At 67.8% G+C, this 56,134-nt stretch carries 55 protein-coding genes (2 of these 55 only partly in view); 28 read left to right on the forward strand and 27 right to left on the reverse strand.

All coding sequences use genetic code 11. The features are described from left to right. The 4 genes from VG502_RS03355 to sodN form a co-directional block, all read left to right on the forward strand. Positions 1–290 carry the 3' portion of an amino acid ABC transporter ATP-binding protein gene (locus tag VG502_RS03355; protein WP_325548921.1) on the forward strand. 535 nt of this gene lie to the left of the window's left edge, so the window shows 290 of its 825 coding nt (coding positions 536–825); its start codon lies beyond the left edge, outside the window; it ends in the stop codon at positions 288–290. Further along, a complete protein-coding gene (locus VG502_RS03360; protein ID WP_325548608.1) occupies positions 287–595 on the forward strand; it encodes a S24 family peptidase in 309 nt (102 codons plus the stop codon). The genes VG502_RS03355 and VG502_RS03360 overlap by 4 nt, the downstream gene beginning before the upstream one ends. A gap of 216 nt (positions 596–811) precedes the next feature. Then, entirely contained in the window at positions 812–1,240 is a 429-nt protein-coding gene (locus tag VG502_RS03365) for a VOC family protein (protein WP_325548609.1), read from the forward strand. Positions 1,241–1,423: 183 nt separating this feature from the next. Continuing rightward, positions 1,424–1,828, forward strand: a complete 405-nt coding sequence (gene sodN / locus VG502_RS03370; protein WP_325548610.1) for a superoxide dismutase, Ni — start codon at positions 1,424–1,426, stop codon at positions 1,826–1,828. A 73-nt stretch (positions 1,829–1,901) separates the two neighbouring features. Here the strand turns inward: sodN and VG502_RS03375 are convergent, their stop codons facing one another. The 3 genes from VG502_RS03375 to VG502_RS03385 all read right to left on the reverse strand — a co-directional run bounded on the left by VG502_RS03375 (position 1,902) and on the right by VG502_RS03385 (position 3,705). Then, complete coding sequence (locus tag VG502_RS03375; protein ID WP_325548611.1) at positions 1,902–2,456, reverse strand: COG4315 family predicted lipoprotein; 555 nt, start codon at positions 2,454–2,456, stop codon at positions 1,902–1,904. A 62-nt stretch (positions 2,457–2,518) separates the two neighbouring features. Continuing rightward, entirely contained in the window at positions 2,519–3,199 is a 681-nt protein-coding gene (locus VG502_RS03380) for an anti-sigma factor family protein (RefSeq protein WP_325548612.1), read from the reverse strand. Then, positions 3,196–3,705, reverse strand: coding sequence for a sigma-70 family RNA polymerase sigma factor (locus tag VG502_RS03385; RefSeq protein ID WP_325548613.1), 510 nt, complete (start codon positions 3,703–3,705; stop codon positions 3,196–3,198). The genes VG502_RS03380 and VG502_RS03385 overlap by 4 nt, the downstream gene beginning before the upstream one ends. An 80-nt stretch (positions 3,706–3,785) precedes the next feature. Here VG502_RS03385 and VG502_RS03390 point away from each other — a divergent pair, with 80 nt between their 5' ends. Then, the gene (locus tag VG502_RS03390; RefSeq protein WP_325548614.1) at positions 3,786–4,256 is read left to right on the forward strand and encodes a DUF2231 domain-containing protein; all 471 of its coding nucleotides are present in this window, start codon (positions 3,786–3,788) and stop codon (positions 4,254–4,256) included. A gap of 70 nt (positions 4,257–4,326) precedes the next feature. Here the strand turns inward: VG502_RS03390 and VG502_RS03395 are convergent, their stop codons facing one another. The 5 genes from VG502_RS03395 to VG502_RS03415 form a co-directional block, all read right to left on the reverse strand. Then, positions 4,327–4,620, reverse strand: a complete 294-nt coding sequence (locus VG502_RS03395) for a GIY-YIG nuclease family protein (RefSeq protein ID WP_325548615.1) — start codon at positions 4,618–4,620, stop codon at positions 4,327–4,329. A gap of 190 nt (positions 4,621–4,810) precedes the next feature. Continuing rightward, positions 4,811–7,606: an FAD-binding and (Fe-S)-binding domain-containing protein gene (locus VG502_RS03400; protein WP_325548616.1), complete on the reverse strand. Its 2,796-nt coding sequence runs from the start codon at positions 7,604–7,606 to the stop codon at positions 4,811–4,813. A 5-nt stretch (positions 7,607–7,611) separates the two neighbouring features. Next, positions 7,612–9,201, reverse strand: coding sequence for a GMC family oxidoreductase (locus tag VG502_RS03405; protein WP_325548617.1), 1,590 nt, complete (start codon positions 9,199–9,201; stop codon positions 7,612–7,614). Positions 9,202–9,203: 2 nt separating this feature from the next. Continuing rightward, positions 9,204–9,701 (reverse strand): hypothetical protein, encoded by a 498-nt coding sequence (locus VG502_RS03410; RefSeq protein WP_325548618.1) that lies wholly within the window; start codon positions 9,699–9,701, stop codon positions 9,204–9,206. A 114-nt stretch (positions 9,702–9,815) separates the two neighbouring features. Beyond that, positions 9,816–10,601, reverse strand: coding sequence for an IclR family transcriptional regulator (locus VG502_RS03415; RefSeq protein ID WP_325548619.1), 786 nt, complete (start codon positions 10,599–10,601; stop codon positions 9,816–9,818). 179 nt (positions 10,602–10,780) lie between these two features. On the opposite strand from VG502_RS03415, the gene VG502_RS03420 reads away from it, so the two are divergent. From VG502_RS03420 to mctP, 3 genes are all read left to right on the forward strand, one after another. Beyond that, on the forward strand, positions 10,781–11,101 hold the full coding sequence (locus VG502_RS03420) for a putative quinol monooxygenase (protein ID WP_325548620.1): 321 nt from the start codon (positions 10,781–10,783) through the stop codon (positions 11,099–11,101). A gap of 197 nt (positions 11,102–11,298) precedes the next feature. Beyond that, positions 11,299–11,586: a DUF3311 domain-containing protein gene (locus tag VG502_RS03425; protein ID WP_325548621.1), complete on the forward strand. Its 288-nt coding sequence runs from the start codon at positions 11,299–11,301 to the stop codon at positions 11,584–11,586. Further along, positions 11,583–13,295, forward strand: coding sequence for a monocarboxylate uptake permease MctP (gene mctP, locus VG502_RS03430; protein WP_325548622.1), 1,713 nt, complete (start codon positions 11,583–11,585; stop codon positions 13,293–13,295). The genes VG502_RS03425 and mctP overlap by 4 nt, the downstream gene beginning before the upstream one ends. A 99-nt stretch (positions 13,296–13,394) precedes the next feature. Here mctP and VG502_RS03435 read toward each other — a convergent pair whose 3' ends face one another. Both VG502_RS03435 and VG502_RS03440 read right to left on the reverse strand, forming a co-directional pair. Next, positions 13,395–14,696, reverse strand: coding sequence for an HD-GYP domain-containing protein (locus VG502_RS03435; protein WP_325548623.1), 1,302 nt, complete (start codon positions 14,694–14,696; stop codon positions 13,395–13,397). Continuing rightward, entirely contained in the window at positions 14,693–16,033 is a 1,341-nt protein-coding gene (locus tag VG502_RS03440; protein ID WP_325548624.1) for an HD-GYP domain-containing protein, read from the reverse strand. Before VG502_RS03440 ends, VG502_RS03435 begins: the two co-directional genes overlap by 4 nt. A gap of 442 nt (positions 16,034–16,475) precedes the next feature. On the opposite strand from VG502_RS03440, the gene VG502_RS21820 reads away from it, so the two are divergent. Beyond that, complete coding sequence (locus tag VG502_RS21820; protein ID WP_370670776.1) at positions 16,476–16,550, forward strand: 50S ribosomal protein bL37; 75 nt, start codon at positions 16,476–16,478, stop codon at positions 16,548–16,550. Positions 16,551–16,792: 242 nt separating this feature from the next. Here VG502_RS21820 and rsrA read toward each other — a convergent pair whose 3' ends face one another. Then, a complete protein-coding gene (gene rsrA / locus VG502_RS03450; RefSeq protein WP_325548626.1) occupies positions 16,793–17,062 on the reverse strand; it encodes a mycothiol system anti-sigma-R factor in 270 nt (89 codons plus the stop codon). Beyond that, on the reverse strand, positions 17,062–17,880 hold the full coding sequence (locus VG502_RS03455) for a sigma-70 family RNA polymerase sigma factor (protein WP_414655696.1): 819 nt from the start codon (positions 17,878–17,880) through the stop codon (positions 17,062–17,064). The genes rsrA and VG502_RS03455 overlap by 1 nt, the downstream gene beginning before the upstream one ends. A 248-nt stretch (positions 17,881–18,128) precedes the next feature. On the opposite strand from VG502_RS03455, the gene VG502_RS03460 reads away from it, so the two are divergent. Further along, on the forward strand, positions 18,129–18,317 hold the full coding sequence (locus tag VG502_RS03460) for a hypothetical protein (RefSeq protein ID WP_325548628.1): 189 nt from the start codon (positions 18,129–18,131) through the stop codon (positions 18,315–18,317). A gap of 27 nt (positions 18,318–18,344) precedes the next feature. On the opposite strand, the gene fgd is transcribed toward VG502_RS03460, so the two are convergent. The 3 genes from fgd to VG502_RS03475 form a co-directional block, all read right to left on the reverse strand. Continuing rightward, entirely contained in the window at positions 18,345–19,349 is a 1,005-nt protein-coding gene (fgd, locus tag VG502_RS03465; protein WP_325548629.1) for a glucose-6-phosphate dehydrogenase (coenzyme-F420), read from the reverse strand. 70 nt (positions 19,350–19,419) lie between these two features. After that, positions 19,420–20,064, reverse strand: a complete 645-nt coding sequence (locus VG502_RS03470; protein ID WP_325548630.1) for an alpha/beta hydrolase family protein — start codon at positions 20,062–20,064, stop codon at positions 19,420–19,422. Continuing rightward, a complete protein-coding gene (locus VG502_RS03475; protein WP_325548631.1) occupies positions 20,061–20,900 on the reverse strand; it encodes an SOS response-associated peptidase in 840 nt (279 codons plus the stop codon). Before VG502_RS03475 ends, VG502_RS03470 begins: the two co-directional genes overlap by 4 nt. A 132-nt stretch (positions 20,901–21,032) precedes the next feature. On the opposite strand from VG502_RS03475, the gene aroA reads away from it, so the two are divergent. From aroA to gabT, 8 genes are all read left to right on the forward strand, one after another. Further along, positions 21,033–22,340 (forward strand): 3-phosphoshikimate 1-carboxyvinyltransferase, encoded by a 1,308-nt coding sequence (aroA, locus tag VG502_RS03480; RefSeq protein WP_325548632.1) that lies wholly within the window; start codon positions 21,033–21,035, stop codon positions 22,338–22,340. Between the two features lie 3 nt (positions 22,341–22,343). Beyond that, on the forward strand, positions 22,344–23,399 hold the full coding sequence (rsgA, locus tag VG502_RS03485) for a ribosome small subunit-dependent GTPase A (RefSeq protein WP_325548633.1): 1,056 nt from the start codon (positions 22,344–22,346) through the stop codon (positions 23,397–23,399). A gap of 3 nt (positions 23,400–23,402) precedes the next feature. Beyond that, positions 23,403–25,142: an FUSC family protein gene (locus VG502_RS03490; protein WP_325548634.1), complete on the forward strand. Its 1,740-nt coding sequence runs from the start codon at positions 23,403–23,405 to the stop codon at positions 25,140–25,142. Positions 25,143–25,208: 66 nt separating this feature from the next. Next, positions 25,209–26,435: an inorganic phosphate transporter gene (locus VG502_RS03495; RefSeq protein WP_325548635.1), complete on the forward strand. Its 1,227-nt coding sequence runs from the start codon at positions 25,209–25,211 to the stop codon at positions 26,433–26,435. A 29-nt stretch (positions 26,436–26,464) separates the two neighbouring features. Next, the gene (locus VG502_RS03500) at positions 26,465–26,746 is read left to right on the forward strand and encodes a hypothetical protein (RefSeq protein ID WP_325548636.1); all 282 of its coding nucleotides are present in this window, start codon (positions 26,465–26,467) and stop codon (positions 26,744–26,746) included. After that, on the forward strand, positions 26,746–27,393 hold the full coding sequence (locus VG502_RS03505; RefSeq protein ID WP_325548637.1) for a DUF3349 domain-containing protein: 648 nt from the start codon (positions 26,746–26,748) through the stop codon (positions 27,391–27,393). Before VG502_RS03500 ends, VG502_RS03505 begins: the two co-directional genes overlap by 1 nt. A 25-nt stretch (positions 27,394–27,418) precedes the next feature. Next, entirely contained in the window at positions 27,419–28,201 is a 783-nt protein-coding gene (locus tag VG502_RS03510; RefSeq protein ID WP_325548638.1) for an inositol monophosphatase family protein, read from the forward strand. A gap of 173 nt (positions 28,202–28,374) precedes the next feature. Then, positions 28,375–29,715 carry a 4-aminobutyrate--2-oxoglutarate transaminase gene (gene gabT, locus VG502_RS03515; protein ID WP_325548639.1) on the forward strand — a complete coding sequence of 447 codons (1,341 nt, stop codon included), beginning with the start codon at positions 28,375–28,377 and terminating at the stop codon, positions 29,713–29,715. Between the two features lie 297 nt (positions 29,716–30,012). Here the strand turns inward: gabT and VG502_RS03520 are convergent, their stop codons facing one another. From VG502_RS03520 to VG502_RS03530, 3 genes are all read right to left on the reverse strand, one after another. Next, positions 30,013–31,323 (reverse strand): MFS transporter, encoded by a 1,311-nt coding sequence (locus VG502_RS03520; protein ID WP_325548640.1) that lies wholly within the window; start codon positions 31,321–31,323, stop codon positions 30,013–30,015. Next, entirely contained in the window at positions 31,320–31,946 is a 627-nt protein-coding gene (locus VG502_RS03525) for an ArsR/SmtB family transcription factor (RefSeq protein ID WP_325548641.1), read from the reverse strand. The genes VG502_RS03520 and VG502_RS03525 overlap by 4 nt, the downstream gene beginning before the upstream one ends. 161 nt (positions 31,947–32,107) lie before the next feature. Further along, positions 32,108–33,595, reverse strand: coding sequence for an MFS transporter (locus VG502_RS03530; protein ID WP_325548642.1), 1,488 nt, complete (start codon positions 33,593–33,595; stop codon positions 32,108–32,110). 181 nt (positions 33,596–33,776) lie between these two features. Between VG502_RS03530 and VG502_RS03535 the strand changes: the two genes are divergently transcribed. Beyond that, complete coding sequence (locus tag VG502_RS03535) at positions 33,777–35,102, forward strand: threonine/serine exporter family protein (protein ID WP_325548643.1); 1,326 nt, start codon at positions 33,777–33,779, stop codon at positions 35,100–35,102. 19 nt (positions 35,103–35,121) lie between these two features. Here VG502_RS03535 and VG502_RS03540 read toward each other — a convergent pair whose 3' ends face one another. Together VG502_RS03540 and VG502_RS03545 are read right to left on the reverse strand one after the other, a co-directional pair. After that, positions 35,122–36,465, reverse strand: coding sequence for a M16 family metallopeptidase (locus VG502_RS03540; protein WP_325548644.1), 1,344 nt, complete (start codon positions 36,463–36,465; stop codon positions 35,122–35,124). Further along, positions 36,465–37,751, reverse strand: a complete 1,287-nt coding sequence (locus VG502_RS03545; RefSeq protein WP_325548645.1) for a M16 family metallopeptidase — start codon at positions 37,749–37,751, stop codon at positions 36,465–36,467. The genes VG502_RS03540 and VG502_RS03545 overlap by 1 nt, the downstream gene beginning before the upstream one ends. A gap of 151 nt (positions 37,752–37,902) precedes the next feature. Between VG502_RS03545 and VG502_RS03550 the strand changes: the two genes are divergently transcribed. Continuing rightward, positions 37,903–38,127 (forward strand): hypothetical protein, encoded by a 225-nt coding sequence (locus VG502_RS03550; protein WP_325548646.1) that lies wholly within the window; start codon positions 37,903–37,905, stop codon positions 38,125–38,127. A gap of 241 nt (positions 38,128–38,368) precedes the next feature. Next, positions 38,369–39,214: a S1 family peptidase gene (locus tag VG502_RS03555; protein WP_325548647.1), complete on the forward strand. Its 846-nt coding sequence runs from the start codon at positions 38,369–38,371 to the stop codon at positions 39,212–39,214. Positions 39,215–39,294: 80 nt separating this feature from the next. Here VG502_RS03555 and VG502_RS03560 read toward each other — a convergent pair whose 3' ends face one another. Further along, on the reverse strand, positions 39,295–40,806 hold the full coding sequence (locus VG502_RS03560) for an NAD(P)/FAD-dependent oxidoreductase (protein ID WP_325548648.1): 1,512 nt from the start codon (positions 40,804–40,806) through the stop codon (positions 39,295–39,297). Between the two features lie 181 nt (positions 40,807–40,987). Between VG502_RS03560 and VG502_RS03565 the strand changes: the two genes are divergently transcribed. The 6 genes from VG502_RS03565 (at position 40,988) to VG502_RS03590 (ending at position 49,951) form a co-directional block, all read left to right on the forward strand. Further along, entirely contained in the window at positions 40,988–41,899 is a 912-nt protein-coding gene (locus VG502_RS03565; RefSeq protein WP_325548649.1) for an FHA domain-containing protein, read from the forward strand. A gap of 111 nt (positions 41,900–42,010) precedes the next feature. Beyond that, entirely contained in the window at positions 42,011–44,581 is a 2,571-nt protein-coding gene (locus tag VG502_RS03570) for an FHA domain-containing protein (protein ID WP_325548650.1), read from the forward strand. Between the two features lie 195 nt (positions 44,582–44,776). Continuing rightward, on the forward strand, positions 44,777–46,273 hold the full coding sequence (locus VG502_RS03575) for a pyridoxal phosphate-dependent decarboxylase family protein (protein ID WP_325548651.1): 1,497 nt from the start codon (positions 44,777–44,779) through the stop codon (positions 46,271–46,273). 16 nt (positions 46,274–46,289) lie between these two features. Beyond that, the gene (locus VG502_RS03580) at positions 46,290–47,588 is read left to right on the forward strand and encodes a lysine N(6)-hydroxylase/L-ornithine N(5)-oxygenase family protein (protein ID WP_325548652.1); all 1,299 of its coding nucleotides are present in this window, start codon (positions 46,290–46,292) and stop codon (positions 47,586–47,588) included. Next, positions 47,585–48,154 carry a GNAT family N-acetyltransferase gene (locus VG502_RS03585; RefSeq protein ID WP_325548653.1) on the forward strand — a complete coding sequence of 190 codons (570 nt, stop codon included), beginning with the start codon at positions 47,585–47,587 and terminating at the stop codon, positions 48,152–48,154. Before VG502_RS03580 ends, VG502_RS03585 begins: the two co-directional genes overlap by 4 nt. A gap of 3 nt (positions 48,155–48,157) precedes the next feature. Next, a complete protein-coding gene (locus VG502_RS03590; protein ID WP_325548654.1) occupies positions 48,158–49,951 on the forward strand; it encodes an IucA/IucC family protein in 1,794 nt (597 codons plus the stop codon). A gap of 125 nt (positions 49,952–50,076) precedes the next feature. On the opposite strand, the gene VG502_RS03595 is transcribed toward VG502_RS03590, so the two are convergent. From VG502_RS03595 to VG502_RS03610, 4 genes are all read right to left on the reverse strand, one after another. Continuing rightward, the gene (locus tag VG502_RS03595) at positions 50,077–50,901 is read right to left on the reverse strand and encodes an ABC transporter permease (RefSeq protein ID WP_325548655.1); all 825 of its coding nucleotides are present in this window, start codon (positions 50,899–50,901) and stop codon (positions 50,077–50,079) included. Next, positions 50,898–51,848 (reverse strand): ABC transporter ATP-binding protein, encoded by a 951-nt coding sequence (locus tag VG502_RS03600; RefSeq protein WP_325548656.1) that lies wholly within the window; start codon positions 51,846–51,848, stop codon positions 50,898–50,900. The genes VG502_RS03595 and VG502_RS03600 overlap by 4 nt, the downstream gene beginning before the upstream one ends. Beyond that, positions 51,832–52,968: a LolA family protein gene (locus VG502_RS03605; protein WP_325548657.1), complete on the reverse strand. Its 1,137-nt coding sequence runs from the start codon at positions 52,966–52,968 to the stop codon at positions 51,832–51,834. The genes VG502_RS03600 and VG502_RS03605 overlap by 17 nt, the downstream gene beginning before the upstream one ends. Positions 52,969–53,029: 61 nt before the next feature. Continuing rightward, positions 53,030–53,623, reverse strand: coding sequence for a TetR/AcrR family transcriptional regulator (locus VG502_RS03610; protein WP_325548658.1), 594 nt, complete (start codon positions 53,621–53,623; stop codon positions 53,030–53,032). 90 nt (positions 53,624–53,713) lie between these two features. On the opposite strand from VG502_RS03610, the gene VG502_RS03615 reads away from it, so the two are divergent. After that, positions 53,714–54,862, forward strand: coding sequence for an FAD-dependent oxidoreductase (locus tag VG502_RS03615; protein ID WP_325548659.1), 1,149 nt, complete (start codon positions 53,714–53,716; stop codon positions 54,860–54,862). A gap of 30 nt (positions 54,863–54,892) precedes the next feature. Here the strand turns inward: VG502_RS03615 and smpB are convergent, their stop codons facing one another. Together smpB and VG502_RS03625 are read right to left on the reverse strand one after the other, a co-directional pair. Continuing rightward, a complete protein-coding gene (gene smpB, locus VG502_RS03620) occupies positions 54,893–55,405 on the reverse strand; it encodes an SsrA-binding protein SmpB (RefSeq protein WP_325548660.1) in 513 nt (170 codons plus the stop codon). 62 nt (positions 55,406–55,467) lie between these two features. Continuing rightward, a protein-coding gene (locus VG502_RS03625) for a peptidoglycan DD-metalloendopeptidase family protein (protein WP_325548661.1) crosses the window boundary here: on the reverse strand, positions 55,468–56,134 show its 3' portion. The gene runs 659 nt beyond the window's last position; 667 of the gene's 1,326 nt are visible here — the last part of the coding sequence; its start codon lies off the right edge, out of view — the gene reads right to left on this strand; the stop codon is at positions 55,468–55,470.

A 56,134-nucleotide genomic window follows, 5' to 3' on the forward strand; every position in this document is an offset into this window, starting at 1 on the left:
CGACCTCCGCGCTCGACCCCGAGCTGGTCGGCGAGGTGCTCGCGGTCATGCGCGAGCTCGCCGACGAGGGTATGACGATGGTCGTCGTCACCCACGAGATCGCGTTCGCCCGGGACGTCGCCGACCGCGTCGTCTTCATGGACGGTGGCGTCGTCGTGGAGGAGGGCAAGCCGGCCGACGTCATACGCAACCCGCAGCACGAGCGCACCAAGACGTTCCTCAGCCGGATCATCGCCGAGCAGGAGCAGCACGCCGCTGCTGCTGCAGAGCTCGTGAAACCGCTGGAGTGAGAGTCGGATTCGTCGTCGTGCGGGGTCGGTCGATGGAGCCGACCTACGTCGATGGCGACCGCCTGCTCGTCCTGTATGGCGTGCGCCCCCGTATCGGCCGGGCGCACGTCATACGGCTGCCGGACGGTCCGGATGGTCCCCGCCCGATCGCGGTCAAGCGGATCACGCGGGCCGCCGGCGACGGCTGGTGGGTGGAACGCGACAACCCCGCCGAGGGTGTCGATTCCTGGCTGGTCGGCGAGATCCCCACGTCCGATGTGCTCGGCGTGGTGCTGCTGCGCATGCGGCGGGCGCGACGGGATTAGAGGACGACAGTCGACCCCTCGACACGCCCCAACCCCACCCACGCGTGATTCAAGGACGACAGTCGCCCCCTTGACACGCCCACCGTGCCCTGCTGGCCGAGAGGAGTACCGAACGACCGAGAGGACTACGGATTCGGTCCAATTCCGTACGCCCCTCGGTCATGTGGTACTCCTCTCGGTCACGAACCGTCGGTGGGCGCTGCTTGACTGGTCGGCATGGAAGCCAGAGTCAGTTTCATCACCCTCGCCGTTGCCGACCTCGCTCGGACCCGCGCGTTCTACGTCGACGGGCTCGGGTGGCAGCCGGTCTTCGAGGACGGCGAGGAGGTCATCATGATCCAGATCGCCGAACACCTCGTGCTGTCGTTGTGGCAGGTCGATGCGTTCGCGGCGGAGGTCGGTGGGCGGCCGTCGTCCGGCATACCTCCGATGACCTTGGCGCACAACACCATCGACCGGGCGACGGTCGACTCGGTGCTGGCCGATGCCGCAGCAGCCGGTGCCGAGGTGAGTGCCGCACAGGACCGCGCATGGGGTGGCTACTCGGGCTATTTCGCCGACCCGGACGGTTTCCGCTGGGAGATCTGCTGGAACCCGGGCGAGATCGGCAGGATCGTGGTGCCCGGCGTCTCCGAGGCAGGCTGAGTCCGCCATATGCGACTTATTCGCATATGGCTCAGGGGGGTTCAGACCGCGACCACGTCCCGAGTAGGTTCGTAGCAAGGAGTGGAAATCACGCCCGCGCGGCGGACTTTCCGTTGACTTCAAGCCCACTTGAAGTGACACGCTCCCGCCATACGTCCGATGCACCCGACGGAAGGACATCACATGCTTCGCCGAATCTTCGCCCGCACGATCGAGGTCAGCGCACACTGCGATCTGCCGTGTGGCGTCTACGACCCCGCCCAGGCGCGGATCGAGGCCGAGTCGGTCAAGGCCATCTGCGAGAAGGTCGCTGACAAGCCCGACGACATCGACTTCAAGATCCGTGCCGCGATCATCAAGGAGCAGCGCTCCGAGCTGGTCAAGCACCACCTGTGGGTGCTGTGGACCGACTACTTCAAGCCGCCGCACTTCGAGAAGTACCCGCAGCTGCACACGCTGGTCAACGAGGCCACCAAGCTGGCCGGCGCCGGCGGCACCAAGGCGTCGTGGGAGGTCAAGACCGCCGACGAGCTGCTCGCCAAGATCGACGAGATCGCCAAGATCTTCTGGGAGACCAAGAAGGCCTGACGTTTCATCAGCTTGAGAAAGGCGCCGGCCCCCATTGGGGGTCCGGCGCCTTTCCGTATGGCGGGGCGCCCGGTCAGTACGAGGAGCCGCCCTTGCCGCCGCCGGTGCTGCTCGCAGGCGACGTGGTGACCTTGGCGCCCTTCGAGTTCAGCGCCCACCAGATGCCTTTGAAGCCTTGGCCGTTCACGTCCCCGGCAGACCCGTCACCCGCGTAGTAGTAGAGCGGCCAGCCGTCGAGGGTCACCTGCTTCTCACCATTCATCCCCTTGATCGTGCCGACCTTGCCGGTGATGCCCATCACCTTCGGGGTGCCGGCGACGGTCACTGCCGGCCACTTCGAGACGCACGGGCCGGAGCAGGCAGTCTTGCCGGAGCCCTTCGTGTCCTTGTCGTACTGGTACACGGTCCGGCCGTCCGGCCCGGTCACCACAGGCCCCAGCGAGGTCTTGGTGATACTCAATGTCGCCTTGCCGGCCGCCGCTCCGGCTGCGGCCGAGCTCGTCATACCGGAGGACGTGGCGGGCGCCGCGGAAGTGCCGCCTCCCGACGAACCACTCGAACCGCATGCCGCAAGGGTGGCCACCAAGGCCACCGCACCGAGCGCGCCGAGGCCTCGTGTCGAACGCATCATCTCTGCCTCTCTCGAATCGGATCAATGTGCTGCAGACACGAAAACGATTGGGAGATGGTTCAATCCGGGTTCGCCGAGAGCAGGACGGAACCCTCGGCATTGCGAACCTGCAGATGCGCGATCTGCGACTTCGGCACAGCAGTGGCCGCGGTCAGCTTCGCGGTCGTACCCGGCTCTGCCGACCAGGTCGAGATGGACGTCGCGTGACCGGCGTCGTCGACGACGTACAGCGCGTAGACGGCCTTGCCGCCCCACTGCGTCGTCTCGGCATACGTGCACTTCATGTCGACCTCGGTCCCCCACGCCTTGTCGTGCAGGCGGAGGGTCGCGCTCAACGGGTTCGTGTGCACTTGCTGCATCGCCACGGTGACGCCCGGCGGCGTGGTGTCGCGCTGCTGCACCCAGACCGCCCCGCCGATGACGAGAAGCACCGAAGCGGCAACTGCCGCAAGGGAAACCGCCCACCGGCGACGGCGCCGGATGCTTGTCACCTCGCCCTGCGCCATCGACCGGGTACGTGCCAGCAGGTCCGCCGGCGGCGGCTCGGAGACGTCACCGGAGACTTCCTCGGCCGGCACCTTCCCCAGCAGCCCGGGTATGACGGCCAGCCCGCGCACCGACTCGGAGCACTCGGGGCAGTCGGCGAGATGCTGCTCGTATGCCGCGCGCTCGGCGGACGACAGCGCACCGAGCACGTAGGCCGCGTCCCACTCGGCGAATTCCTCGTGCCTGTCGGTCATCTCGTCACCCCTCTCTCCTGCAGTGCCAGTCGCAACGCGCGCATCCCATAGTGCATGCGCGACTTGACGGTCCCCGGTGGAACGCCGATGTCGTCCGCGATCTCCGCCACCGTCGCCCGGCCGTAATACGCACGCACGACCACCTCGCGGTGCTGCGCGCTGAGCGAACCGAGAGCGTCCACGATCAGCGCGGCGTCGAAGACGGCGTCGACCTGGTCACCGGCGCGTTCCTCCGGGAGGACCTCGGTGGCCACTTCCCGGCGGTACCGGGCCGAGCGCGCCTCGTCGATCACCAGTCGCCGAGCGACGGTGAAGAGCCATGCCCTGGCCGAGGTGGCGCTCGTCTGCGAGTCGTCGGTGATGCCCTCGCGCCAAGCGCGCAGCATGGTTTCCTGCACGACGTCCTGGGCGAACGCCCGGTCGCCGGTCAGCCGAACGGCATACGCCCACAACGCATTCGCGTGATCACGATGCAACTGATCGAGCACATCCGGGTCCGTGACCATCACCACCTCCGTCGCTGACACGAGACCGACCCGCAAAAGGTTCAATCGAACCCGGCGCCCGTCCACCCCGTGTCACCGCCATGCACACCGCCTATGAGGTCAACGGCCTGCCCGCACACCCGCTGCTCGTGCACGCCGTCGTCGTTCTGTTGCCGCTCGCTGCTCTCTGCGCCATCCTCCACGCCCTGTGGCCCACGGCGCGAGCCCGACTGGGCATCGTGCCGACCCTGCTCGCCGCGGTGGGGACCGCGCTGGTGCCCATCACGGTCGCCGCGGGCCAGGCGCTGGCGGCCCAGCTCGGTGGCACCGGGGGCAATCCACTGCTGCGGCGGCACGAGCAGCTCGCCGAGCAGATCCTGCCCTGGAGCATCGCGCTCACCGTCGCGGCGTTGGGCAACTGGGTATGGCGGCGGTATGAGGACACGCTCGATCCCCGCCTGCAGCGCTGGCTGCGGCGCGTCATACCGATCGTCACCGTCATCGTGTCGGCCGGCCTGGCGATCGCAGTCCTACGAGCAGGCGACGCCGGCGCCAAGGCGACCTGGCGCTAGCCCCCACCTGTGGTGGCCGAGGAGTGGAGGAGCGCAGCGGGGGAACGTCTCGAGGCCCCGCATGCACCCGTCAATCGTCCGCGCTGCTCGTGCGCCTCCTCGACAAGAACGGCAGTAGGTCGAATCGCCCGGTAATCAGTGCCTCTCGCTTTGACCGACTCCAACCGTGGATCCTGCGCTCCAAGGCCCACGCCGTGCCAACATCCGATGTCTCGAAACACCAGACGAGTTCCACCGGCAGACGCTTGCTGGTGTACACAGAACCCTGGCCCACGTAGTGCTCCGACATACGGCGCTCGAGGTCGCGCGTGCTGCCGACGTAGTACGTGCCGTCGCCGCAGCGGAGAATATAGGTCCAGGGCATGCTCGAAGCGTGCACGGATATCGCTCACGATTCGCGTCTCTAGTTGTGGGGTGTGGACAACGTTCGGCTACATCGTGGGATGTGGAACGACGGGGCCTCGAGACGCTGGCTCGTACCTCACCAGCTCCTCGGCCACCTCGGGTGCGGGGCCTCGAGACGCTGGCTCGTACCTCACCAGCTCCTCGGCCACCTAGATGTGGTCGACCAGGACTTCGAGGATGTGGCGGTAGGTCTGTCCGGTGGCGCGCGACATACCGAGCTCGCAGGTGCGGTTGGCCGAAACATATTCAGTGCCAGCGACATCCGGCAGGTCGGCGATTTGAGCGGCCTCCGGATGGGTGGCGCTGGCTGTCAGCTCGGAGTGCAGCAACCCGCGGTCACCGGCGAAGGCGCAACAACCCCAATCGGTCGGGACCACGACCTCATCCGCGACGGCCTCGGCCAGCCGCACCAGCGACGGCGTCGAGCCGAGCACCGTCGTCGCGCACGTCGGATGCACCACCACGCGCGGCACACGTGACCGCACGGACAGCTGGGGCAGCACCGTCGAAGCGACGAACTCCAGCGCGTCGACGACCGTGATGGCCGGTGTCGCATCCCTGAGCAGCTTGATCAGTCCTTCGGCGCAGGAACTCGCGTCCACCACGACCGGCAGGCGGCCACCATCGGTGGCGTCGGCGAGGGACGACAGCGCCCGCTCCCGCATCTGCGCGTGGCCGTCCCGATAACCCTTGGACGACCACGGCGTCCCGCAGCAGAGTCCATCGATGCCCTCCGGCGTTCGCACCGAAACGCCTGCGGCCCGGCACAATTCGACCATCGCCGCCGATGTGCCCGCACCGGACGCTGCTCCGAACATCGCCCCGATGCACGCCGGGAAGAGCACCGCCTGCGGTACGTCATCCGACATGTGCGGTCGTTTCCTCCCACCGCGTGGCAGGCCCTCGTCATACAGCGGCACCCGATCGTCACCCGCGACGGCCCGGGCGCCACGGGTCAACGCCCTCGGCACCGCGGGCGGTACGGCGGACGCTGCCGTCAGCGCCACTGCACCGGCCCGTGTCGCGGCCGACCAGTGCTTCGCAGCCGTGGTCCACGCGCGCTCCTCGACCCGCGACACGTCCTGCCCACGTAGGCGTCGCACCAGATCGCCGGTGTCGATGTGCACCGGACAGGCCGTGCCGCACATGCCGTCGGCCGCACAGGTCTCGACACCGTCGTACTCATAGTCCTGCGACAGCGATGCCACCAGCTCGTCGTCGCCGTCGAGCCGGGCCTGCTCCAACTCGCGACGCAAGACGATCCGCTGCCTGGGTGTCAGAGTGAGCGACCTTGATGGACAGACGGGTTCGCAATATCCGCACTCGACGCAGCGGTCGACCTCCTGCTCCACCTTCGGTGCGACCTTGAGGTCCTTCAGGTGCGCACGCGGATCGTCAGTGAGCACCGCCCCGGGGTTGAGGACGGCGCCGGGGTCGGCGAGGTGCTTCACCTCGCGCATGACCTCGAAGAGCTCTGTGCCGTATTGCCTTTCGACGAACGGCGCCATGATCCGGCCGGTGCCGTGCTCGGCCTTCAGCGTGCCGCCCAGGCCGAGCACCAGGTCGACCAGGTCGTCGGTGAACCGGTCATAGCGCCGCAGCTTCGCGCCGTCGTCGAACTGCTCGACGAGCAGGAAGTGCAGGTTGCCGTCGCGCGCGTGGCCGAAGACGACCGAGTCGTCATACGCGTGCTTGGTGAACAGTTCGGACAAGTTCGTGCACAACTCGCCGAGCCGCGGCACCGGCACGGCCACATCCTCCAGCAGTGCGTTGGTGCCCGACGGCCGCGCTCCGGCGACCGCGCTGAACAGGCCCTTGCGGGTCTTCCAGAGGGCAGCGCGCGCGACCGGGTCGGTCGTGAGCCGCAGCGGCGCCTCCAGCGGCAGGTCGGCAAGCGCCGGCTCCGCACTGCCCCGCAGCGCGGACAGCTCGTCGTCGGTGCTCGCCTGGAACTCCACCAGCACCGCTGCCTGCCTGTCCAACTGCAGTCCGGCGATCTCGGCCGGACATTCCGGGTCGTCCTGCGCGACGTGCAGCGACCGGACGTCGAGCAGCTCGCCCGTGGCCACGCCCGCCGCCGCGATCTGATCAACGCTCGCCGACGCGGAGACCAGGTCGTCGAAGACCATCAGCCCGGTGGCGACCTTCGGCAGCACCGGCACGGTCCGGAACACCACCGACGCGACGAACCCGAGCGTTCCCTCACTGCCGATCAGCAGATGGCTGAGGATCGCTGCGGGGTCGTCGTGATCGAGGAAGGCGTTGACGCCATACCCCATGGTGTTCTTGATCGAGAAGAGTCGCTCGATGGTCGCGACTGACTCCGAGTTCGCACGGACCCGATCACGCAGGGCTGAAAGCCCTTGGTGCAGAACAGGTTCACGCTCCCGCAGCAGCTGGTCGGCGTCCGCGCGGGAGGTGTCGACGACCGTCCCGGACGGCAGCACGAAGACCATCGACTCGATCGTGCGGTAGGAGTTGAACTCCGTGCCGCATTGCATGCCCGAGGAGTTGTCCGCGACGACGCCGCCGATCGTGCAGGCGACCTCGCTCGCCGGGTCCGGACCGAGCCGTCGGCCGTAGCGGGCGAGCCGGGCGTTGACCGATCGCACGGTCACGCCCGGCTGCACCCGCACCCGTCGGCCGCCGTCCAGCACTTCCACTCCGTTGAACCCGGCCCGGGTGTCGACCAGGACCTGGTCGGTCACCGCCTGCCCGGACAACGACGTGCCGCCACTGCGGAACGTCATCGGTATGCCGAGCCGGCCGCACGCCCGCATCACCTCGGCGACCTGACCGGCGTCACGCGGTACGGCGACCGCGGACGGGATGAGCAGGTAGTGCGAGGCGTCGTGTGCTCGAGCCCGCAGGTCGAGCGGGCGATCGAGTACGTCGATCTCGGACGTGGCGAGGGCAGTCCGGAGGCGGGCGGGTAGATCCGTCATGTGGCTTACAGTGCACCCTTGGCCAGCTCGTCGGCGATGTACTCCGCCTGCCGGATCGCCAGCGCGACGATCGTCAGTGTCGGGTTGGCGGCCGCGCCGGTCGTCATCTGCGACCCGTCGGAGACGAAGAGTCCGGGCACGTCGTGCGCCTGGCCGTGCGCGTCGACGACTCCGTCCTCCGGCCGGGCACTCATCCGGCAGGTGCCCAGATTGTGCGTCGAGGGATATGGCGGGGTGTGGTGCGTGCTCTGCGCGCCGACCGCCTCATAGACGAGATCCGCTCTGGAGTAAGCGTGTTCGCGCATCGCGACGTCGTTCGCGTGATCGTCGTAGTGCACGTCGGGCACCGGCAGGCCCCACTGGTCCTGCTCGGCCGTGTTGAGCGTGATCCGGTTGGTCTCCTGCGGCATGTCCTCCCCCACGACCCACAGGCCGGCGGTGTTGAGGTAGGTGTCCATCAGCGCGGTGAAGTCACTGCCCCACGCACCCGGCTCCACGAACGCGGCCATGAACGCCGGCCCGAGTGCGATCGTCTCGAGGTAGTAGCCACCGGCGAATCCGCGCCCGGTGTCCAGCCGTGCCTCATCGGCGATGACGCCGGCCATCGTCTCTCCCCGGTACATCCGCACCGGCTTGTCGAAAGCTGCGTAGACCGAACCGGTCGTATGCCGCATGTAGTTCCGGCCCACCTGACCCGAGGAGTTGGCCAGGCCGTTGGGGTGCAGGGAGGACGCGCTCATCAGCAGCAGACGCGGTGTCTCGATCGAATTACCCGCCACACAAACGACTTTCGCACGCTGCCGGTGCAGGTTGCCGTCCTTGTCGAGGTAGAGGACACCGTCGGCACGACCGGACGGGTCGTGCGTGATCTGGACCGCGTGCGCCTGGGTGCGCAGGTCGAGTTTCCCGGTCGCGAGCGCCCGCGGAATCTCCCGGACAGCAGTGGACCACTTCGAGGCGTTCTTGTCGCCCTGGAAGTTGAAGCCGTCCTGGATCGAGGCGGGCCTGCCGTCATACGGTTCGGCATTGGTGCCGTAGGGGCCGGTGGCATAGAACTTGTAGCCGACCTCTTCCGCACCGCCGGCGAAGACCTTGTAGTTGTTGTTGGCCGGAAGCGGCGGACGGCCGTGCCGGTGCGTGGAGCCGATCGCCTTCTCCGCGGCGTCGTAGTAAGGGGCCAGGTCGGCGAGCGTGATCGGCCAGTCCAGCAGGTTCGCGCCCTGCACGCCGCCGTAGTAGCTCTTGCCCTTGAACTCGTAGTCCTTGAAGCGTGGTGTCGCACCCGACCAGTGCGTCGTCGTGCCACCGACCGCCTTGACGATCCAGGCCGGCAGGTTGGGGAAGTCGCGTGCCACCCGCCAGGAGCCGGACGTCGTGCGCTTGTCGAGCCACGCCATCTGATTGAAGGCGGCCCACTCGTCGTTCTCGTAGTCCTCTGGCTTCAGATAGGTGCCGGCCTCCAGCACGACGCACGGTATGCCGCGCGCAGTGAGTTCGTGGGCCAGCGTGCCGCCGCCGGCGCCCGAGCCGATGATCACGACGGCCTCGTCGTCGTGCGAGATCTGGAATCCTTGGGATCCATTGTCAGTGCTCATGTTCACGCCTCCTTCAGCTGGTCCTGGTCAGCCACTTCGACGAATTCCTCGGGGCCGTCGTATTCCTCGATGCGTGGATCGGGCAGCCAGTCGAGGTCGTTGAAACCCCGGTTCAGGTAGCCACCCTTGGAGAAGGACTCGCCTTCGTAACCGAGCGCGTCCCAGGCCTCGTGGTCGTCATACAGGATCGGGACGGCGACGCCACGGATGAAGGCGAAGAACTCCGCGTCGGCGATGTCGGTGAGCACCCTGCTCGCTGCGACGTCGTCGAGCTCGCGGAACGGGGCGCCCGCCGCACCGTCCAGGGTGCGCAGTCCGCGACTGAGCAGTGTGCAGTGCCAGACGGACTCGTGCACCTGATCGAGGATCTTGTCGGCGGTCCGCTCGTACGGCCCGTCGGGAAACTGCGCGTGCGGGTATGCCGTGCGCAGCAGCTTGATCAGGTTCGCGCGGTCGTCCGCGCCGAGCGCGGTCTCGTCGATGTTCGGCTGCGTTGCCATCGCTTCCTCCTGCAAGTGACTGTGATGACGCTCACAGTAGGCAGCGGGAGGGTCCTGCCCAAGGGTCGTTCTCGCGAAGCGATAACGCGTCGCCCACGGACGCGATCCTCGTCCTCAGGCCGTGTGCCCCGAACGGTAGTAGCGGCTGACCGCGGAGGCGGTGCGGCGCAGCTCGCGCTCCACCACGTCCCGTCGCTGCACGAAGAGTTCCTTGGGTGCCGACACCGCCACCGAGCCCACGATGCTTCCGGACGCACTGCGCACCGCGGCTGCACAGCACGTCGCGCCGGGCTGGAATTCCTCGAGTTCCCAGGCGATCCCGCGATCGGCGACGTCAGCCAACTGTTCGGCGAGTTCACGCCGTGTCGTCAACGTGCCCGGACCGAACCGCGGCATCGGGTCGGGGTCGAGGTGCCGCTCGCGCTGCTCGTCGTCCATGTCGGCGAGCAGGATCTTGCCCAGCGCGGTGGCGTGCGCGGCTTCGTGGAAGCCGAAGTCGATCGGCTTCAGCCGCGCCGCTGCCGGCGAGTCCACGGTCTGCACCACGACGATCTGCGCCCCTCGGTGGATCGCGAAGTAGGCAGCCATCCCCATCCGCTGATGTAGCGCGACGATCTCGCTGCGCACCGCTCGCGGGACGCCGATCTGCTGATGCAGGCTGAGGGCGAGTTGGTGCAGTTTGTAGCCCAGTTCGAAGCGCTTCTCCTCGCGGATGTGCACCAGGTATTCGGAGTCCAGCAGTTCGCGTACGAGCCGGTAGACGGTCGGCAGTGGCAGACCGATCGCGTCCGAGATCTCCTTTGCGCTGGCACCTCCGCCGGCGGCCACGAGTTCCAGGATCTGCAGCGTTCGTCGCACCGATCCGCCGCGGGCCGGGACGCCGTCATCCACCGAGGTCATCCTTCGACTGTACGACGCCACAGCCGGCTCGCACCCAGGAGTCCGAGCCGAGTGACGGAGGTTGTCACCCGGTGAGAATCGGCCTCCCGCAGGCGGCCGGGACCGTGCCAGAGTGGGGCGTTGCGGCGCCGCCACCGGCGTCTCGCGTCCCCGTACCCGAGCTGTCAAGGAGAGCAACAATGATCTTCATCTGCGTCAAGTGGAAGGTGAAGCCGGAGCACGCCGACGAGTGGATCGAGTTGACCAAGAGCTTCACCGATGCCACCCGCGCCGAACCCGGCAACCTCTTCTTCGACTGGTCCCGCAGCGTCGAGGACCCCAACGAATACGTCCTGATCGAGGCGTTCAAGGACGACGCCGCCGAGGCGCACGTGACGTCCGATCACTTCAAGGCCGCGCAGCGCGACCTGCCGCAGTACGTCCAGGAGACCCCGCGCGTCCGCAACGTGCAGATGGACGGCGACCACTGGGACGAGCTGGGCGAGTTCAAGATCGACTGAGCGCGACCCCGGTGGCCGAGTGGGGGAGGAGCGAGTCGAGATCTCGGCTCGCTCCGCCACGCTCGGACGACGCCCGAGCACCCGCTACGGGCAGGTAGATCACCGACGCGTCTCAGATCGGGTAAATCCCACCCGCACCAGACGTCCCAGCGGTAGCGTTTTCCGGTTAGCAACGTCACCCCGAGAGGTTGCACCCCATGGCTCAACACAAATACCCGGACAAAGCCCCGCCTGCGGACCGTCGCCTGCAGGTCATAGCGGGCATCTTCCTGCTGCTGCCGATGATCGCACTCGTCCCGGTCGGCTGGTACGCCCGGACGACACCGAAACTGGGCGCGTTCCCCTTCTTCATCTGGTACCAGATGGCGCTCGTCTTCTTCTGTGTCATCTGCACCTCGATCGCCTACGCGCTGGTCAAGAAGGCGCGGCCGGCCGTGCCTTTCCAGCCCGCCGACGCTCCCCTGGCCAAGGACGGTGAGGTATGACGAATCTCCTTCCCACTGCAGCGAATCCATCGCATCCGGGCGGTGGTCTCAACGTCTCGGCAACGGTCGTCCTGGTCCTGCTCTTCCTGCTGGTCACCGTCATGGGCTTCATGGCCTCCCGGTGGCGCCGCGGCAACACACTCGAGTCGTTGGACGAATGGGGCCTCGGCGGCCGCAGCTTCGGCACCTGGATCACCTGGTTCCTGCTGGGCGGCGACCTCTACACGGCATACACGTTCGTCGCCGTCCCGGCCGCGATGTTCGGCGCCGGCGCGGTCAGCGGCTTCTTCGCCGTGCCCTACACGATCGTGCTCTACCCGATCATCTTCTTCTTCATGTCGCGCCTGTGGTCGGTCAGTCACCGGCACGGCTACGTCACCGCCGGAGACTTCGTCCGCGGCCGCTACGGCTCGCGAGAGCTGTCACTGGCCATCTCGGTCACCGGCTTCGTCGCAACGCTTCCCTACATCGCGTTGCAACTGGTCGGTATTCAGGCCGTCCTGGAGGTCGCGGGCATCGGCGGCAAGGGCAACTGGTTCGCCAATGACGCGCCGTTGTTCGTCGCGTTCGTCGTGCTGGCGGCATACACCTACACCAGCGGCCTGCGGGCACCGGCGATCATCGCCTTCGTCAAGGACATCCTGATCTACCTGGTGATCATCGTCGCGGTGATCTACCTGCCCACCAAGATCGGCGGCTGGAGTCACATCTTCGATGCGGTCCACGCCAAGGCGGAGTCGCCTGCGGGCCAGGCCGCGAAGTTCTCCGACACGGTCGGTCCGAAGGCCCAATGGGCTTACGTCACACTGGCGTTCGGCTCCGCGATGGCGCTCTTCATGTATCCCCACTCCATCACGGCCGTGCTCTCCTCCAAGAGCCGCGACACGATCCGCAAGAACGCGTCGATGCTGCCGGCATACTCCTTCGTGCTCGCGCTGCTCGCGCTGCTCGGCTGGGTGGCCATCGCGGCAGGCACCAAGCCGATCGGCCTCAACGGCAAGGCCAACCCGCAGCTGGTCGTGCCGCAGCTCTTCGAGGATCAGTTCCCGAGCTGGTTCGCGGGAGTGGCGTTCGCAGCCATCGCGATCGGCGCCCTGGTGCCGGCCGCGATCATGTCGATCGCCGCGTCCAACACGTTCACCCGCAACATCTACAAGGAGTGGATCCGGCCGAACGCGACGGTCCAGCAGGAGGCCAAGGTCTCCAAGCTGACGTCGCTGGTGGTCAAGATCTTCGCCCTGGTCTTCGTGCTCGCGATGGACAAGCAGAACGCCATCAACCTGCAGTTGCTCGGCGGCATCTGGATCCTGCAGACCTTCCCGGCGATCGTGATCGGCCTCTACACCCGGTGGATGCACCGCTGGGCGCTACTGGCCGGTTGGGCCGTCGCCATGGTCTACGGCACGTGGAAGGCCTACGAGGTCGCCAGCCCCGCCACCAAGCACTTCGGTGGGTCGCTGTCGAACATCCCGGTCATCGGTCAGCTCGGTTACATCGCGTTCACCGCGGTCGTCATCAACGTCGTGATCGCCGTTGTGCTCACCTTCATCTTCAACGCACTGAAGGTGCCCGCCGGCAGCGACGAGACCGTGGTCGCCGACTACTTCGTGGAAGCCGACGACCCGCGGATCTCCGACGATTACGACCCGACGGACCTCGGCACCGGTGAGTCCTCCGGCCCGACATTGGCGAAGCCGGATCCTGCCTGATCGGACACACAGCAGGAACGCCGACGGCGCGGGTGGATCACCACGATCCACCCGCGCCGTCCTATTCCGGTCCGATGCTCGGCTCGCCCGTCCCGGCTGTCAGCGTGCGCGGTCGTGGTGACCCGCGGTGACCTTGATCAGCAGGTCCAATACGGTCGGGTCGTATTCGTAGCCGATGCCGAGGGTGAGGCGTTCGATCGCTGCGTCGCGCAGCGCGTCATCGCCCCTGGTGAGGTCCTCGAATGCGTTGCAGACCTTGACGATTCGCGCACTCATCGGGACCGCCTCGCCATACTCCTGGACTTCGCGGAACTGCACGACCTGCGCCTCGATGATGTCGGCGACGCCGTCGAGCACCTCCGTACGGCGGACGATGCGGGCCCCCTCGTCGGCGATCCCACGCTGGTCCGACGGTGCAACATCGATGGTCGCGCCGCCGGGGATCGGTGCAGCGAGCGACACCTGGCCGATGTCGTGCAGGCGCGCGGCGTCCTCCAACTCGTCGAGCTCGCGGTCGTTCATGTGCAGCTCCGCACCGATCCGGCGGGACAACGCCGCAACCCGCGCCGAATGCCCCTCCGGGGTATAACCGGCGATGTCGGTCAGCTGCGACAGCGCCGCGATGGTCTGCCGCCGCGTGTCGATCACGGACGCCTGCTGTTGCAGCGCAAAACGCAACAACACCAACGGTGCCGACATCAGCGGTATGGCGAGAACCCCCAGCGCCGACATGCCCAGGGCGATCGCGATCGATGTCGAGACGACCGCTGCGTTCAGTGAGGTCTGGATTTGGACCACATCGCGGAACTCCGCCCGGAACGAACGGCCGTCGCGGTGCAGGTAGACGGATGCGATCAGCATCACCGCACCGGCGACGATGCCGGCCACCGCCATCGCGGCGGCCGACCGCCAACGGTGCGAGCCCCACTCGCCATACATGTCAATGGCGGAGACCCCGGAGAAGAACGGCACGTCCCGGTAGAGCACCGACGCGAGAGCGATGCCTATCAGGGGCCCGATCCGCGCCGATGGGGTCGGTCGTATGCCGAGGAAACGCCAACTCAACAGGCCGCCGAGCACGCGCCCGACGATGGCGGTGGCGAGCACCTCCCAGGTGGAGTCGGGTATCCGTCCCTGCGCACTGAACGGCTGCGGTCCGGCGAACGCCAGACTGAGCGCGACGGCCGTCGCCACCGGTGTGCTGAGCCGGCCGCCAAAGAGCGAGAGGTGCAGCAGGGATGCGGAGGCGATCGCCAGCGCGAAACAGCCGAGCACCAGCAGGCAGACGCCCGAGGTGAGTTCCTTCTGCAGGACCGCAGCGCCCAGGCTGGCCACGACCAGCAGCACTGACCAGCTGGTGACCGCGAATCGTCGGCCGCGAATGCGGGCCGGACGTGTCACGGCCGGCCCGCTTCGAAGGCGAGCAGATCGGAGACTTCGGGAAGGTCGTGATCCAGCCATCGCGGACCGGATCCTGCGGGCTCGGTCACAGCCGCATCGCCCGGGCCGATGTCGACGGTCGCGAAGCCGTGCGCCGACTCCGCGATGGCCACCAGGGCGTCGACGCATTCGGGGTCGAACTGCGTCGCCGATCTGGCGCGCAGCACCTCGACGGTGGGTTCCACGCCCACTCTGGGCACCAGCGCACAGAAGGTGTCCGCCACGGCAAGGATCCGCGCCAGCAGCGGAATCGCTTCTCCTGCAAGGCCGTCGGGGTAACCGCGGCCGTCCCATCGCTCGTGGTGATGACGAATCCCGGTGATCGAGTCACCCAGGAACTCGATGGAGCGCAACATCTCGACCCCTCGGTGAGGATGACGTCGGATGCGATCGAGATCCTTCTGCCGGCCGTCGTCCGCGGTGTGCCGGCCCTCCACCGGCGCCACCATCCCGACGTCGTGCAGCAACGCGGCGAAATGCAGGGCGTCCGCTTGCGGTGGGGAGAGCCGTAGCTCGTTGCCGATCAGCTCGCTGACCTTCGCGACCCGCTCGTTGCGGCCGCGCATGATCGGGTCTCGAGCCTCGCCCGCCGCGACCAGACTGGACACGGTGCGTTCATGGGCAACCGACTCGGCATGCTGTTGGTAGTAGGACCACTGCGCCAGAAGAAGGGGGGCCATCATCACCAGAACGGTTGCCGGTCCGAGTCCGACTTGGTCCCAGAGCACGGCGAAGAGGAAGCCGACCACTCCGTAGCCTAGATAGGTGCGTCCCACCTGGCGCACCAAGCGGCGCCACGTTACAAAGACTGGCGGACCGCCGTTCACAGCGATCATCAGACTTACGCATCCGGTGTTCAGGAGCAGCATCACGACGGTCGCTCCTGCAAGCGGCACAAGTTCACGTTCAATGGTGTCCAGCGGACTGAGGACGCCGCCTCGGATGTGTCCGCCGAACAGGAGGTAGGCGAGGCCGCCAAGAACACCCACAAGCCCATTCATGGACAAGTTGAAAACTGTCGCCACCCTCGCCCGACGGCGCGCCGAAGCGAGTTGTGAAACGATGCCGACGGCCGCAGCCCCCAGGGGACCGGTCAACGGGATTGCGGCGCCAAGCAGAATCGACGTCAGAGAGACTCCAGCGTCTGCAGCAGTAAGCCTTCGGAGTTGGGCGACGGTCGCCACCAGCGCTAACGCGGCGAGAACTACGACCGCCAGTACTGACACTTCCGTCGTGTCGGCCAGCAACTGATACGCCGACGCCGTGGCCACGAGCGCAAAGATGAGCGCTGTTGACACACGCCACGCTGGTGAAACTCTGGTCACCTGCTTACGTTACCCGTCGGCTGACGATCGCGCCGACGGCTCTTCCCCCTCGGACCCGCCCCGAAGTACTACAGCGACTGGGTCAGCTCGGCTCCCATGTGACGGTGTTGGAGCTCATCTGACCCGATCCCGAGAGGGAGCCCGTGAGCAATGCGATGAGTGCTGCATGATCCATGTCCAGATCCTTTCCGCGCTCCCCTTCCAGGGCGGGGCGCAGATCTCACGTACGGCCCTCCAGGGTGAAGGACGTATCTCAATCGATCGCCATTGTCCCATGACGTGGGCCACATCTGGCAACCCGGACGGCGAGCAGCTTCAGTTCTTGACCAAATCTTTAAGGTCCATCCCGTGTGAGATGATGACTCGGCCGCGTTCGCGGCTACCATCAGCTTCCGCTCGATCCGAGGAGTTCACCATGAGCAAGCGCGCCCGCAAGCGTCGCAGCCGCAAGGGCAAGGCCGCCAACCACGGCAAGAAGCCCAACGCCTGAGGCGAAGACTCGTACCTCGTCTTCACCTCAGCGTTGACTGGGTCATTTATCGGCCTCCGGCCGAACGCCCGAGGCGAAGACTCGTACTTCGTCTTCACCTCAGCGTTGACTGCGTCATTCATCGGCTTCCGGCCGAACGCCTGAGACTGCGCCATCGGCGACATCCCGAAGGCAAGCGAAACGGCCCGGCGGCACGCGCACTGCGTGCCGCCGGGCCGTTCGTCATACAGCCTCGCGGAGTGTCAGGTCTCCTGGACGTTGACCTGCGTCACCTGGGTGACCCGCACGCTGGTGATGCGGTGCAGGATCTGCGTCCGCAACGTGTCCGGCGCCTGTTCACAGGCGCACGACCGCTGAACCAGGGCCTTGAGGATCCGGTCGAGCTCGTATTCGTCCAGGCACGGCGGGCACTCATCGAGGTGAGCCTGCAGCTTCGCGCGGCCGGCGTCGTCCAGCTCGCCGTCCAGGAGTTCGTAGATCCGCGACACGTAGTCGCCACATTCGGCGCCCATCAGGAAGACGCCCCTTCCTTGATGAAGCCACGCTCGACGGCGTAGTCGGTCAGCAACTCACGAAGCTGTCGCCTGCCGCGGTGCAACCGCGACATCACCGTACCGATGGGGGTATCCATGATCTCGGCGATCTCCTTGTAGGAGAAACCCTCGACATCGGCCAGGTAGACAGCCATCCGGAAGTCCTCCGGAACCTCCTGCAGGGCGCGCTTCACATCGCTGTCCGGCAGGTGATCCAGGGCTTCGGTTTCGGCGGACCGCAGCCCGCGCGATGTGTGCGCCTCGGCACGCGCCAGCTGGTAGTCCTCGATCTCGGCGGCGTCGGACTGCTGCGGCTGACGCTGCTTCTTGCGATAGGTGTTGATGTAGCTGTTGGTCAGGATCCGGTAGAGCCAGGCCTTCAGATTGGTGCCCGGCTTGTACTGGTGGAAGGCGGAGAACGCCTTGGCGAACGTCTCCTGGACCAGGTCCTCGGCGTCGGCCGGGTTGCGGGTGGTGCGCAGCGCAGCGCTGTAGAGCTGGTCGAGGTAGGGCATGGCGTCACGCTCGAATCGCGCCATGCGGTCGGTTTCCGACTCGCTCGCGACATCGAGGTTGGGATCCTCAGCAGACGTCGGCTGCAAATCACTGCCTTCTTGAGTGGTCATCGACACCGAGCCTAGACCTCCGGTGGATTGTGGGGCGGGGCTGACGAGGGTCGAGCCTCCTGCGGAGCCGCCCGGCTCCGAGAGCGTCAAGGGCGCGTGCAACAAGCTGCACTCCTCACTGCGAAGATGATCCTGGACTGTCTCTTCCAACGGCGCCGGCGATCGATGCATTCCCGTTATGCCGCGGCGCCCTCGCCGAGCGCCCCGACCGCAGGCCTACCGGCATCCCGACTGCAGCACGACAGCGCCCCGCACGCAATTCTGCAGGTAAAGCAGAAGTAAAAATTGTCAAAAGTGGCGGTATAGCACGGATCACGTCAACATCGACCGGCACGGGCCTATGACCGGCCAGATCCCTGTCATGCCAATACTTCCGAATCGGTTGACGGTCGACCAGTCGAGCACTAAATTCGCTGATCGTGCTGGTCTTTTTCGCAACCGTGGTGTTTGTCTACGCAACGTCGTTGTGTTTTGTCATCGCCCTTTTCATCCGCACTGTGCTGCGGGAGCGCAGCACGCCGACCGGCACGGCCCGGACCGTCCTCGAGCTGGCGCCCACTCAGCCCCTCGAACCGCCTGCTCACGCCGACGTGGCCAAGACCGCCTGACACACGCCGGCCGCCGACGCGGTCACCTCAGAATCGCTCGCGCAGCGCCGGAAGCACGTCCGCACTGAACTGCGTCAGGAAGCGACGCTGGTCGTTGCCGGGCGCGTGGACCACCAAGTGTGTGAACCCCAGATCGACATACGGGCGCACTCCCTCGATCACCGTCTCGACATCCGACGCGACGATCCACCGTGACGCGATCTGCTCGATCGGCAGCGCATCCGCCGCACGCTCCATCTCGATCGGGTCGTCGATGCTGTGCTTCTGCTCGGGCGTCAGCGCCAGCGGTGCCCAGAACCGGGTGTTCTCCAGGGCGCGCTCGGGATCGCGATCGTAGGAGATCTTCACCTCGAGCAGGCGCTCGACCGAACCCGGTTCCCGCTTGCCCAGCCGCTCGCCCTCCTGCATCGCGGGCACCAGCTTGTCGGCATACAGCTCCATGCCCTTGCCGGAGGTCACGATCACGCCGTCACCCATCCGGCCCGCGTACTTCGCGACCGTCGGGCCGCCGGCGGCGACGTAGACCGGGATGGGCCGCTCCGGCCGGTCGTAGATCGTCGCGTCGACGGTCCGGTAGTAATCACCGTCGAAGCTGACGCGTTCCTTGGTCCACAGCTGGCGCATCAACCGCACCGATTCGCGCAGCCGCGCGAAACGCTCCTTGAACTCCGGCCAGCCCTCCTGCCCGACCGCGATCTCGTTGAGCGCCTCGCCGGAGCCGACGCCGAGGATCACCCGGTCCGGGTAGAGGCAGCCGAGCGTCGCGAACGTCTGCGCGAGCACGGCCGGGTTGTAGCGAAAGGTCGGCGTCAGCACCGAGGTGCCCAGCACGATGCGATCGGTGCGGGCGCCGGCCGCGGCGAGCCAGGTCAGCGCGTGTGGCGCGTGCCCACCCTCGTGACGCCACGGCTGGAAATGGTCGGACGCGAAAACGCTGTCCATGCCGGCACGTTCGGCCTCGACGGCCAGCTCGACCAGCTCACGGGGCGCGAATTGCTCTGCGGATGCTTTGTATCCGATCGTCAGGCTCATGGGGCCACGCTACGCCGGTCCCGATACACCTCCTCCGCTGCGCTCCCCTGCACTCGAGCAGCGTGGCCGGCTAATCAGCCAGCGAGGCAAGCCAGTCGCGAGCGGCGGTCAGGACCTGCTCCCGGCCGCGCGCGAGGCTGTGATCGCCGGGCACTCCGGTGATCGTCGGCGCCGGTCCGAGCGCCGACCGGACGTCGTCCGGCCGACCGAACGGATCGCGCTCCCCCTGTATGACGGCAAGCGGCAACCCGGCGTCCAGCACGAGCTGCGCCTCGGAGGCTCTGGAGCGGTCCGGGTTGTTCGGCGGGTGCAGCGGGAAGGACAGCGCCAGCACCGCATCCGCGCCGACCTCCGTCGCGGTTCGGCAGGCGACCCGTGCACCGGCCGAGCGACCGCCCACGACCAGTGGACGAGGCAACGCCCAGCGACCGCTGGTCAACGCGTCGAGCAGTGGAACCCATGCAGCATCAAGGGTTTTCGGCGGTGTTGCGACCTTCTTGCCTGCAACCCGCCAGGGCTGCTCGACGCGTACGTAGGTCCAGCCGTCGTCGACCAGTGCACGGAGCGCGACCAGGTCCGCTGCGTCGATGCCGCCGCCTGCACCGTGGCTGACGACGAGGCTGCCGCGAGCGTGGGGTTTCGATGCGCTCGGGCGCTCGATGTGGACGCGCGCGGCGCCGGGCGGGGTGTCGATCAGCCTGGTGCGTAGGGTCATCCGATTACTTCTCCGGTCATGGGATCGACGACGCCTTCGAGGTCGGCGCGCGGCGCCGGTTCGAGCAGGGCGGGTCCGTTGTTGCGGCTGGACCCGACCGCCCTGCCGACCGGCCACGCCTCGAAGCGGCCCATCGTGCGCGGCTCCAGCAGCGCGCGGATGTCGTCCGGATCGGTCAGGGTCGGGTCCAGCCAGCTGGCCCACTGGTCGTGGTCGAGCACCACCGGCTGCCGGTCGTGGATCCGGTCCATGCCGGGCTCGGCCTCCGTCGTGACGATCGTGTAGCTGACGACCCACGAGCTCGGGTCGTCGGCTGCACGATCGTCTGCGGACTTGTCCCGCCAGAATTCGTAAACCCCTGCGAATGCAATGGGTTCGCCGTCGCCGCGATGAATGAAGAACGGCTGTTTGCGCGGCTTCCCCTTGCGGTCCTTCGCGGTGGGACTGGCCTGCCATTCGTACCAACCATCAGCGGGCACGAGGCAGCGCCGGGCGATCGCCGCGTTGCGATAGGCGCCCTTGTCGAGCAACGTCTCGGCGCGGGCGTTGATCATCCGCAGGCCGATCCTGGCGTCCTTGGCCCAACTCGGGACCAGCCCCCAGGTCAGCATCCGCAACTGGCGTAGTGGCGTCGCCGCCGGGTCGTCGCGGGGCGCTCGGGTCAGCACCACCGGTGCCTGCTTGGACGGCGCGACGTTCCAGTCGGGAGCACCGACCGGCGGGTCCTGCGGGTTGACGAGCAGCGACCGGCTGCGTTCGTCGGAGCGGTCCTGCTCGATGTCGAAGTCCTGCAGCAGATCATCGGGGGCGAAGCTCGCGGCATACCGGCCACACATGAGGCCAGCGTATGACGATCCGCGCGCACCTGGCTCCCGCCCTGCCGAGCGCGCCCGGCCGAACTCGCTCCGCACAGCGCGATCGGTACCACCGGAACCACGGAGCCACGTTGGCTCGGTAGCCTTGGCACGATGAGCGCAGAACCTCCGCATCCGACCTCCACCGCCACCATCGCAGCGGGCGACTGGCTCGCCCCGACGGCCGACCGAGCGGTGGACGCCGTCGTGCCGGTGCCGGGCAGCAAGTCGCTGACCAACCGCTTCCTCGTGCTGGCCGCCCTCGCCCAGGACACCTCGCGACTGTCCCGGCCGCTGCGCTCGCGCGACAGCACGCTGATGTGCGAAGCACTGCAGAGCCTCGGCACCCGCATCGAGAGCCGCAGCGACGACACCGAATGGCTCATCGAGCCCGCGGCCCTGCGCGGCTCGGCCGACATCGACTGCGGACTCGCCGGCACCGTCATGCGCTTTTTGCCCCCGGTCGCCGCCCTCACCGACGGCACGGTCAGCTTCGACGGCGACGAGGCCGCCCGGGTGCGGCCGCTCGGCCCGGTGCTCGAGGCGTTGCGCTCACTGGGCATCACCGTCGACGGCGACGGCCTGCCCTTCACGCTGACCGGCGCCGGCCGGGTCGCAGGCGGCACCGTCCACATCGATGCCTCCGGCTCCTCACAGTTCGTCAGCGGGCTGCTGCTGGCCGGTGCGCGGTATGACGACGGCATCACCGTGATCCACGAGGGCAAGCAGGTCCCGTCGCTGCCGCACATCGCGATGACCGTCGAGGTGCTGCGCGACGCCGGCGTGCTGGTCGATGACAGCGAAGCCAACCGCTGGCGGGTCGAGCCGTCCCAGATCCACGCCCTGGACGTCGAGGTCGAGCCCGACCTGTCCAACGCCTTCCCGTTCCTCGCGGCCGCGCTCCTCACCGACGGCCGGGTCACGGTGCCCGACTGGCCGGTCGTCACCACGCAGGCGGGCGACCACGCGCGCGACATACTCCAGCAGTTCGGCGCCGACGTGCAGCTGAAGCGCGAGGGCCTCACGGTCCGCGGCACCGGCCGCATCGAAGCCGTCGACCTCGACCTGCACGACGCCAGCGAACTGTCACCGGTCGTCGCCGCGATCGCAGCCTTCGCCGACGGGCCGAGTCACCTGCGCGGCATCGGGCACATCCGCTTCCACGAGACCGACCGGCTCGCCGCTCTCGCCACCGAGCTCAACGCGCTCGGGTCGGATGTGTCGGAGACCGAGGACGGCCTCGTCATACGCCCGAAAGTCATGCGTGGCAATGCATTTCGAACGTATGGCGATCACCGCATGGTGATGGCAGCCGCCGTGCTGGGCCTGCGTGTGCCGAGCCTGACCGTCCAGGACGTCGCCACGGTCGCCAAGACGATGCCGGACTTCACCGCTCGCTGGACCCGCATGATCGGAGACTGAGAGATGTCTCCGCGCGGGCGCGTCTACGACGAGTCGGACGTGCGCGTGCGCCCCGGCAAGCGCGGCAGCCGCCCACGCACCAAGGAGCGTCCCAAGCACGACGACGCCGTCATCGGCCAGGTCACCACCGTCGACCGCGGCCGATGGACCTGCCTCGTCGACGGGCGCTCGGTGCTCGCGATGCGCGCCCGCGAACTCGGTCGCACCAGCACCGTCGTCGGAGACCGCGTCGCGCTGGTCGGCGACACCTCCGGCGACCCTGGCACCCTCGCCCGCATCGTCCGGGTCGAGCCGCGTACCAGCGTGCTGCGCCGCACCGCCGACGACACCGATCCCTACGAGCGCGTCATCGTGGCCAACGCCGACCAGCTCGCGATCGTCACGGCACTCGCCGACCCCGAACCCCGCCCGCGGATGGTCGACCGGTGCCTCGTCGCGGCATACGACGCCGGTATGACGCCGTTGCTCGTCCTCACCAAATCCGACCTGGCCGACCCGGCGCCATTCCTCGCGGGCTACGCGGGCCTCGACGTCCCGCACGTCGTGACGCGAACCACCGCCGACGGCATCGAGGGCCTCGACCAGGTGCGCGATGCGCTGCTGGGCCGGATGACCGTCCTCGTCGGCCACTCCGGTGTCGGCAAGTCCACCCTGGTCAACGAGCTCGTGCCCGGAGTCGGTCGTGCCATCGGCCACGTCAATGCGGTGACCGGCCGCGGGCGGCATACGTCGACGTCCGCGATCGCGCTGCCCCTGCCGGATGTCCGGGGCGGCACCGAGGGCTGGGTCATCGACACCCCCGGTGTGCGGTCCTTCGGGCTGGCCCACATCGAACCCGACCGGATCATCAATGCGTTCCCCGACCTGGCCGGTGGCACCGCCGAGTGCCCGCGCGGCTGCACGCACGACGAGGAGGAATGCGCGCTGGACGCCTGGGTCGCCGACGGCCACGCCGGCACCAGTGGCGCCACCCGACTGGCGTCCCTGCGTCGCCTGCTGCGCACCCGCACCGGCGAATCGGATCCGCAAGAGACCGAGCAGCCGCACGACCAGGAATGACGGATGCGCCTGGGAACCGAAGCGATCAACCGGCAACTGCTCACCTTCGCTGAGATCAAGCCCGCGCCCGGGCGCTGGAAGTTCGCACTGCACGTACTGACCATCGTGGTCGTCGCCGTGACCCTGATCAGCGTGCTGCTCGGCCCGAGCATGGGCCTGGTCGGCATCACCGGCGCGTTCCTCGGTTTCATCGCCCAGTCGCGCCCGGTCCGCTCCCGGCTGGTGATCCTGGCCGGCCTGGACGTCACCTACATCCTGTGCGTCAGCGTCGGAGCGCTGGTGGGCTCCGACCCGGTGCTGCTGACCCTCGTGCTGACGCTCGTCTCCATGGTCACGGTGTTCGGCTACAACTCGCTGGTGGCCGAGCCACCCGGGGCGATGTTCCTGATCATGGGGTCGGCCATTGCGTCATACCTGCCGACCGTGGGGATCCCGACCGGCAAGGTGATCCTGGTCTGTGCGATCGGCTGCGTCAGCGCCTCGGCCACGTCGCTGCTGCTGCAGCTGGCGACCCGGCCACGCCATGCCGAGCAGGATGCCGTGGACACCGCACAGACCGCCGTCTCGGCATACCTCGACGCCGACCGCGCGACGATCCCGCGCCATCAGCTGGCGCGGCTGCGCGATCAGGCCTTCATCTCGGTCTTCGGCGCGTCGATGATCCTGGAGGACGCGGTCGGACGCGAACCGCGCCTGCGTCAGTGGCGCCGGATGAACGCCCGGCTGCGACGCATGCACCTCGCGATCATCCAGCAGGTCGTGCGCGTGCACCTGCCCGGCCGGGAAGTGGCCGTCAGCGGAGTGGAGCAACGGCGCTACCTCGGGCGCCCGGACTGGGACTACCTGTTGCGCTGGGGGCTGTCGCGCTCCTCGCTGCCCTGGCTCGCAGCACGCCGTATGGCGGCAGCGGTGCTCATCACCTGCGCGATCTCCTACGGCTCGCACATCGGCCACCCCTACTGGGCGGTGATGACCACGGCACTGGTCATGTCGGTGACCGCCGACCGGCTCGCGCTGACGCATCGCGCGCTGCACCGTGTCGCCGGGACCGTCGTCGGCATCGGCCTCTTCTTCACGATCCACGCGACCCACCCGAGCGGGCTCGCGCTGCTGGTCACCGCGCTGGTGCTGGTCTTCTTCATCCAGATGCTCGCCGTGCGCAACTACGCGCTCGCGGTGATCTTCGCAACGGCGATGGCGCTGCTGATCAGCACCGCGGGCAGCACCTACCGGCCGGTGGGTTCGATCGCCGGCGAGCGGGTGCTGGAGACGGTCGTCGGAGCGGCGACGTCGGTGGCGGTGATCTGGATGACGGGTCGGCGAGCGCCGATCGCCCTCGTGCGTAGGCAGTTCCGCCGCTCGCTGCGGTCGCTGGAGCGGCTGCTGCTGCTGATCGCCGACGGTGAGCAGAGCACCACCCGGGGCTACGCCGCCCGGCGTGACCTGTCCTTCGAGCAGTTGCAATGCGGCCGGATCCTGCAGCTCGCGCAGACCGACCTGCCGCGCGACCTGGCCGACTGGAACCTGCTGGAGACGTCGTTGAACGAGGCGTCATACGTCGTACTGGCGGCGTGCTGGACGACCGACCCGCCGCACGCGATCGACGCCGAGAAGATGGCCGGCGTGCTGGCCCGGATGATCGCCGCGCTGCCGCCGGTCGGCACCACGATGGTCGATGCGCGGATCATCGCCGGTGGTCTGCAACGCATGCTCGACATCGGGAAGGAGTTGAACACTCAGTGAACAATTCGGCGACCGTCCGGCGCCGATTTGCATCGCACCCAGCGAGCAGCGTCATACTCGTGACCTGTGAGTGCCGAACTCTTCATTCTGATCCTGCTGGTGATCACCGCCGTGGGATTCGATTTCACCAACGGCTTCCACGACACCGGCAACGCGATGGCCACGTCCATCGCCACCGGCGCGTTGAAGCCCAAGACCGCTGTCGCACTCTCGGCCGTCCTGAACCTCATCGGCGGCTTCCTGTCCGTCGAGGTCGCGGTCACCGTCACGACGTCCGTGCTGAAGATCCAGGAGAAATCCGGCGGTCTGGTCAGCGGCATCGATGCCGAGAAGGCGATGTTCATCATCTTCGCCGGGCTCATCGGCGGCATCCTCTGGAACCTGTTGACCTGGCTGCTCGGCCTGCCCAGCAGCTCCTCGCATGCACTCTTCGGCGGGCTGATCGGCGCCGGGCTCGCAGCGATCGGCACCAGCGGGATCAACTGGGACGGCCTCATCGTCAAGGTGATCATCCCCGCCCTGTTGTCACCGCTGATCGCGGGAGCGGTCGCGGCGATCGGCACCCTCGGGATCTACACGCTGAGCCGGAAGGTGAGCGCCGACAAGCAGGACAAGGGCTTCCGCTGGGGACAGGTCGCGACCGCCTCGCTGGTGTCCCTCGCGCACGGCACCGGTGACGCCCAGAAGACGATGGGCGTCATCGCACTCGCCCTCATCGCGCACGGCAGCCTCAGCGACGCACAGATCGAAGCGCACGGGCTGCCCGTCTGGATCATCATCCTGTGCGCCGGCGCCATCGCGCTGGGCACCTACATCGGCGGCTGGCGCATCATCCGCACGCTCGGCAAGGGTCTGGTCGAGATCGACGGGCCACAGGGTATGGCGGCACAGGCATCCGCCGCCGCGATCATCCTGACCTCCAGCAACCTCGGTATGGCGCTGTCCACCACCCACGTCGCCACCGGCTCGATCATCGGCACCGGCGTGGGCAAGCCCGGGTCGACCGTGCGCTGGGGTGTCGCCGGGCGGATGGCTGCCGGCTGGCTGATCACCCTCCCGTGCGCGGCCGCCGGTGGTGCGATCAGCTTCTACATCGGACACCTCATCGGCGGCGCCGCCGGGGCGATCGTGATCTTCCTGGCGCTGGTCGCCCTCGCCTCATACATCTACTATCGCGCGCAGCAGCAGAAGGTGGGTGCCGACAACGTGAACGCCGACTGGGACGACAGCACCAAGCACAGCGGGTCCGCGGGCACGACGTCCGGCAAGAAGTCGAAGGTGCCGACCGCCTGAGCGGCGGTCAGGGACAAAGGGATAGAGACATGAACATCGACTGGACAAGCATCGTGGACGGCACGGCGAAGGTGCTCGTCGCCGGCCTGCTCTTCGGCGCCGGGCTCCCCCTGTTGTTCACCTGGGGGCTGCGGCTCTGGGACACCGGAAGCGAGCACGAGCAGGATGACGGCACCGTCGTCGCGGGCAACCTGGTGGCACGTCTGACGGCATACGCGGTCTTCGCGGTCGTCGTGGCCGCCATCGTCATCGGCGTCCTCTACATCACCCAGAAGAGCATCGACCACTACCTCGGGATCGAGTTGTTCTGATGACCATGGCTACCAACCTGCTGACCTCCGTCGTGGACTGGTTGCGCAAGGGATACCCGGACGGCATACCGCCGAAGGACTTCCCGCCGCTGCTGGCCCTGCTGCAACGGACCCTGAAGCCCGAGGACGTCCAGGCGATCTGTGCGCAGCTGATCGCCGACAACCCCGACGGCGAGATCTCGGCGAAGACCGTCTCCGACTCGGTCGAGCAACTCAAGTCGGCGCCGCCCAGTGAGGCTGAGGTCCAGGTGGTTGCGGACCGACTGGCCGCCGTCGGCTGGCCGGCCACCATGCCCGAGGACGACTCGGAGGCCGACGATGACGAGGAGGAGGACGAGAGCCCCGAGCGCGTCAACTTCTTCCAGCGCATCCTGGACTGGCTGCGTGCGGGCTACCCGGACGGTGTGCCGCCCTCGGACCTGCCCCCGTTGTTCGCGCTGCTGCAGCGCCGGCTGACCAAGAAGGAGATCAAGAAGGTCGCCAAGGAGCTCATCGCCTCCAACAAGGTGCCCGGCGAGCCCAAGACGCCAATCTCCGAGGAGGAGGCGCAGGAGCTGATGCGGCACGTCGCGGGCGTCGTGCCGATCGAGGCGGACCTGGATCGCGTGCGCAAGCGCCTCGCGAAGAAGGGCTGGCCACTCGTCTGAGCGTCGGGCCGATAGGTTCGGGGGCATGCCGACGTATGACGACGACCTGCGCCTCGCCCACGTGCTCGCGGACGCGGCCGAGCCGACGAGCACCTCACGCTTCCGTGCCGAAGACCTGCACGTCACTGCCAAGCCCGACCTGACCCCGGTCACCGACGCGGACATCGCCGTCGAGGAGATTCTGCGCTCCCAGCTCAAGCGCGCCCGGCCCCGCGACGCGATCCAGGGCGAGGAGCAGGGCCTGGACGGCGACGGACCGCGGCGCTGGATCGTCGACCCGATCGACGGCACCAAGAACTTCGTGCGCGGCGTGCCGGTCTGGGCCACGCTCATCGCGCTGGTCGACGAGGGTGTGCCGGTGGTCGGGCTCGTGTCCGCGCCGGCTCTGGGCCGGCGCTGGTGGGCCGGTCTCGGCACCGGCGCGTGGACGGGGCGCTCGTTGTCGGGCGCGAAACGTATTGCCGTGTCAGGCGTTTCGAAGATCTCCGATGCCTCCACCTCGGTCGCGGGGTGGCGTATGTGGGCCGATATCGACCGGCGTGACGCGCTCGTCGACCTGATGGACGAGGTATGGCGCGTGCGCAGCTACGGCGATTTCTGGGCACACATGCTGGTCGCCGAGGGCGCCATCGACTTCGCGCCCGAGCCGGAGCTCGCCGTACACGACATGGCCGCTCTCGCCCCGATCGTCACCGAGGCGGGTGGTCGATTCACCGGTCTCGACGGCAAGGACGGCCCGTGGAGCGGGAACGCCCTGTCGAGCAATGGCCTACTGCACGACGAGGTGCTGCGTCGGTTGGGTGACTGACCGTCGAGTCGCACAGGTAAGGCCGAGTCGCACAGCGGCAGCTGTGCGACTCGGCATTACCTGTGCGACTGGGTGACAACGGCCGGCTGATCGACGCTTACGGCATACTCTTTCGATTTCGAAACGTTTCCGTGCCACACTGAGAGCACAGTCACACGCAGAAGGAGCCCTTCATGACCATCACCACACCGGCCATCGCGCAGCGTCGTGAGCTGCGGACCGCCATACCCGGTCCGCGTTCGCAGGAGCTCGCCGAGCGACGCAGCGCCGTCGTCGCTGCCGGTGTCTCGTCGACCATGCCCGTCTTTGCCGCCCGCGCGGCCGGCGGCGTGATCGAGGACGTCGACGGCAACACGCTGATCGACCTCGGTTCCGGCATCGCGGTCACGACCGTCGGCAGCTCCGACCCGCGCGTGGTCGCCAATGTGCAGCAGCAGGTCGCCGACATCACGCACACGTGCTTCATGATCAGCCCGTACGAAGGGTATGTCGCTGTCGCCGAGAAGCTCGCCGAGCTGACACCCGGGGACCACGCCAAGAAGTCGGCGCTCTTCAACTCCGGCGCCGAGGCCGTCGAGAACGCCGTGAAGATCGCCCGCTACGCCACCGGCCGGCAGGCCGTCGTCGCGGTCGACCACGCCTACCACGGCCGTACCAACCTGACGATGGCGCTGACCGCGAAGGCGATGCCCTACAAGAAGGGCTTCGGCCCGTTCGCGTCCGACGTCTACCGCGTCCCCACGTCATACCCCTTCCGCGACCCCGAAGGTATGACGGGCGAAGAGGCCGCGCAGCGCGCAATCACCATGGCGGAGAAGGCCGTTGGCGCCGATCAGATCGCCGCGTTCATCATGGAGCCGATCCAGGGCGAGGGCGGTTTCATCGTGCCCGCCCCGGGCTTCCTGGCCGCGATCGCGAAGTGGTGCACCGACAACGGCATCGTCTTCATCGCCGACGAGGTGCAGAGCGGCTTCGCCCGCACCGGCGAGTGGTTCGCGGTCGACCACGAGGGCGTCGTGCCCGACCTGGTCACCACCGCCAAGGGCATCGCGGGCGGCCTGCCGCTGTCGGCCGTCACAGGTCGCGCGGAGCTGATGGACTCGGTGCACCCCGGCGGACTCGGCGGCACGTATGGCGGCAACCCCGTCGCCTGCGCCGCCGCGCTCGGCGCGATCGAGACCATGGAACAGGACGGCCTGCTGGATCGTGCCAAGCACATCGAGGAGCTCGCGACGGGCGCACTGCGCGACATCGCCGCGAAAACCCCTGCCATCGGTGAGATCCGGGGCCGCGGCGGCATGCTCGCGATCGAGATCGTGAAGCCCGGCACCACGGAGCCGGACGCCGCGCTCACGGCGGCCGTCGCCAAGCGCTGCCACGAGCAGGGTGTCGTCATCCTGACCTGCGGCACGTTCGGCAACGTCATCCGGCTGCTGCCGCCGCTGGTGATCAGCGACGAGTTGCTGCTCGAGGGCCTGCAGGTCCTCGGCGACGCCTTCGCCGACCTCGCCTGAGTCTCTTGCTCCGACTCCTCGCAAGCCGGCGCTGGACGGCAACTCACACGTTCGTTGCCGCCCAGCGCCGGCTTGGTCGTCGCCGCACCGGTCGACTTTTCGTTCACTTCAGTTGATCTTGGCCGTCGCCGCTTCCGATCACACGACGGCAGTGCGACGCGATGGCTCAGCTCGGCCACCGGGGCCACCGGCCCCCTCTTCGCCGAGGGGACACAAAACATACCGAGAGGACACGAAGAATCGGCCCTTCTGGCCAGATTTTCGTGTCCTCTCGATCGTTGGGTGTCCTCTCGGCAATCAGACTGGGGCGGTGGTGTGTGCCGCCGGAGTGCCCGCCGCCGCGGGGGTGAGCTCGTCCGCGGGGGTGAGCTCGTCCGTGGGGGGCTTGTTGAATTCGCGAAAGCTCTTGCGCACCAACGGCATCAGCGCGACCAGGGAGTAGGCAACGCCGACACCGAGCGTCGCGGCCCTGAGTCCCACGAGAGCAGTCAGCCCGCCGCCGAGCAGGCCGCCGAACGGGATGAGCGACCAGCACAGCGAGGTGTTCAGCGCGCTCACGCGTCCGACGAGGTGCTTCGGGATCCGCTCGAAGATCACGGCGCCGAGGATCGGGTTGCAGAACCCCGACACGAAGCCCACGGTTGCGAGCACGACCATCATGAGCCAGACCGGCGCGTCGAAGGCGAAGATGGCGAAGCGCGGTGTGCCGCCCAGCACGAAACACAAGGTGTAGATCGGCAATCGCGGCAGCCGCTCCCCCACGGCCGCGGCGGTCAGCGCACCCAGGATCGACGGCCCCGCCATCGCTGCGAGGACGAGCCCGACCGCGCCGGCGCCGTGACCGGTGTCGTGCGCCCACACCGGCAGCAGCACCGCGGTCCACGCCTGGTCCAGTAGGTTGGTGGCGGACACCATCACTGTGATGCCCACCAGCACCGAGTCACCACGCAGGAAGCGCCAGCCCTCGAGCAGCCGTTGCCCGTATGACGCCTCGTCCTCACCCCGATCCGGCGAATCACCTTGCGATCCAACGACTTCCATACCCGGAACACCGCGTGAGATGCAGGTCGCCGCGACCGCGAAGGTGACCGCATTGACCAGCAGCGCCTGCGGCGCACCGATCACGGCGACGACTGCACCCGCTGCTGCCGCGCCGACCGTCCCTCCGAGTCGCTCGATCGCGCCCATCACCCCGGTGATCCGCTCCAGCGGAATCGCACCATCTTCGGCGACCACCGGCACCAGCGCGGACTTCGCACCGTCGGACGGACCACGCACGGCGCCCATCAGCGCGGCGATCGGGATCAGCCACCCCAGATGCAGCAGGCCGAGCCCGTGCAGCAGCGGGATCAGTCCCACGATCAACACGCTGCACGAATCAGCAGTGACCGCAACGACTTTCGCACCGATCCGATCGACGATGGGGCCGCCGAGTGCCTTGGCCACGACATACGGGAGCATCTCCGCGAAGCCGACGACACCGGTCCAGACCGCCGAACCGGTGGTGGTCAGCACGAGCCAGGGCACCGCGATCTGCGACAGCCGGGTGCCGGAGATGGAGAACGCCTCGGCAACGGCGAGCGCCGCAAACGGCCTGCGGTTTCTCATGATTCGGCGCCTTCCGCATCGTCGCGATGGGCGATTGCACCCGGTCGCGGGAAGGTGTGGAACTGGAAGACGACCGGGGCTGCGCCGTCCGGGGCATCCTGTGGGTCGCGAGAGGTCTCAGCCACTTCCTGCAGGACCTCGTGGACGGCGTTCTTGACCCGACGGACCTGTGCAGGGGTGAGATAGACGTTGTAGTCGCTTGCACCGACCACGTCCGACCACTCCTCCGGCAGGTCACCGATCTCGGCGGCGGCCTGCTCGATCTGTTGCGCCGCCTGGTGCGCGACGACCGCGTGGTAGGCCCCCAGCACCGCCTTGCCCTCGACGTCGGACAGCTGCGACGGCTCGGTCACCGTCGACTCGTGCGTCGCCTTCCACCAGCGGTCGCGCTTGTTGCCGCGCGTCGTGTCGTCCTCGACGAGGCCGGCCTGTGCCAACTGCCGCAGGTGGTAACTGGTGGCTCCGGAGTTGAGCCCCATCTGCAGCGCCAGGGACGAGGCCGTGGCCGGGCCCTCCGCACGCAGTCGGCCCAGCATCGCCAGCCGCACCGGATGCGCCATCGCCTTGAGCTGCTCGAGGTCCGGCCGCACCCGGTTGATCGCGCGTCGTTCCTGCTTCGCCATACGACGAAACTACACCGCAAAGAGTTCTTTGCAAACAGTTCTTTGCATTATTCCTTCATCGAGAGGACACGAACAACATCGAGGGGACACGCAAATCCGGGCGTCGCGGCCCGATTTGCGTGTCCCCTCAGTGCGTTGGTGTCCTCTCGGTGGGGTGCGCGCTACTGCGACTGAATCGGCTTGCCGGACGTCTTCGCGCGATCGCGCGCATCGTTGAACTTCTTGCGCAGCACCCGAACCACCTCACGCGCTTCCTCGCGGGTGGCCGCGGCGGGCGGCGAGCCCCACATCTTGCGGCCGTTCGGCTCGGCCAGGAAGACCAGCGACGCAGCACCGATCACGCCGGCGATGATCAGGTAGTACGCCGGCCAGTTGAGGTCACCGGTCAGCGACACCAGCGCGCCGACCACGACCGACGTCGTCCCCGCGAAGAGCGAGATGGAGACGTTGAACGCGATCGACAGGGCGCCACCACGGACCTTGGTCGGGAAGAGGGTCGGCAACGTCGAGGGCATCGTGGACGAGAAGCAGATGAGCAGCAACGCCATGATCAACAGGCCGGCGAAGACACCCGCGGTCGTCTGCGAGCGCACCAGCGCGATCATCGGTATGGCGAGCACGATCAGCCCGATCGCACCGAACCAGGAGATCGGCTTGCGACCGACCCGATCCGAGAGCATCCCGAGCAACGGGATCGTGGCCAGCGCCAGCACCATGACGGCGATCTGGATGACCTGCGAGGTGTTGTCCGAGACCTGGCCGCCGCCGCTCGGCAACGTGTCGGTGACATAGGTCGGCATGTACGACGTCAGCATGTAGTTCGTGACGTTCCAGACGAGCACGAGGCCCATGCAGACCAGCATGTAGCGCCACAGGTGCAGGATGCCCTTGAGCTCGCTGCCCGACTGCTCCTTCTTGTTCTCCTTCTCGCGCTCCTCGGACTCCTTCTCCAACTGCAGGTATGCCGGGGTGTCCGCCAGCTTGGTCCGCAGGTAGACGCCGACCAGGCCGAGCGGCAGCCCGATGAAGAACGGGATGCGCCAGCCCCACGAGATCAGCTGGTCGTGGGTCAGCAACGCGTCCATGACGGTCACCATGATCGCGCCGAAGAGGTAACCGGTGAACGTGCCGAACTCCAGCCAGCTGCCCCAGAACCCGCGCTTGCGGTCGGGCGCGTACTCGGCGATGAAGGTCATCGCGTTGCCGTACTCACCACCGGTCGAGAAGCCCTGCAGCAGGCGGGCGAGCAGCAACAGCACCGGCGCCATGAAGCCGATGGCACTGCGGCTGGGGATGCAGCCGATCGCGAAGGTGCCCAGTGCCATCAGCACCATGGTCATCGCGAGCACCTTGTTGCGCCCGATCCGGTCCGCCAGCGGCCCGAAGAACATCCCGCCGAACGGCCGCACCAGGAACGCCACGGCGAAGAGCCCGAAGGTCGCGATCGTGCCCGCGGCGTCGCTCAGGCCATTGAAGAAGACCTCTTTGATGGTCGGCTCGAAGTAGGCGTAGACGCCGAAGTCGTACCACTCGGTGACATTCCCGATCGCGGCCGCACCGATGGCTCTTCGGATGATGCCGGGCTCAGTGACGACAACGTCACTGACCTCCCAATCCTGCAGCTTCTCAGTCGGTTCCAGGGTCTGCACGAGTGACTTCAGCTCCTTGTCGAGGACGGTGGGACAGCCCTACGACATTTGCAAGCCTGACCCGGTCCGTCAACTCACGGGTGCCCCGTGCCACGTACGATGACGCACGAGAATCTGCCAGATCCCAGCTATCCCAGGGCGAACACGTGACGCTCCGTGCAATCCATCACACTTACCCACGATGACGACCGACGACACCTATCCGACCCTCGATCTGGCACTGCGTGTCGGGGAACTGCTGCTCTCCTCCGGCGCCGGCGCGGCCGACGTGAGCGTCCAGATGCAGAACGTCTGCATCGCGTGTGGCCTGCGCGGTGTCAGCGCCAGTGTGACGTTCACCGAGCTGCAGCTGACGCACCAGCAGTCGCCCGAGGACCCGGGCATGATCCAGGTGCGGAACGTCACGCAACGCGAGATCGACTATGAGGACCTGACACTGGTCGACTGGCTGGTGCGCGACCTGGTGTCGGGGCGCATCGACCGGGACGAGGCACGCACCCGCCTGGCGCAGATCGTCTCCTCCGGCCACGAGCGATCGCGGCGGGTGGTGACCCTCGGTTGGGGTGTGATGGGATTCGGCATCGGCCTGCTGCTGGGCGCCAGCCCCGTCGTCATCGCCGCGGCATTCTTCGGTTCGATGGGTATCGACGTCATCCAGCGCTACCTGAGCCGCCAGCGGCTGCCGATGTTCTACCAGCAGGTCGCCGGCGGCCTGTTCGCCACCATGCTGGCCGTCGTCGTGATCGCCACCGGACTGAGTGACAACCCGAGCCGGATCGTCAGCGCGGGCATCATCCTGCTGCTGGCCGGCATGAGTTACATGGGAGCGGTGCAGGATGCGCTGACCGGCTTCCCGCTCACCGCCGCGGCACGCTCGCTGGAAGCGACCCTCGCGACCGCCGGCGCGATCGCCGGTGTCAGTGGCGGCCTGACCATCGCCACGGCCCTGGGGGTCAAGCTGGTCAATCTGACCCCTGGCGCGAGCGCCTATCCGCCCTGGCCCCAGATGGCGCTCGGGGGCGCGATCAGTGCCGGGGCGTTCGCGTTCGCGTCATACGCCCCAGCACGTGCGCTCTTGCCGACCGCACTGCTCGGCATGGTCTCGGCCACTGCATTCATCGCCGGCTACCAGGCCAACCTGGGCGTCTCCTGGCCCGCGGCGACGGCGGCGATCATCGTCGGTCTGGTCAGCTACACCATCGCCTCGCGGATCAAGGTGCCGACACTGGTCCTCGTGGTCGCCGGTGTGGTGCCACTGCTGCCCGGACTCTCGGTCTATCGGGGCCTGGCCCACCTGACCGCCGGCGACCCCAACGGCGTCGTCGAGCTGATCAACGCGGCCGTCGTACTCCTCGCGCTCGCGGCAGGCGTGATCTTCGGTGAGTACGTCGCGCAGCCGCTGCGCCGGGAGGGCCGCCGGCTCGAGAAGAGGCTGTCCGGACCACGGCTCGTCGGCCCGCTCACGGTCCGCTCGGTACGGCGGCGCAAGGGCAGCCGGAGCGAGTGATCCTTCGGGGAGCTCTCGGTCAGATGACGGTGACGTCCCCGATGCCCAGGTCTCGTATGCCGGCAGCGTGCGCCTCGGCGTCACCGACCAGCACGATGGTGCGCGGCTGATCGGCCCACTTGCGCCAGGCCGTGTCGAGGTCGGCCGCCTCCAGCGTCGCGAGTTGCTCGAGGTATGACGAGACGAATTCCGTTCCCAGGCCGTTGGATCGGAGCATCGCGGCCTCGTCCGCAACGGCGTCGGCCGTGGCGTAGCGAGCCGGCGCGGTCTTGCCGATGAAGTCGGTGGCCGCGCGAGTCTCCTCCTCGGTGAAGCCGTCACGCGCCGCATCGAGGATCTCCAGGGTGAGCCGGGTCGCCTCGACCGTCACATCGCTGCGCACCGAGCCGGAGACCAGGAACGTCCCACCTTCCGAGCGCGGCCGGAACATTGCCCGGAAACCGTAGGTGTAGCCCTTGTCCTCACGCAGGACCGCGTCCAGCCGGGCATTCGGCGACCCGCCGAGCACAAAGCTCAGGGCGGGGTATGGCGCCCAGCCTCCGGCCACCCGCCGGTCCGGCCCGAAGGAACCCAGGTAGAGCTCGGTCTGCACGGCACCCGGCCGGTGCACGAACCGCACCCGCGTCTGCCCTTCGGCAACGACCGCGATCGGTGAATCATCCTGTGGCGCAACGCCGTCGACCTGCCATGCACCGAGGGTCGCGTCGAGATCACGCAGCGTCCGGGCCTCATCGAACTCACCGGCAACAACGACCGTCGCAGCATCGGGACGCACCCATCGGGAGTGGAACGCCGCGCAGTCCGCTGCGGTGATCGCGCCGACGGTCTCGGTCGTCCCTCCGGCCGGCCGCGCCGCGCGCGATCCCTGGTCGTAGAAGTTCGCCGCCCACTCCTTGGCCGCTCGCGAATCCGGCGAGGCTGCCTCGTGCTCGATCTCGGCCAGCCGCTGGTTCACGTGCCGTGAGACCTCGGTCCTGGGGAACGCCGGCTCCTGCAGGCACTCGGCCATCAGCGCCCACCCTTTGGCGGATCTGCTTGCCGTCGCATCGATCTCGAGGGTCAGCCCCTGTGCGCCATACCCGGCGCCGTAGGCGATGCCGTTGAGATCGAAGAGCTCGGCCATCTCGTCCGCGGTGTGACTGCGGGTGCCCTCGTCCATGGTGCGCGCCACCATGGTGGCAACGCCCTCGAGGGCACGCGGCTCGACCGCGATCGGTGTCGGGATGAGCACCCTGGTGGACGTGATGTGCTGACCGGGACGGTTGTAGAGCAGCACTTCGATGCCGTTGCTGAGCGTATGCCGGGTGCCGGCCGGGAACTCCCACGGCTGCGCGACGGGCACGACGGGGCGGGGCTGCACCATCAGTTCTGCTCCTTGCCGTTGGCCTTGCGATAGACGACGACCGCGGCGGACTCCGGCCGTGCATACGCTGCGGCGCTGGCCGCGATGTCCTGGGCGGTCACTGCCATGACCCGGTCGAGATAGGTGTTGAGGTGGTCGGGGTCGTCATACAACAGCGTGTTGCCGCTGATCACGTCCGCTCGCTCGTCCGGTTGCGCGAGGCTCTGCAGCCACCAGCGCTCGACGTCGGCGACCGCCGCGGCCAACTCCGTGTCGGTCGGCGGCTCGGTCGCCAGCCGACGCAGTTCCTCGCCGATGCCTTCCTCCACCTGCTCAACGGTGGCACCGTCCGCCACGTCGACGATCAGGGCGCCCATCGAGGTCCCGTCGACGCGTGCGCCGGCATTGCGCGAGACATGGGTGACCAGTTGGTCCCGTCGCACCAACCGCCGGTAGAGCCGTGAGGTCGCGAGGCCGGCCAGCACGTCGAAGGCCAACTCGGCCGAGATGAAATCGTCGGTCCCCCCGGCCGGCAGCCGGAAACCGAGATAGACCCGGTCGGACGGCACGTCGCAGGTGCGCTCCAGCCGCCCCGGATCGGACAACGGCGGCAACGACTGCTCGAGCGGCCGGTCGGCCGGCACCTCCGGGTTGGTCAGCTCGTCGAAATACTTTGCGACCAAAGCGAATCCGTCATCCGGCTCGATGTCACCAACCAGAGTCAGGACGGTGTTGTTCGGTCGGTAGTGTCGGCTGTAGAAGTCGCGCACGTCGGTCAGCGATGCGGCGTCCAGGTCGTCCATCGAGCCGATCGTCGTGTGGTGGTACGGGTGCCCCTCGGGGAAGACGAGACCGGTCAGCTCGGCATACGCGGTGCCGTAGGGCACGTTGTCGTAGCGCTGGCGCTTCTCCTCCTTGACCACGTCGCGCTGGTTGTCGAGGTTGTCCTGGGTGAGCGCGGGAAGCAGGCGCCCGTGCCGGTCGGCCTCCAGCCACAACGCCAGGTCCAACGCGCCGGTGGGCACGACCTCGAAGTAGTTGGTGCGGTCCACCCACGTCGTCGCGTTCATCTGCGCGCCCTGCGCGAGCAGCGCGGAGAAGTGCTCCCCCTCGGCGACGTTCTGCGACCCCTGGAACATCAGGTGCTCGAACAGGTGGGCCAGTCCGGTGCGGCCGGGAGTCTCGTGCCGGGAACCGACACCGACCCAGATGTTGACCGCGACGGTCGGCACCGAGTGGTCGGTCGACACGACCACCCGCAGGCCGTTGTCGAGGCGGTGGGAGGCGATCGGGTAGTGAGGCCGCATGCTGGCACCCTACGGACCCGGCCAACCCGTGCACATCCTGGGAGTCCCCCGCCAGCCCTTGTCATGGACCGTCACACGCGGAACGATCACGAATGCCCCGACCCGCGTGGGCCGGCCGCGACAACGCATCAGACGATTCGAAGGACGTGACATGGCAGTTTCGGTCAATCTCGCCAAGAAGCTCGACAAGGCCTACGAGGACAAGAGCCTGAAGGAGATCCTAGACGCACCGGTCGATGCGCTGGCCGGCCTGACGCCCCGTCATACCGAGGCGCTGAAGGACCTGCTCGGCATCAAGACCGTGCGCGACCTCGGCTCCAACAAGTACTTCGCAGCGGCCGGCGTGCTGGTCGCTCTGGAGAAGCACGAGGGCTGACCCGACCCGCTGAGGAGGTATCCGGTGATCACACCGGGTGCCTCCTCCTGCTTCGTCCGTGCCCGTGTGTATGCCGGACCGGCCGCACCCCTGCGGAACGTCTGCGCCCGGTCAGCGGCCGTGCAGAACTTACCCAAGAGCCGGTAATCATCGGCCAACTCCAGTGACGCGGAACGACCGCGCACACCAGAGTCGTGGACCGTTCACCGTCCGTCATACCGAACGTGAAAGGCACCACCTCATGAAGGTTCTCCGCCACGCAGCACTGGCCACCGCCATCCTCAGCTGCGCCGGAATCGCCACCAGCACAACGGCTTCCGCACAGACCGTGCCCGAAACCACTGCTGCCGCTTCAGATTCGCTCGCCGGCACCATCGCCCTCGACAACTGCTCCGCGTCGTTCGTGCGCTACTCGCAGTCCGTCGGCACCGACCACGCGCTGATGCTGACCAACGGCCACTGTTACGAGGGCGGTATGCCGGGCGCGGGCGAGGTCATCACCGACCAGCCCAGCAGCCGGACCGGCAAGCTGCTGAACGCCGCCGGCGACCCGGTCGGCGCCGTCGCCGCCGACAGGCTGCTCTACTCCACGATGACCGGCACCGACATCTCGCTCTACGAACTGGATGCGACGTATGACGAGATCACCAGCGACACGGGCATCGCACCTCTGACCCTGGCCGACGCGAAGCCGGCCGACAAGACCTCGATCACGGTGGCGTCGGGCTACTGGCAACGCACCTGGCACTGCGGCATCAACGGATTCGTCGACACGCTCAAGGAAGCGGACTGGACCATGCACGACTCGGTCCGCTACAGCATGCCCGGGTGCGACATCATCGGCGGCTCGTCCGGCTCACCGGTCCTGGACGATGCGTCCGGCGAGGTCGTGGCGGTGAACAACACCATCAACGAGAGCGGTGAGCAGTGCACGATGAACAACCCGTGCGAGGTGAATGCGGACGGCACCACGACTGCCACCGAAGGTCAGGGTTACGCGCAGGAGACCTACTGGATCACGACCTGCCTGGCCGACGATCGCACCCTCGACCTCAGCATCGAAGGTTGCCTCCTGACCAAACCGTAATTGGGACAACTGTTTTCGCGTGACAACAAATGGTGGGGTGCGCCGGAACCACCGGCGCACCCCACCTTCACGACCTCAGGTCAGGACGCGGTGTCCTCGGTCTTGGGCGAGCGCTCCGGCATCGGACGTCCCGCACCCAGCCGCAGCTTCGGGTCGAACTGGTCGCCGAGCTGCTGCAATGCGCCGCGCGCGAAGATCTGCTGCTCGGTCGCCGTCCGCTCGCCGCGCGAGCGGCCGAGGAACGACACGGCCCAGTGGAAGAACGTGCCGACCTGGCTCTTGAATCCGATGATGTACCACAGGTGCACGGCCAGCCACATCAACCAGGCGAGGAAGCCCGACATACGCAGCTTGCCGACGCTGGCCACCGCGCTGAACCGCGAGATGGTCGCCATCGACCCCTTGTCGAAGTAGTGGAACTTCGCGTCGGTCGGCTCGTCCTTGAGTCGATGCACGATCTGCTTCGCCGCGAACTTCCCACCTTGTATGGCGACCTGGGCGACACCCGGCAGGTTGTCCAGCGAGATCATGTCGCCGACGACGAACACCTCGGGATGGCCGGGCAGCGTCAGGTCCGGGTTGACCGAGATACGGCCGGCCCGGTCGAGTTCGGCGCCGGTCTGATCGCTGAGCGTCTTGCCCAGGCTGTTGGCCTGCACACCGGCGGCCCAGACCTTGGTCAGTGCCGGAATGCGCTCGGTTTCGCCTGAGGGACTGCGGTATTCGATGCCGGACCCGTCGACGTCGGTGACCATCGCATTGAGCCGGACGTCGACACCCATTTCGTTCAGGCGCTTCTTGGCCTTCTTGCCCAGCCGGGAGCCGAAGCTGCCCAGCACCTTGTCGGCACCGTCCAGCAGGATGACGTGCGCCTTCTCCGCCGCGATGTGCCGGAAGTCGTGCGGCAGGGTGCGACGGGACAACTCGGCGATCTGACCGGCCATCTCGACACCGGTGGGTCCGGCACCGACGACGACGAACGTCATCAGCCGGTCGAGGTCCTCGTCGCGTCCGGAAGCTGCGGCCAGCTCGGCCATCTCGAAGGCACCGAAGATGCGCGCTCGCAGCTCCAGGGCGTCGTCGATGCTCTTCATACCCGGTGCGTATTCGGCGAAGTGGTCGTTGCCGAAGTAGGACTGCCCCGACCCGGCCGCCACGATGAGCGAGTCGTAGTCGTAGCTCGTCCGGACGGTGAGAGCCTTGGCCGTGACGGTCTGTGCCTCGAGGTCGATGTCCGTGACCTTGCCGAACGCCACCTCGACGTTCTTCTGCTTCGCGAGGACCTCGCGGGTGGTTGGCGCGATCAGGCCCTCGGACAGGATCCCGGTCGCCACCTGGTAGAGCAGCGGCTGGAACAGGTGGTAGGCCGTGGCCGAGATCAGCGTGACGTCGACGTCCTCGCCGGCGAACTTGCGCGCTGCGAACAGGCCTCCGAATCCCGAGCCGATGATCACCACCCGGTGCCGGTCGGTGGGCAGGTGCCCGTGCGCCGGAAGCGGGTGTTCCTGAGGGGCGGGCGTGGACACTCGGGTGGACTCTGCGGTGGACACTGCGGTGGACTCCGGGGCGGACCCAGGGTTGGACTCGGTCATCGGCACCTGCCTCTTGTCGACGAAAACTACGACGGGTTGTGTGGCTGGCTCGCGCCTCACAGGTTAGTCGAAGGCGGCGGGCCGGCATCCGTCGCGGGTTAGGCTTGGGCACTGTGTGCGCTGGTCACGTGGCCACCATCACACCGTCAGCAGTGCGTGCCAGATCCAACGGAGGCTTTCGATGAGCAACCCGTACGACCCCTCGCAGCCGGACCACCAGCAGCAATGGGGTCAATCGCCGAACCCGCAACAGCCCGGTCAGGGGTATGACGCGGGCACCGCGCACGGTGCGCCACAGCCCCCGCCATACGGCCAGGACCAGCAGTGGGGTGCGCCCCAGGGCGGCGCGCAGCAGTGGAACTGGCAGCAGCAGGAGCCCCCGCAGCCGACTCGGATCGACTGGAACTCCGCACCGCCACAAGCAGATCAGGCTCCCTGGCGCGGCCCCGCCGCCTTCGCGCCGCCGGCGCCGCCCGCTCCCGAACCCCAGCAGTTCGCTCCCCCTGCCGGTCACGACCAGCCCTGGGTATCCGGTGGCTCCGCGCAGACCGCGCAGGAGGTCGCCGACCACTGGCAGTCCTCGCAGGAGGCGCAGCAGGCCGCGCCCCAGCCGTTCCAGGCCTCGCCCGCACCGGTCGCCGAGCACTACCAGCCGCCGGCCGAGCAGTACCAGCCGCCGGTCGCCGACTACCAGGCACCGCCGCAGCACCACCAGCAGGCGCCGCAGCACGAGCAGCAGTGGCCGTCGTATGACGCGCCGGCGCAGCACCAGGACACCTCGTTCAACGAGGCGGCGACGGTCACGACCCCCGCCATACAGGACCCGGTGGCCGAACAGGAGCCGGAGCCGGAGGCGCTGACCATCGGCCGCGGCCGTGAGAACTCCATCGTGCTCGACGACATGCTCGTCTCGCGGCACCACGTGCGCATCACCGCGGACGCCGACGGTCTCATCCTGGAAGATCTGGGCAGCCGCAACGGAACCTATGTCAATGGACGTCGCGTCGAACGCACGCACTTGTCGGAGGGCGACCGCATCGGGATCGGCGCGGCGACCTTCGAGGTACGTGACGGGTGGCTGTTGAACGTCTGAGCAGTCCGTTCTCGATAGGGTGCAGTCAAATTTGGGAGAGGCACCCGAGGTCGAGCTGAACGTCGGGTGCGCGGGTAAGGGTCGCAGCGACGCTGCGCCGCATCGACACACATGGGGGCAGCAGCCATCGCTACCAACTTCGCCGTCAAGGTCAGCTGCGAGGGTCGCACCGTCTCGCTGGAGTCCGGGCGGACCCTCGTCATCGGCCGCGGCCTCGACTCCGATCTGGTGATCACGGACGCGCTCGCGTCGCGTCGCCACGCCGAACTCGCCCTGCGGGGCACGCAACTCACCGTCAACGATCTCGGCAGTTCCAACGGCACCTTCCTGGACGGCACGAAGATCACCGCGCCGATGCCGGTCGGCCCGGGCAGCACGTTGCGGATCGGCGGAGCCGCCGGACCGGAGGTGCGCTTCGAGGCGGCACCGGCCGGCGCTGCCGTGCGCACCCCGCAGGCATCGGCCGTCCGCACCGAGCAACGCCAGGCGGCAGCCGCGCCCGCCGCCGGCGTATCGCTGCCGGCGCACTCGCGGGCAGCCAGTCAGCCGTTGCCGACCCGGGCGAAGAAGCAGCGGGTCGCGCTCCCCTCGGCGCCCAGCAACACCGGCGTCGTCTTCGACCGCTATTCCCTGCCGAGCGGCCCGTTGGAACAGCGAGCACCGGTCAACCGGTCCGGTCATGCGACCGTCACCGGCTCGGTGCCCCAGGTCATGCCGGTGGACCCCGGCCCGTCCGGCGGCCACGGTGGCGCGATCACGATCGGGCGCGGCCTGGAGAACCAGATCGTCGTCGACGACCTGCTCGCCTCCCGCCAGCACGCTCGCCTGGTCCCGTCCCGCGGCGGGTATGACGTGCAGGACCTCGGCAGCCGCAACGGCACCTACGTCAACGGTCAACGCATCACCGGCGCCCATCTCGGCGAGGGCGACCTGCTGGCCGTCGGCCACTCCCGCTTCACCGTCCGCCACGGTCAGCTCGTCGCAAGCGTCGACGAAGGTGACGTCAACTTCGTCGCCAATCACCTCAGCTTCACGCTGCCGGACGGCAAGAAACTGCTGGACGACGTGTCCTTCGCCCTGGAGGGCTCGAGCCTGCTGGCGATCATCGGCCCGTCGGGAGCGGGCAAGTCGACCATGCTCAAGGCGCTCATCGGCTCACAGCCGGCGACCGAGGGCGAGGTCTACTACGACGGACGAGACCTCTACCAGAACTTCCAGGACCTGCGGCACCGCATCGGCGTCGTCCCGCAGGACGACGTGGTCCACCGCCAGCTGACCGTCCAGCAGGCCCTGCGTTTCGCCGCGGAGCTGCGCTTCCCGGACGACCTGCCCGCGGAGCTGCGGGACAAGCGGGTCGACGAGGTGATGGCCGAGCTCGGCCTCACCGAGCATGCGCACACCCGCGTCGACAAGCTGTCCGGTGGCCAGCGCAAGCGCACCTCGGTCGCGCTGGAGCTGCTGACCCAGCCGTCGCTGCTGTTCCTCGACGAGCCCACCTCGGGCCTCGACCCGGGCCTGGACAAGCAGGTCATGCAGACGTTGCGACAGCTGGCCGACGGTGGCCGCACCGTCGGTGTCATCACGCACAGCGTCGCCAACCTCAATGTGTGCGACAAGGTGCTGCTGCTGGCGCCGGGCGGCAAGGTCGCCTACTTCGGCCCGCCGAACGAGTTGTTGTCCTTCTTCGGCGCGGTCGACTTCGCCGACGTGTTCACCTCGGTCGTCGCCGACCCGAACGGCGCACAGCGGCGGTTCAAGGAGTCACCGCTGGAGGACGAGCAGGTCGAGGGCCCGCTGAGCGCCCCACGCCGGGAGCCGCCGCCGCTGGAGAAGCCGCCGCGGCAGCAGAGCATCCCGTCCCAGCTGTCGACGCTGGCCCGGCGCCACGTGCGCGTCATACTCGCCGACCGCGGCTACTCCGTCTTCATGCTGGTGCTGCCGATCGCGCTGGCCCTGGTGGCCATGCTGGTGCCGGGCAGCTACGGCCTCAAACAGCAGCCACCGCTGGGGCGCGGGCCCGACCAGGTGAAGTTCCACACCACCGAGCCGTTGCAGCTGCTGGTCTTCCTGATCATCGGCGCCGTGTTCATGGGCACCGCCGCGACGATCCGCGAGTTGGTCGGCGAACGCGCGATCTATCAGCGCGAGAAGGCCGTCGGGCTCTCGCCACTGGCCTACCTGGCCGGCAAGCTGACGATCTTCGGCGTGCTGACCCTGCTGCAGTCGATCCTGATGGTGGGGCTCGTCAGCATCCGAAAGCCCATGCCCGACAGTGCGATCCTGCTCGGGTCGCCCATGCTGGAGATCATCGTCGCCTGCTGGCTGACGGCGTTCTCCGCCGCGTCGCTCGGACTGCTGCTGTCCAGCGTGGTCAAGACCTCCGAGCAGGCGATGCCGGCGCTGGTCATCTCGATCATGGCGCAGCTGGCTCTGTGCGGCGGGCTCTTCCCGGTCAACGGCCGGCTCGGACTCGAGCAGTTCTCCTGGCTGACCCCGGCCCGTTGGGGTTATGCCGACTCGGCCGCGACGACCGACGTGCGCTCCATCCTCGCCTCGCAGACCGATCCGTTGTGGAAGCACTCCGCCGGCGTTTTCATGCTGGAGATCGTCATGCTGCTCGTACTCGCCGCGGTGTATGCCGCGGTCACGCAGTGGCGACTCAGCCGCAAAGTGACCGACTGACCGATCCCGACGCGCAGGCCCCGTGAACCATGGTTCGCGGGGCCTTCGCGTTGTGTCGCCGTCACGCCCGCCATACGCACATATCCCAATCTTCATCTGCCCCAGTCGAATTCGAGTGTGGCGTACGCCACCTTGCGTCCGCACCGGCATCTCTTGTTAGGTTAGCCTAGCCTTTGTCAGCCACGAGAGGACGCGATGCCCCCGCCCCCGGAACCGACCGATTTTCTGCTCGACGGACACAGCCCCGAACGCTACGAACGCGACCTCGTCGGTGCCGTCGGCACCGTGTCCACGCGGCTCGCGAGCTGCGCCGCGCCGTTCTCGGGAATCGACCACAGCGCCCTGCGGCCGACGGTCGACGCGGTCGATCTCGACCAACCGCTCGACGACACCTCGAGTGCGCTTCGCGAACTGGACGACCTCTACCTGCGCGACGCGGTCTACTTCCACCACCCGCGTTACCTCGCCCACCTGAATTGCCCGGTGGTGATCCCGGCAATCGCCGCGGATGCCGTTGCGAGCGCTGTCAATTCGTCACTGGACACCTGGGATCAGAGTGCCGGCGGCACCCTGATCGAGCAGCGCCTCATCGGCTGGACCTGCTCACGTCTCGGGTTCGATCCGGACCGTGCCGACGGGATCTTCACCAGCGGCGGAACGCAATCCAACCTGCACGCGCTCTACCTGGCCCGGGAGCATGCGCTCTCCGCATGCGGCATCGATCGCGTCGACGCGTTGCCGAGACTGCGCGTATTCGCCTCTGTCGACGGTCATTTCAGCGTGCGCACGGCCGCGCGGCTGCTCGGCCTGCACCCGGATGCCGTCGTGACGATCGCCACCGATCCGCATCAGCGGATGAACGCGCACGAGTTGCGCTCCGCGATCGTCGCCGCGCGGGCTGAGGGTTCGATCCCCATGGCTGTCGTGGCGACGGCCGGCACCACCGACTTCGGCGTCATCGATCCGCTCCGCGCGATCTCGGACATCGTCCATGAGCAACCGGAACCCGTGTGGCTGCACGTCGATGCGGCATACGGCGGAGGACTGCTGGTCTCCCCCACGCGCCGCGACCTGCTGCGTGGCATCGAGCGCGCCCACTCCACGACCGTGGATTTCCACAAGTCGTTCTTCCAGCCGGTCAGCGCCAGCGCGATCCTCGTCCGTCGCGGCGAGTGGATGGATCCGGGACGGCACCACGCCGACTACCTGAATCCCGCTCGTATGACGCTCGCCGGCATCCCGAACCAGGTCGACAAGAGCCTGCAGACCACCCGCCGTTTCGACGCCCTCAAGTTGTGGCTGACGCTGCGCGTGATGGGCGCCGATGCAGTCGGTGAGCTCTTCGACCGCGTCATCGAACTCGCCTCCGCCGCTTACGAATTGCTCCAATCAGACCCGGATTTCGAGACCATCGCCCCGTCCGACCTCAGCACCGTCGTCTTCCGCTTCGTCCCGAGCGCGGCCGAGCGGCTCGAGCCCGAACTGCTCGACGCGGCGAACCTGGCAGCGCGCGCCGCACTCGCGGCCAACGCCGAGGCGATGATCGCCAGCACGACCGTCGACGGCCGCACGTTCCTGAAATTCACGCTGCTCAATCCACGCACGACGCCCGCCGACATCGCCGAGGTGCTCGGGCTCATCGCCGAGTACGCGTCGGCCCACCTGCCCGCCCAGCCGTCGCTGGCTTCCTGACGGAGCGGAGAACGTCATGACCACACACGATTTCATCGCCATCGGGCTGGGCCCGTTCAACCTCGGGCTGGCCTGCCTCACCGAACCGCTCGACGATCTCGACGGCGTCTTCCTCGAGCGCGGCTCCTCGTTCGACTGGCACCCGGGCATGATGCTGCCGGGCGTCACCCTGCAGGTGCCCTTCCTGGCCGACCTGGTCACCCTCGCGGACCCCACGTCACCGTTCAGCTTCCTCAATTTCCTCAAACAGCGCGGCCGGATCTATCCGTTCTACATCCGCGAGTCGTTCTTCCCGTTGCGCCGCGAGTACAACGAGTACTGCCGTTGGGCCGCGGACGGATTGACATCGATCCGCTTCGGCCACGACGTGCAGGCGGTGCGGTATGGCGAGACGGATTCGTCATACGTCGTCACGTCGCGGCGCACCGACTCCGGCGAGCTCGTGGAGCACCGCGCCCGGAAGCTGGTGCTCGGCACCGGCAGCACGCCCTACCTACCGCCCGCAGCGCACGGGCTGGCGGGCGACGCCGTGCACAACGCCGACTACCTGCGCCACCGAAGTGCCCTCCACGCCAAGCGCAGCATCACGGTGATCGGCAGTGGGCAGAGCGCGGCCGAGGTCTACGCCGACCTGCTGAGCGAACGCGAAACCCATGGATACCAACTGAACTGGGTGACGCGATCGCCCCGGTTCTTCCCGCTGGAATACACCAAGCTGACCCTCGAGATGACGTCGCCCGACTACATCGACTACTTCAGCGCGCTACCGGAGGACGATCGTTATCGGTTGACGACGCAGCAGAAGTCACTCTCCAAGGGCATCAACGCGGACCTCATCAACGACATCTTCGACGAGCTCTACGCGCAGAGCCTGCTGTCCGCACCGACGACTCGGCTGCTCACCGGCACGACGCTGGAGCACGCTACTCATGATGTCGAATCGGGTTCGTACGTCTTGGGATTGCGTCACGGGGAGCAGGGCCGCGCTTTCTCCCTCGAGACGGAGGGCCTGATCTTCGCCACCGGTTACCACCACCCGATCCCGGACTTCCTGGCGCCGATCCGCGACCGCCTGCGCTTCGACGGCAGAGGCCGGTTCGACATCGCCCGCAACTACTCGGTGGACGATGCCGGAAACAGCGTCTTCGTGCAGAGTGCCGGCGAGCACGTGCACAGTGTCTCCTCGCCCGACCTCGGGATGGGCGCCTACCGCAACTCGTGCATCGTGCGGGAGCTGACCGGGCGAGAGCACTACCCGGTCGAGAAGTCCATCGCGTTCCAGGAGTTCGGCGCGCCCGCGGGGATGATCTCATGACTGCCGCCCACCGGCCCGTCTACCGCGACGCGAACGGCGAATTCGCCATCCGGCCGGTCGATCCCGAGCTCGATGCCACGATGCTGCATGCGTGGGTGACGCACCCGAAGGCGACCTTCTGGATGATGGGTGACGCCTCGCTCGAGGACGTCGTGACCGAATATCGGCGCATCGCTGCCGACCCGCATCATGACGCCTTCCTCGGCTTCGTGGACGGCGCACCGGCATTCCTGATGGAGCGATACGACCCGGCACACGTGGAACTCGTCGGCGTCCACGACGCCGAGCCGGGTGATGCCGGCATGCACTTCCTGGTCGCACCCACCGCCAGACCGCGACACGGGTTCACCCGGTCGGTCATCTCGGCCGTGCTCACCGCGATCTTCGCGGACGACTCCGTGCGCCGCGTCGTCGTCGAGCCCGACGTCCGCAACACCGCGGTGCATCGGCTCAACGCGGCGGTCGGCTTCTCCCCGCTCGGTGAGATCGCCCTGCCGGCCAAGACCGCGCTGCTCAGCGCGTGCACCCGCGATGGCTTCCGACCCGCCCCGACCTGCAAGGAATGACCCGTGACGACCTACCCCTACCCCACCGATGCCGAGACGGCGTGTGCCCATCTCAATCCGACCGACTGGGCGGCGGCGAACCGGCTCCTGCTCACCAAGGCGCTGTCCGAATTCAGTCACGAACGACTGCTGACACCAACAGAACTCGGCCCCGGGACGTGGGAACTGCGGTCCCGCGACAGTGACAGCACCTACAGGTTCGCCGCGCAGCTGTTGCCACTCGACCATTGGCTGATCGACGCCGGCTCGGTCCGCTGCGACCGCGCCGGTGCCGACCACCCGCTCGACCTGTTGCAGTTCGTGCTCGACTTCCGCACCGAGCTGGGACTGTCCGATGACATACTGCCGGTCTACCTCGAGGAGATCGCATCGACACTGTCCGCGGTGGCGTTCAAGCTCTCCGGGCCGACGGCGACCAGTCGGGAACTCATCGACGCGGGGTTCCAGGACATCGAGGCCGGCATGCTCGGCGGACATCCGTGCTTCATCGCCAACAGTGGTCGCGTCGGCTGGGGATCACACGAATATCAAGCGTTCGCACCGGAGTCCGCGCAGGACGTGCACTTGCTGTGGCTCGCTGCCCGACGTGATGTCGCGAACTTCACCTGCTGCCGGGACACGTCGTATGACGAGTTCATCCACGCCGAGCTCGGAGCGCGGGCCGATGACTTCGATGAACGGCTGCGGGACCGCGGGCTTCGTCCTGCCGACTATGTCCTGATCCCTGTGCACCCCTGGCAGTGGTGGAACAAGCTGTCGGTCACCTTCGCCGCGGAGGTCGCCGAGCAACGGCTGGTGCTGCTCGGCGAGGGCACCGACGCCCATCGCGCGCAGCAGTCGGTGCGCACCTTCCTGAACGTCACGGATCCGACGAAACACTATGTGAAGACGGCACTCTCGGTGATCAACATGGGATTCATGCGAGGTCTCTCCGCGGCATACATGAAGGCGACCCCGGCCATCAACGACTGGCTCGCCGACCTGATCGCCGGTGATGACACGTTGAAACGCACCGGAGTCGGCATCATCCGCGAGCGCGCAGCGATCGGCTACCACGCGACACAGTTCGAGGACGCGACCGATCGCTACTCCCCCTACCGCAAGATGCTCGCCGCGCTGTGGCGGGAGAGTCCCGTCACCCAGCTCGAGCCGGGCCGCGAACTGGCCACGATGGCGGCTCTGCTGCATGTCGACCGGCACGGCCGATCGATCGCCGGTGAGCTGATCGAGCAGTCCGGGCTCACCCCGGCGCAGTGGTTGCGCGGCTACCTCGATGCCTATCTCGTGCCGCTGCTGCACTGCTTCTACCGTTACGGGCTGGTCTTCATGCCGCACGGCGAGAACGTCATCCTCGTGCTGAACGATGGTGCGGTCGAGCGCGTCATCCTGAAGGACCTGGCGGAGGAGATCGCGGTGATGTCCGCCGACCCACTGCCCGAAGACGTCGAGCGGATCCGCGTCGACGTGCCGGACGACCTGCAGCTGCTCTCGATCTTCACCGACGTCTTCGACTGCTTCCTGCGGCACCTGAGCGGGATCCTCGCCGACGAGCGCCTGCTCGATCCCGGCATGTTCTGGGCGACGGTGGCCGAGGTGGCGACCGACTATCAGCGCTCGGAGCCGGAGTTGGCGGCGAGGTTCGAGCAATTCGACCTGTTCACCGAGGAATTCGCGCTCTCCTGTCTCAACCGGCTGCAGCTGCGCGACAACCAGCAGATGGTCGATTTGGCCGATCCGTCCGGTGCACTGCAACTGGCCGGCACATTGGACAATCCGATCGCGGGCAGCCGGCGGTAGTCCACGCCCGCGCCGCGAGGAGCCGAGTCAGACGATTCACGAGGCGACGACCGGCACAGCTGCGGCGCGCCGCGAGCCTGCGAGCAAGCGCCGCAGCGGAGCCGCGAGGAGCCGAGCCAGACGATTCAGCTGGTGATGTCCTTGCCGTCGAAGCGGGCCCAGGCGGCGAGCAGGAACACCACGATGTAGCCGAGTGCGACGAGCACCCCGGCGCGCACGGTGCTGAAATCGGGTGGGTTGCGCATCAGGTCGGCGAAGGCCGTCCACCGGTGCACCAACAGCCACGGGTGCAGCCAGGCGATCTGCGGGATCGCGTCGAGCACCCACATCGTCGCGGTGACGATCATCACCGCGACCGTCGCCGCAATGGGTTGCTCGGTGAGCGTGGAGATGAACAGGCCGAGTGCGCCCAGCGCACACAGCCCGAGTGCGACGTATGCCGTGGAGATCAGCAACCGCCACAGTCCCGTGCCGAGTGGGATCTGGTCTCCGGACAGGGTCGTGAGCGGTCCGGTGCCGAAGAGGAGTATGCCGACCAGGGCGCTGACCACTGTCACAGTGAGTGCCGCGATGAACGAACCCGCAACAATGCCAAGATATTTCACGACCAGCACGCGGGTACGCCCGGCCGGAACGGTGAGCAGGTAGCGAAGCGTGCCGGCGTGTGCCTCCCCGGCGATCGCGTCACCCGAGACCATCGCGATGGCCAGCGGGAAGAACAGGGTGAGCTCGAAGGTCAGCGCGGCGAACGCCAGGAACACGCCATTGCCGACGATGTCGTCGACGAAGCTCCGCGGGCCGTTCCCGCGCGGGTTGCTCTCGGTCAGCTTGACCGCGATGCCCAGGCACACCGGCAGGGCGGCGAGCACCAGCAGGCCGGCCTGGTTGCGGCGCCGGCCCATGATGAGGCCGAGTTCCGAGCGGAAGAAGCGACCGATGGTGAGGTTCATGAGCGAACCTCGAAACCCTCGCCGGTGAGGGAGACGTAGAGATCCTCCAGGCTGGGCCGGTCGATCGCGAACCTCCGGAGACGGACACCGGCTTCGGCGAGTGCGCCCGAAAGGCGTTCCGGTGGTTCGTTGCCCGGGTCTGCAGTGACGAGGTCCCCATCGCAGTGCACCTGGCCGACGCCGAGACGGGTGAGGACCTGGGCGGCCCGCCCCGGGTCGGGTGTGCGCACGACCAACTGTGCCGTCTGGGTGGACCGCAGGTCGTCGATGCTCCCCTGGGCGACCAGCTTCCCCGCGCGCATCACGCCGATGTGGGAGCAGATCTGTTGGATCTCGGCGAGCAGGTGACTGGAGATGAGCACGGTGATGCCCTCGCCCGCCAGGGTGGCGACCAGGTGCCGGACCTCACGAGTGCCCTGCGGGTCGAGTCCGTTCGTCGGCTCGTCCAGCACCAGCAGATCACGCGGCGCGAGCAGTGCGGCGGCGATCGCGAGCCGCTGCTTCATGCCGAGTGAGTAGGCCCGGAAGCGTTTGTTCGCAGCAGGTTTCAGTCCCACCCGATCGAGTGCATCGTGGATGCGCTGGTCACTGGTGGACGGCTCCGATCGCGCATCCGCGGAGTCCAGGCGACGCAGGTTGGCCAGCCCGGACAGGTGCGAATGGAAGGCCGGGCCCTCGATCAGTGAACCGACCCGATGCAATGCCGTGGTGAGTTCCTGCGGCATCTGGTGGCCGAGGACCTGGTGGTCGCCCTCGGTCGGTGCGATCAGGCCGAGCAGCATCCTGATCGTCGTGGTCTTGCCGGAGCCGTTCGGGCCGAGGAAGCCGTAGACGCTGCCGGTCGGCACCTGCAGATCGATCCCGTCGACGGCGCGCTGGGATCCGAAAACCTTTGCCAGAGCGTGCGTTTCGACGGCGTACGGCGAGGAGTCAGCCAAGGGCGGCATACAGCGTCGTCGGCTGGACGGCGCCGACGGCGAAACGGCCGTCGTCGGTGATCAGCGCGCTGAAGAGTGCCGTGTTGAGCAGGTGGCCGCTGCCCCAGCTGCCGGAAACCTTCGGCAGCAGCTTCAGCGCGCTCTGCAGCTGCGAATTCCTGCTGTTCGCAGGCGTGTTCGCAGGCGATTTCGCCGGCATCTTCCCGACGAGCACCGACGACCAGGCGGTGCCGACGACCTTCGGTGCCGCGACCGACGCCCTCGAGCGCTGAGTGTGCCTCGCCCCGTGAGCAGCCTTCGGCAGCTTGTTGGTGACCTTCGAGCCGGGTGGCGGGGAGAAGTCGAAGCGGCTTGCCGGGGGCTTGGTGAAGCTGATCGAACTGAAGCCGACATTGATGGCCGGCTTGTCGGCGCCGCGCGCGAAAACCTCTGCGCGCAAGGGGATATGACGCTTCGCGTCGATCGCGAGTCGGATCGAACCGATCTTCGTCGTGTTGGTCCTGGGCGTCAGCACGAGCTCGTATGCCGCGCGTCCGGCGACCCGGTCGTTGCTGGTCGTCGTGACCTTGGTGGTCGGATCGAGCATCTTCAGCGCCCAGGCGGCGACGCCCTCGGGCGTGCGCAATTGTGCGGCATCCGGCGCCGATCGTCCGGGACGCATCCGCGAACCATGCGCCATACGTCCGGGTTTCGCCGCCGGCGCATCGAGGTGCAGCACGGACTTGTCGGCGCTCTTCCAGACCCAGAGGCCCTTGTCGTTGGTGATCACGTCGGTCTCGGCGGAGTCGCCGATGACCGCGATGCGGGAGGACCGCGCGCCGTCATACCAGACCTTCGCCTGATGTGTGCCGCTGAGCAGACTGATCGGGTCGGTCGGGTCACCGCCCGCCATACCTTCCGGAAGCTGCGGCAGGCCGAGCGACATCTCCGCGGCGACCGTGCCCGACAGGGCGACCGGTTTCGCACGCTGCAGCCCGGTGAGGAGCTGCGCCGCCGTGCGCGGCGGCAGGTTGGTGGCGGCGTCGGCGGGCCAGTGGGCGGCGACCTGCGAGCCGGCAAGGATCGTGGCGAGCGCGGCCCCCGGTGCAACCCAGCGCAACCAGGGGCGGCGGCTGTATGGCGCGTTCATCCTTCGATCGTAGGCCGGGCGGCTGGGAACAGCGTCCCTCCTGAGAGGGATATGTCGGGACTCAGACGTCCGGCAACTCCCCGACGAGATAGCGGTCAACCGTCGGGGTGATCCAGCGCACCAGCTGATCGACCGACAGGCCGGTGACGCTCGGGAGCTTCAACATGTAGCGACAGAGCGCGAGCCCGAGCATCTGGGTGGCGAGCAGCGCGGCCCGTTGCTCGTGACGCTCGTGGCTCTCGGTGGGATTGAGGGCGCCGATCAGCGGACCGACGACCTGCTCGGTGAGGCGCTTCTCCAGCTGGGCCCTGGCCGCCGGGTGGGTCACGGCGGCACGCAGCAGGATGCGCCGGTCGGCCCCGTCCGGGCCCTCCCACTGCCCCAGGTAACCGCGCACGATCGCCTCGCCGACCTGCTCTCGCGGCATCGCCGAGAGGTCGAAGATCTCCAGGTCGTAGTCGATCGAGACGGCGAAGAGTTGTTCCTTCGACCCGAAGTAGCGCATCACCAGCGCCGGGTCGTAGCCGGCGTCGGCCGCGATGGCCCGGATGGTCGCGCCCTCGAACCCGGCCTGGCCGAATCGGGCCCTGGCCGCGGCGAGGATGCTCGCCCGCGCGTCCTCGGCGGAGCGCTTGCGACCGTGTTCGGGAGTCATGACCCGATGATAAATCAACAACCGTTGACAAGTTTGTCGAGCGGGGGTACACCGATAAGTCCACAACTGTTGACTTATCGGAGGAGCCGCATGATTCCCACCACGACCGACGTCGCGATCGTCGGAGCCGGCCCGGTCGGCGTCGCCGCTGCCTGTGCCCTGGCCGGCCGCGGCGTCGACGTCACCGTGCTCGACGCCGCTGCCACCGGCAGCGACACATCGCGCGCGACGCTGGTGCACCCCCGGACGCTGGAGGTGCTGACCCGCATCGACGTCGCCCGCAGGATGATCGACGAGGGACTGCGCTGTCCCGACTTCAGCGTTCGCGACCACGACCGGGTCCTGCTGCCGCTGAGCTTCGCCGAGCTGGACACGAGCTTCCGGTTCACGCTCGCCATACCGCAGGACCGCACCGAGGCGATCCTGACCGATCGCTTCGCCGCACTGGGCGGCGTCATACAGCGCCCGCACCGGGTCACCGGCCTCACTCAGGACGACTCCGGCGTCGACCTCACCATCGACGAGGGCCGGACATTGCGCGCCCGTTTCGTACTCGGCGCGGACGGCATGCACAGCCTCGTACGTGAAGCGATCGGCGTCGGCTTCGGCGTCGACGATGCTGCAGGGACCAGTGGGTTCGCGCTCGGCGACGTCCGGATCGACGGCGGGCTACCCCAGCGGGAGGCGTGCATCTACTTCGGCAACACCGGTGTCCTCGTGGTCGTTCCGCTGCCCAACGGGGCGTTCCGGCTGGTCGCGGATGTCGGCGAGGCGCCGGAGTCGCCGGACGCGGCATACCTGCAGGCGCTCCTGTCCGAGCGAGGCCCGCAGGCCCGGCAGGTCACGATCAAGGAGGTGCTGTGGGGCTCGCGTTTCCGGATCCATCACCGCGTCGCGGACGAGTTCGCGGTCGGGCGGGTGCTGCTCGCCGGGGACGCCGGGCACGTGCACAGCCCGGCCGGAGGGCAGGGTATGAACCTCGGACTGCGGGACGCCCTCGGCGCCGCCGACGCGTTCGTCGCGGCGCTCGGCGGTGACGCACGCGCCCTGCAGCGGTATGGCGCACAGCGACGGCCCCGAGCGCTATCGGTGGTGCGGTTCACCAAGCGGCTCACCAGGCTGGCCACCATCAACCCACGGTTGCGACCCGCTCGGAACCTTGCCCTCGGCGGCGTCGGTCACCTTCCGGGAGTGCGCGGGCGCATGGTGCACACGCTGGCCGGACTCAATGACCGCTGATCAGATGACCGCTGACCAGATGACCGCTGATCAGCGCGCCTGACTGTGCGCGCGGCGTACGGCGCGGGACATCGCGCGCTCGGCCTCGCGATTGTCCTGCCGCTCGCGCAGCGCCTGGCGCTTGTCGTACTGCCGCTTGCCCTTGGCGAGCGCGATCTCGACCTTCACCCGGCCGTTCAGGAAGTACAGCGACAACGGGATCAGCGTGTGCCCGGCCTCCTGCGACTTACCGATCAGCTTGTCGATCTCGTGGCGGTGCATCAGCAGCTTGCGACGTCGCTTGGTCGTGTGATTGGTCCAGTTGCCGTTGATGTATTCGGGGATGTGGACGTTCTCCAACCACAGCTCGCCGTGCCGCTCGTCGGCATACCCGTCGACGAGTGAGGCGCGCCCCATCCGCAGGCTCTTCACTTCGGTGCCGGTCAGCACGAGGCCGGCCTCGACGGTGTCCTCGATCAGATAGTCGTGCCGCGCCTTGCGGTTGCTGGCGACGACCTTCTTGGCCGGCTCGTCCTTCGCGGACTTCTTCGCTTTCTTGGCCATTGGACCAGTCTACGGAGCGGGGGCAAACCGGTTTTCCCGGTGCGTCCGCCGAGCGCCGCGGCTCACGAGATGTACGGGATGGGGTTGACCCAGCGGCCGTTGGCCATCACTCCGAAGTGCATGTGACAGCCGGTCGAGCGGCCGGTCGAACCCGAATAGCCGATCAGTTGCCCCTTGCTCACGTGCTGGCCGGTGCGGACGATGGCGGATCGCTCGAAGTGCGCGTAGTAGCTGGCGATGTTGACGCCCCCGATGTAGCCGTGGTCGATCAGCACGAAGTTGCCGCCCGCGCTGTCCCATCCGGTGCTGGCGACGGTGCCGCCGCGCGCGGCGTGGACCGGGGTGCCGCACGCATACGGGAAGTCGTCGCCGGCATGCAGCATGCTGATGCCGAGCACCGGGTTCACCCGCATGCCGAAGCCGGACACGATGGATCCGATGGCGCCGGGTGCGGCCAGGACGCCGCCGCCACCGCGCGAGGCACTGCCACCTGACGACCGTGCGACGGGCGGCGTCGCCTTGCGCAGCGCCGTCTCCCGCGCCCGCTTCGCCGCCTTCGCGGCCGCGATGTTGCGCTTGCGGATGATGGCGGCCAGCCGGTTGGATTCCTTCTTCTGCTTGGCGAGGTTGGCGAGCTCGATCTTCTTCTGCTTCTTCAGCGCGTTGCGCTGCTCGGTCTGCTTCTTCTGCAGCGAGACCACCGAATTGCGAGCGGTGGTCGCCGAGTGC

Origin of the sequence: Flexivirga sp. (genome assembly GCF_035551235.1) — a bacterium.
Taxonomy (GTDB): domain Bacteria; phylum Actinomycetota; class Actinomycetes; order Actinomycetales; family Dermatophilaceae; genus Flexivirga.

What these genes read in the sequence shown, in the direction of transcription:
- VG502_RS03365 (WP_325548609.1), top strand. Translation starts at nt 812, where the DNA reads ATGGAAGCCAGAGTCAGTTTCATCACCCTCGCCGTTGCCGACCTCGCT.
- sodN (WP_325548610.1), top strand. Translation starts at nt 1,424, where the DNA reads ATGCTTCGCCGAATCTTCGCCCGCACGATCGAGGTCAGCGCACACTGC.
- VG502_RS03375 (WP_325548611.1), bottom strand. Translation starts at nt 2,456, where the DNA reads ATGCGTTCGACACGAGGCCTCGGCGCGCTCGGTGCGGTGGCCTTGGTG.
- VG502_RS03380 (WP_325548612.1), bottom strand. Translation starts at nt 3,199, where the DNA reads ATGACCGACAGGCACGAGGAATTCGCCGAGTGGGACGCGGCCTACGTG.
- VG502_RS03385 (WP_325548613.1), bottom strand. Translation starts at nt 3,705, where the DNA reads ATGGTCACGGACCCGGATGTGCTCGATCAGTTGCATCGTGATCACGCG.
- VG502_RS03390 (WP_325548614.1), top strand. Translation starts at nt 3,786, where the DNA reads ATGCACACCGCCTATGAGGTCAACGGCCTGCCCGCACACCCGCTGCTC.
- VG502_RS03395 (WP_325548615.1), bottom strand. Translation starts at nt 4,620, where the DNA reads ATGCCCTGGACCTATATTCTCCGCTGCGGCGACGGCACGTACTACGTC.
- VG502_RS03400 (WP_325548616.1), bottom strand. Translation starts at nt 7,606, where the DNA reads ATGACGGATCTACCCGCCCGCCTCCGGACTGCCCTCGCCACGTCCGAG.
- VG502_RS03405 (WP_325548617.1), bottom strand. Translation starts at nt 9,201, where the DNA reads ATGAGCACTGACAATGGATCCCAAGGATTCCAGATCTCGCACGACGAC.
- VG502_RS03410 (WP_325548618.1), bottom strand. Translation starts at nt 9,701, where the DNA reads ATGGCAACGCAGCCGAACATCGACGAGACCGCGCTCGGCGCGGACGAC.
- VG502_RS03415 (WP_325548619.1), bottom strand. Translation starts at nt 10,601, where the DNA reads ATGACCTCGGTGGATGACGGCGTCCCGGCCCGCGGCGGATCGGTGCGA.
- VG502_RS03420 (WP_325548620.1), top strand. Translation starts at nt 10,781, where the DNA reads ATGATCTTCATCTGCGTCAAGTGGAAGGTGAAGCCGGAGCACGCCGAC.
- VG502_RS03425 (WP_325548621.1), top strand. Translation starts at nt 11,299, where the DNA reads ATGGCTCAACACAAATACCCGGACAAAGCCCCGCCTGCGGACCGTCGC.
- mctP (WP_325548622.1), top strand. Translation starts at nt 11,583, where the DNA reads ATGACGAATCTCCTTCCCACTGCAGCGAATCCATCGCATCCGGGCGGT.
- rsrA (WP_325548626.1), bottom strand. Translation starts at nt 17,062, where the DNA reads ATGGGCGCCGAATGTGGCGACTACGTGTCGCGGATCTACGAACTCCTG.
- VG502_RS03455 (WP_414655696.1), bottom strand. Translation starts at nt 17,880, where the DNA reads ATGCATCGATCGCCGGCGCCGTTGGAAGAGACAGTCCAGGATCATCTT.
- fgd (WP_325548629.1), bottom strand. Translation starts at nt 19,349, where the DNA reads ATGAGCCTGACGATCGGATACAAAGCATCCGCAGAGCAATTCGCGCCC.
- VG502_RS03470 (WP_325548630.1), bottom strand. Translation starts at nt 20,064, where the DNA reads ATGACCCTACGCACCAGGCTGATCGACACCCCGCCCGGCGCCGCGCGC.
- VG502_RS03475 (WP_325548631.1), bottom strand. Translation starts at nt 20,900, where the DNA reads ATGTGTGGCCGGTATGCCGCGAGCTTCGCCCCCGATGATCTGCTGCAG.
- aroA (WP_325548632.1), top strand. Translation starts at nt 21,033, where the DNA reads ATGAGCGCAGAACCTCCGCATCCGACCTCCACCGCCACCATCGCAGCG.
- rsgA (WP_325548633.1), top strand. Translation starts at nt 22,344, where the DNA reads ATGTCTCCGCGCGGGCGCGTCTACGACGAGTCGGACGTGCGCGTGCGC.
- VG502_RS03490 (WP_325548634.1), top strand. Translation starts at nt 23,403, where the DNA reads ATGCGCCTGGGAACCGAAGCGATCAACCGGCAACTGCTCACCTTCGCT.
- VG502_RS03500 (WP_325548636.1), top strand. Translation starts at nt 26,465, where the DNA reads ATGAACATCGACTGGACAAGCATCGTGGACGGCACGGCGAAGGTGCTC.
- VG502_RS03505 (WP_325548637.1), top strand. Translation starts at nt 26,746, where the DNA reads ATGACCATGGCTACCAACCTGCTGACCTCCGTCGTGGACTGGTTGCGC.
- VG502_RS03510 (WP_325548638.1), top strand. Translation starts at nt 27,419, where the DNA reads ATGCCGACGTATGACGACGACCTGCGCCTCGCCCACGTGCTCGCGGAC.
- gabT (WP_325548639.1), top strand. Translation starts at nt 28,375, where the DNA reads ATGACCATCACCACACCGGCCATCGCGCAGCGTCGTGAGCTGCGGACC.
- VG502_RS03520 (WP_325548640.1), bottom strand. Translation starts at nt 31,323, where the DNA reads ATGAGAAACCGCAGGCCGTTTGCGGCGCTCGCCGTTGCCGAGGCGTTC.
- VG502_RS03525 (WP_325548641.1), bottom strand. Translation starts at nt 31,946, where the DNA reads ATGGCGAAGCAGGAACGACGCGCGATCAACCGGGTGCGGCCGGACCTC.
- VG502_RS03535 (WP_325548643.1), top strand. Translation starts at nt 33,777, where the DNA reads ATGACGACCGACGACACCTATCCGACCCTCGATCTGGCACTGCGTGTC.
- VG502_RS03540 (WP_325548644.1), bottom strand. Translation starts at nt 36,465, where the DNA reads ATGGTGCAGCCCCGCCCCGTCGTGCCCGTCGCGCAGCCGTGGGAGTTC.
- VG502_RS03545 (WP_325548645.1), bottom strand. Translation starts at nt 37,751, where the DNA reads ATGCGGCCTCACTACCCGATCGCCTCCCACCGCCTCGACAACGGCCTG.
- VG502_RS03550 (WP_325548646.1), top strand. Translation starts at nt 37,903, where the DNA reads ATGGCAGTTTCGGTCAATCTCGCCAAGAAGCTCGACAAGGCCTACGAG.
- VG502_RS03555 (WP_325548647.1), top strand. Translation starts at nt 38,369, where the DNA reads ATGAAGGTTCTCCGCCACGCAGCACTGGCCACCGCCATCCTCAGCTGC.
- VG502_RS03560 (WP_325548648.1), bottom strand. Translation starts at nt 40,806, where the DNA reads ATGACCGAGTCCAACCCTGGGTCCGCCCCGGAGTCCACCGCAGTGTCC.
- VG502_RS03565 (WP_325548649.1), top strand. Translation starts at nt 40,988, where the DNA reads ATGAGCAACCCGTACGACCCCTCGCAGCCGGACCACCAGCAGCAATGG.
- VG502_RS03570 (WP_325548650.1), top strand. Translation starts at nt 42,011, where the DNA reads ATGGGGGCAGCAGCCATCGCTACCAACTTCGCCGTCAAGGTCAGCTGC.
- VG502_RS03575 (WP_325548651.1), top strand. Translation starts at nt 44,777, where the DNA reads ATGCCCCCGCCCCCGGAACCGACCGATTTTCTGCTCGACGGACACAGC.
- VG502_RS03580 (WP_325548652.1), top strand. Translation starts at nt 46,290, where the DNA reads ATGACCACACACGATTTCATCGCCATCGGGCTGGGCCCGTTCAACCTC.
- VG502_RS03585 (WP_325548653.1), top strand. Translation starts at nt 47,585, where the DNA reads ATGACTGCCGCCCACCGGCCCGTCTACCGCGACGCGAACGGCGAATTC.
- VG502_RS03595 (WP_325548655.1), bottom strand. Translation starts at nt 50,901, where the DNA reads ATGAACCTCACCATCGGTCGCTTCTTCCGCTCGGAACTCGGCCTCATC.
- VG502_RS03600 (WP_325548656.1), bottom strand. Translation starts at nt 51,848, where the DNA reads ATGCCGCCCTTGGCTGACTCCTCGCCGTACGCCGTCGAAACGCACGCT.
- VG502_RS03605 (WP_325548657.1), bottom strand. Translation starts at nt 52,968, where the DNA reads ATGAACGCGCCATACAGCCGCCGCCCCTGGTTGCGCTGGGTTGCACCG.
- VG502_RS03610 (WP_325548658.1), bottom strand. Translation starts at nt 53,623, where the DNA reads ATGACTCCCGAACACGGTCGCAAGCGCTCCGCCGAGGACGCGCGGGCG.
- VG502_RS03615 (WP_325548659.1), top strand. Translation starts at nt 53,714, where the DNA reads ATGATTCCCACCACGACCGACGTCGCGATCGTCGGAGCCGGCCCGGTC.
- smpB (WP_325548660.1), bottom strand. Translation starts at nt 55,405, where the DNA reads ATGGCCAAGAAAGCGAAGAAGTCCGCGAAGGACGAGCCGGCCAAGAAG.